This window comes from Nocardioides limicola (assembly GCF_016827675.1).
In the GTDB taxonomy this organism is placed as follows: domain Bacteria; phylum Actinomycetota; class Actinomycetes; order Propionibacteriales; family Nocardioidaceae; genus Nocardioides; species Nocardioides limicola.
This window is the reverse complement of the sequence record NZ_JAERJA010000012.1, coordinates 1-55,287: the sequence shown is the minus strand read 5'-3', so window position 1 is coordinate 55,287 and position 55,287 is coordinate 1. Positions and strand designations below refer to the sequence as shown.

The 55,287-nt window shown below is 70.5% G+C and carries 57 protein-coding genes (1 of these 57 only partly in view); 26 read left to right on the top strand and 31 right to left on the bottom strand.

The window, feature by feature from the left end; genetic code table 11:
- A protein-coding gene (locus JKG67_RS16110; RefSeq protein ID WP_203338366.1) for a S9 family peptidase crosses the window boundary here: on the bottom strand, window positions 1-993 show its 5' portion. 1,122 nt of this gene lie to the left of the window's left edge; 993 of the gene's 2,115 nt are visible here — the first part of the coding sequence; its start codon is at window positions 991-993; the stop codon falls past the left edge of the window.
- An 89-nt stretch (window positions 994-1,082) separates the two neighbouring features.
- Between JKG67_RS16110 and JKG67_RS16105 the strand changes: the two genes are divergently transcribed.
- Entirely contained in the window at window positions 1,083-1,937 is an 855-nt protein-coding gene (locus JKG67_RS16105) for an SDR family oxidoreductase (protein ID WP_203338365.1), read from the top strand.
- Between the two features lie 45 nt (window positions 1,938-1,982).
- On the top strand, window positions 1,983-3,200 hold the full coding sequence (locus JKG67_RS16100) for a GAF domain-containing protein (RefSeq protein WP_307816601.1): 1,218 nt from the start codon (window positions 1,983-1,985) through the stop codon (window positions 3,198-3,200).
- Window positions 3,201-3,314: 114 nt separating this feature from the next.
- Here JKG67_RS16100 and JKG67_RS16095 read toward each other — a convergent pair whose 3' ends face one another.
- Entirely contained in the window at window positions 3,315-4,130 is an 816-nt protein-coding gene (locus tag JKG67_RS16095; RefSeq protein WP_238998576.1) for a DsbA family oxidoreductase, read from the bottom strand.
- 59 nt (window positions 4,131-4,189) lie between these two features.
- Here JKG67_RS16095 and exaC point away from each other — a divergent pair, with 59 nt between their 5' ends.
- Together exaC and JKG67_RS16085 are read left to right on the top strand one after the other, a co-directional pair.
- On the top strand, window positions 4,190-5,713 hold the full coding sequence (gene exaC / locus JKG67_RS16090) for an acetaldehyde dehydrogenase ExaC (protein ID WP_203338364.1): 1,524 nt from the start codon (window positions 4,190-4,192) through the stop codon (window positions 5,711-5,713).
- Complete coding sequence (locus tag JKG67_RS16085) at window positions 5,713-6,141, top strand: DUF779 domain-containing protein (RefSeq protein ID WP_203338363.1); 429 nt, start codon at window positions 5,713-5,715, stop codon at window positions 6,139-6,141. Before exaC ends, JKG67_RS16085 begins: the two co-directional genes overlap by 1 nt.
- On the opposite strand, the gene JKG67_RS16080 is transcribed toward JKG67_RS16085, so the two are convergent.
- Window positions 6,092-7,033: a LysR family transcriptional regulator gene (locus JKG67_RS16080; protein WP_203338362.1), complete on the bottom strand. Its 942-nt coding sequence runs from the start codon at window positions 7,031-7,033 to the stop codon at window positions 6,092-6,094. The genes JKG67_RS16085 and JKG67_RS16080 overlap by 50 nt on opposite strands.
- A gap of 76 nt (window positions 7,034-7,109) precedes the next feature.
- On the opposite strand from JKG67_RS16080, the gene JKG67_RS16075 reads away from it, so the two are divergent.
- Window positions 7,110-8,438, top strand: coding sequence for an FAD-dependent oxidoreductase (locus JKG67_RS16075; protein ID WP_238998575.1), 1,329 nt, complete (start codon window positions 7,110-7,112; stop codon window positions 8,436-8,438).
- A 64-nt stretch (window positions 8,439-8,502) separates the two neighbouring features.
- Entirely contained in the window at window positions 8,503-8,940 is a 438-nt protein-coding gene (locus JKG67_RS16070; protein ID WP_203338360.1) for a hypothetical protein, read from the top strand.
- 3 nt (window positions 8,941-8,943) lie between these two features.
- Here JKG67_RS16070 and JKG67_RS16065 read toward each other — a convergent pair whose 3' ends face one another.
- From JKG67_RS16065 to JKG67_RS16025, 9 genes are read right to left on the bottom strand one after another with little or no spacing between them, the layout of a single operon-like run.
- A complete protein-coding gene (locus JKG67_RS16065) occupies window positions 8,944-10,491 on the bottom strand; it encodes an adenylate/guanylate cyclase domain-containing protein (RefSeq protein ID WP_203338359.1) in 1,548 nt (515 codons plus the stop codon).
- Between the two features lie 31 nt (window positions 10,492-10,522).
- On the bottom strand, window positions 10,523-11,314 hold the full coding sequence (locus JKG67_RS16060) for an enoyl-CoA hydratase/isomerase family protein (RefSeq protein ID WP_203338358.1): 792 nt from the start codon (window positions 11,312-11,314) through the stop codon (window positions 10,523-10,525).
- 15 nt (window positions 11,315-11,329) lie between these two features.
- On the bottom strand, window positions 11,330-11,956 hold the full coding sequence (locus JKG67_RS16055; RefSeq protein ID WP_203338357.1) for a hypothetical protein: 627 nt from the start codon (window positions 11,954-11,956) through the stop codon (window positions 11,330-11,332).
- A gap of 9 nt (window positions 11,957-11,965) precedes the next feature.
- Window positions 11,966-13,120: an acyl-CoA dehydrogenase family protein gene (locus tag JKG67_RS16050; protein ID WP_203338356.1), complete on the bottom strand. Its 1,155-nt coding sequence runs from the start codon at window positions 13,118-13,120 to the stop codon at window positions 11,966-11,968.
- Window positions 13,121-13,126: 6 nt separating this feature from the next.
- Complete coding sequence (locus tag JKG67_RS16045; RefSeq protein WP_203338355.1) at window positions 13,127-13,651, bottom strand: DUF4334 domain-containing protein; 525 nt, start codon at window positions 13,649-13,651, stop codon at window positions 13,127-13,129.
- 15 nt (window positions 13,652-13,666) lie between these two features.
- Window positions 13,667-15,322 carry a GMC oxidoreductase gene (locus tag JKG67_RS16040; protein WP_203338354.1) on the bottom strand — a complete coding sequence of 552 codons (1,656 nt, stop codon included), beginning with the start codon at window positions 15,320-15,322 and terminating at the stop codon, window positions 13,667-13,669.
- On the bottom strand, window positions 15,319-16,779 hold the full coding sequence (locus JKG67_RS16035) for a flavin-containing monooxygenase (RefSeq protein WP_203338353.1): 1,461 nt from the start codon (window positions 16,777-16,779) through the stop codon (window positions 15,319-15,321). Before JKG67_RS16035 ends, JKG67_RS16040 begins: the two co-directional genes overlap by 4 nt.
- Window positions 16,780-16,789: 10 nt before the next feature.
- A complete protein-coding gene (locus JKG67_RS16030; RefSeq protein ID WP_203338352.1) occupies window positions 16,790-18,256 on the bottom strand; it encodes an aldehyde dehydrogenase family protein in 1,467 nt (488 codons plus the stop codon).
- Window positions 18,247-19,074, bottom strand: a complete 828-nt coding sequence (locus JKG67_RS16025; RefSeq protein ID WP_203338351.1) for an alpha/beta fold hydrolase — start codon at window positions 19,072-19,074, stop codon at window positions 18,247-18,249. The genes JKG67_RS16030 and JKG67_RS16025 overlap by 10 nt, the downstream gene beginning before the upstream one ends.
- Window positions 19,075-19,205: 131 nt before the next feature.
- Here JKG67_RS16025 and JKG67_RS16020 point away from each other — a divergent pair, with 131 nt between their 5' ends.
- Entirely contained in the window at window positions 19,206-20,237 is a 1,032-nt protein-coding gene (locus JKG67_RS16020) for an AraC family transcriptional regulator (RefSeq protein WP_203338350.1), read from the top strand.
- Here the strand turns inward: JKG67_RS16020 and JKG67_RS16015 are convergent.
- On the bottom strand, window positions 20,213-21,106 hold the full coding sequence (locus tag JKG67_RS16015; protein WP_203338349.1) for an oxygenase MpaB family protein: 894 nt from the start codon (window positions 21,104-21,106) through the stop codon (window positions 20,213-20,215). The two genes, JKG67_RS16020 and JKG67_RS16015, sit on opposite strands and share 25 nt — an antisense overlap.
- 96 nt (window positions 21,107-21,202) lie before the next feature.
- On the opposite strand from JKG67_RS16015, the gene JKG67_RS16010 reads away from it, so the two are divergent.
- A complete protein-coding gene (locus JKG67_RS16010; RefSeq protein ID WP_203338348.1) occupies window positions 21,203-21,775 on the top strand; it encodes a TetR/AcrR family transcriptional regulator in 573 nt (190 codons plus the stop codon).
- Window positions 21,776-21,784: 9 nt separating this feature from the next.
- Here JKG67_RS16010 and JKG67_RS19270 read toward each other — a convergent pair whose 3' ends face one another.
- Window positions 21,785-23,209 carry a fatty acid desaturase gene (locus tag JKG67_RS19270; RefSeq protein WP_203338347.1) on the bottom strand — a complete coding sequence of 475 codons (1,425 nt, stop codon included), beginning with the start codon at window positions 23,207-23,209 and terminating at the stop codon, window positions 21,785-21,787.
- A 125-nt stretch (window positions 23,210-23,334) separates the two neighbouring features.
- Between JKG67_RS19270 and JKG67_RS16000 the strand changes: the two genes are divergently transcribed.
- Together JKG67_RS16000 and JKG67_RS15995 are read left to right on the top strand one after the other, a co-directional pair.
- Window positions 23,335-24,138: an SDR family oxidoreductase gene (locus JKG67_RS16000; protein ID WP_203338346.1), complete on the top strand. Its 804-nt coding sequence runs from the start codon at window positions 23,335-23,337 to the stop codon at window positions 24,136-24,138.
- Window positions 24,139-24,215: 77 nt separating this feature from the next.
- Window positions 24,216-24,566 carry a type II toxin-antitoxin system PemK/MazF family toxin gene (locus JKG67_RS15995; protein ID WP_203338345.1) on the top strand — a complete coding sequence of 117 codons (351 nt, stop codon included), beginning with the start codon at window positions 24,216-24,218 and terminating at the stop codon, window positions 24,564-24,566.
- Between the two features lie 2 nt (window positions 24,567-24,568).
- On the opposite strand, the gene JKG67_RS15990 is transcribed toward JKG67_RS15995, so the two are convergent.
- The gene (locus JKG67_RS15990; protein WP_203338344.1) at window positions 24,569-24,997 is read right to left on the bottom strand and encodes a hypothetical protein; all 429 of its coding nucleotides are present in this window, start codon (window positions 24,995-24,997) and stop codon (window positions 24,569-24,571) included.
- A complete protein-coding gene (locus JKG67_RS15985) occupies window positions 24,994-26,082 on the bottom strand; it encodes a serine/threonine-protein kinase (protein WP_203338343.1) in 1,089 nt (362 codons plus the stop codon). Before JKG67_RS15985 ends, JKG67_RS15990 begins: the two co-directional genes overlap by 4 nt.
- 150 nt (window positions 26,083-26,232) lie before the next feature.
- Between JKG67_RS15985 and JKG67_RS15980 the strand changes: the two genes are divergently transcribed.
- On the top strand, window positions 26,233-27,384 hold the full coding sequence (locus JKG67_RS15980; RefSeq protein WP_203338342.1) for a CDP-glycerol glycerophosphotransferase family protein: 1,152 nt from the start codon (window positions 26,233-26,235) through the stop codon (window positions 27,382-27,384).
- 21 nt (window positions 27,385-27,405) lie between these two features.
- Here JKG67_RS15980 and JKG67_RS15975 read toward each other — a convergent pair whose 3' ends face one another.
- Window positions 27,406-27,666 (bottom strand): metal-sensitive transcriptional regulator, encoded by a 261-nt coding sequence (locus tag JKG67_RS15975; RefSeq protein ID WP_203338341.1) that lies wholly within the window; start codon window positions 27,664-27,666, stop codon window positions 27,406-27,408.
- A 9-nt stretch (window positions 27,667-27,675) separates the two neighbouring features.
- Window positions 27,676-28,077: a DUF302 domain-containing protein gene (locus JKG67_RS15970; protein ID WP_203338340.1), complete on the bottom strand. Its 402-nt coding sequence runs from the start codon at window positions 28,075-28,077 to the stop codon at window positions 27,676-27,678.
- A 416-nt stretch (window positions 28,078-28,493) separates the two neighbouring features.
- On the opposite strand from JKG67_RS15970, the gene JKG67_RS15965 reads away from it, so the two are divergent.
- From JKG67_RS15965 to JKG67_RS15925, 9 genes are all read left to right on the top strand, one after another.
- Window positions 28,494-29,219, top strand: a complete 726-nt coding sequence (locus JKG67_RS15965; protein ID WP_203338339.1) for a serine/threonine-protein kinase — start codon at window positions 28,494-28,496, stop codon at window positions 29,217-29,219.
- Entirely contained in the window at window positions 29,216-30,538 is a 1,323-nt protein-coding gene (locus tag JKG67_RS15960) for a YcaO-like family protein (RefSeq protein WP_203338338.1), read from the top strand. The genes JKG67_RS15965 and JKG67_RS15960 overlap by 4 nt, the downstream gene beginning before the upstream one ends.
- Window positions 30,535-31,704 (top strand): YcaO-like family protein, encoded by a 1,170-nt coding sequence (locus tag JKG67_RS15955; protein ID WP_203338337.1) that lies wholly within the window; start codon window positions 30,535-30,537, stop codon window positions 31,702-31,704. Before JKG67_RS15960 ends, JKG67_RS15955 begins: the two co-directional genes overlap by 4 nt.
- A complete protein-coding gene (locus tag JKG67_RS15950) occupies window positions 31,689-33,008 on the top strand; it encodes an MATE family efflux transporter (protein ID WP_203338336.1) in 1,320 nt (439 codons plus the stop codon). Before JKG67_RS15955 ends, JKG67_RS15950 begins: the two co-directional genes overlap by 16 nt.
- Before the next feature lie 117 nt (window positions 33,009-33,125).
- A complete protein-coding gene (egtB, locus tag JKG67_RS15945; RefSeq protein ID WP_203338335.1) occupies window positions 33,126-34,418 on the top strand; it encodes an ergothioneine biosynthesis protein EgtB in 1,293 nt (430 codons plus the stop codon).
- Entirely contained in the window at window positions 34,415-35,383 is a 969-nt protein-coding gene (egtD, locus tag JKG67_RS15940; protein ID WP_203338334.1) for an L-histidine N(alpha)-methyltransferase, read from the top strand. The genes egtB and egtD overlap by 4 nt, the downstream gene beginning before the upstream one ends.
- 29 nt (window positions 35,384-35,412) lie before the next feature.
- Entirely contained in the window at window positions 35,413-36,051 is a 639-nt protein-coding gene (locus JKG67_RS15935; RefSeq protein WP_307816600.1) for a trimeric intracellular cation channel family protein, read from the top strand.
- A 206-nt stretch (window positions 36,052-36,257) separates the two neighbouring features.
- Complete coding sequence (locus JKG67_RS15930; protein WP_203338333.1) at window positions 36,258-36,989, top strand: thioredoxin domain-containing protein; 732 nt, start codon at window positions 36,258-36,260, stop codon at window positions 36,987-36,989.
- A gap of 11 nt (window positions 36,990-37,000) precedes the next feature.
- Window positions 37,001-37,579, top strand: coding sequence for a vitamin K epoxide reductase family protein (locus tag JKG67_RS15925; protein ID WP_203338332.1), 579 nt, complete (start codon window positions 37,001-37,003; stop codon window positions 37,577-37,579).
- Here the strand turns inward: JKG67_RS15925 and JKG67_RS15920 are convergent.
- Genes JKG67_RS15920 through JKG67_RS15910 form a run of 3 tightly spaced genes read right to left on the bottom strand, consistent with a single transcriptional unit; the run spans window position 37,576 to window position 41,540 of the window.
- Window positions 37,576-38,277 carry a response regulator gene (locus tag JKG67_RS15920; protein WP_203338331.1) on the bottom strand — a complete coding sequence of 234 codons (702 nt, stop codon included), beginning with the start codon at window positions 38,275-38,277 and terminating at the stop codon, window positions 37,576-37,578. The genes JKG67_RS15925 and JKG67_RS15920 overlap by 4 nt on opposite strands.
- Window positions 38,274-39,908, bottom strand: coding sequence for a sensor histidine kinase (locus JKG67_RS15915; protein WP_203338330.1), 1,635 nt, complete (start codon window positions 39,906-39,908; stop codon window positions 38,274-38,276). Before JKG67_RS15915 ends, JKG67_RS15920 begins: the two co-directional genes overlap by 4 nt.
- A gap of 51 nt (window positions 39,909-39,959) precedes the next feature.
- On the bottom strand, window positions 39,960-41,540 hold the full coding sequence (locus JKG67_RS15910) for an SLC13 family permease (RefSeq protein WP_203338329.1): 1,581 nt from the start codon (window positions 41,538-41,540) through the stop codon (window positions 39,960-39,962).
- A 141-nt stretch (window positions 41,541-41,681) separates the two neighbouring features.
- On the opposite strand from JKG67_RS15910, the gene JKG67_RS18955 reads away from it, so the two are divergent.
- Window positions 41,682-42,095 carry a MerR family transcriptional regulator gene (locus JKG67_RS18955; RefSeq protein WP_203338328.1) on the top strand — a complete coding sequence of 138 codons (414 nt, stop codon included), beginning with the start codon at window positions 41,682-41,684 and terminating at the stop codon, window positions 42,093-42,095.
- A gap of 70 nt (window positions 42,096-42,165) precedes the next feature.
- On the top strand, window positions 42,166-43,728 hold the full coding sequence (locus tag JKG67_RS15900) for a peptide chain release factor 3 (protein WP_203338327.1): 1,563 nt from the start codon (window positions 42,166-42,168) through the stop codon (window positions 43,726-43,728).
- A gap of 14 nt (window positions 43,729-43,742) precedes the next feature.
- On the opposite strand, the gene JKG67_RS15895 is transcribed toward JKG67_RS15900, so the two are convergent.
- On the bottom strand, window positions 43,743-44,432 hold the full coding sequence (locus tag JKG67_RS15895; protein WP_203338326.1) for a spermidine synthase: 690 nt from the start codon (window positions 44,430-44,432) through the stop codon (window positions 43,743-43,745).
- A 6-nt stretch (window positions 44,433-44,438) separates the two neighbouring features.
- Entirely contained in the window at window positions 44,439-44,801 is a 363-nt protein-coding gene (locus JKG67_RS15890) for a hypothetical protein (RefSeq protein ID WP_203338325.1), read from the bottom strand.
- Between the two features lie 289 nt (window positions 44,802-45,090).
- On the opposite strand from JKG67_RS15890, the gene JKG67_RS15885 reads away from it, so the two are divergent.
- On the top strand, window positions 45,091-46,587 hold the full coding sequence (locus JKG67_RS15885; RefSeq protein ID WP_307816599.1) for a SulP family inorganic anion transporter: 1,497 nt from the start codon (window positions 45,091-45,093) through the stop codon (window positions 46,585-46,587).
- A 12-nt stretch (window positions 46,588-46,599) separates the two neighbouring features.
- Here the strand turns inward: JKG67_RS15885 and JKG67_RS15880 are convergent, their stop codons facing one another.
- The 4 genes from JKG67_RS15880 to JKG67_RS15870 form a co-directional block, all read right to left on the bottom strand.
- Entirely contained in the window at window positions 46,600-47,829 is a 1,230-nt protein-coding gene (locus JKG67_RS15880) for an MFS transporter (RefSeq protein WP_238998582.1), read from the bottom strand.
- 58 nt (window positions 47,830-47,887) lie between these two features.
- Window positions 47,888-49,306, bottom strand: coding sequence for a phytoene desaturase family protein (locus tag JKG67_RS15875; protein WP_203338323.1), 1,419 nt, complete (start codon window positions 49,304-49,306; stop codon window positions 47,888-47,890).
- A 113-nt stretch (window positions 49,307-49,419) separates the two neighbouring features.
- The gene (locus JKG67_RS18950; protein ID WP_275403404.1) at window positions 49,420-49,542 is read right to left on the bottom strand and encodes a hypothetical protein; all 123 of its coding nucleotides are present in this window, start codon (window positions 49,540-49,542) and stop codon (window positions 49,420-49,422) included.
- A gap of 121 nt (window positions 49,543-49,663) precedes the next feature.
- The gene (locus JKG67_RS15870) at window positions 49,664-50,983 is read right to left on the bottom strand and encodes an NAD(P)-binding domain-containing protein (protein ID WP_203338322.1); all 1,320 of its coding nucleotides are present in this window, start codon (window positions 50,981-50,983) and stop codon (window positions 49,664-49,666) included.
- A gap of 128 nt (window positions 50,984-51,111) precedes the next feature.
- On the opposite strand from JKG67_RS15870, the gene JKG67_RS15865 reads away from it, so the two are divergent.
- Window positions 51,112-51,435 (top strand): ArsR/SmtB family transcription factor, encoded by a 324-nt coding sequence (locus tag JKG67_RS15865; RefSeq protein WP_203338321.1) that lies wholly within the window; start codon window positions 51,112-51,114, stop codon window positions 51,433-51,435.
- On the opposite strand, the gene JKG67_RS15860 is transcribed toward JKG67_RS15865, so the two are convergent.
- The 3 genes from JKG67_RS15860 to JKG67_RS15850 are packed head-to-tail and all read right to left on the bottom strand — an operon-like array spanning window position 51,430 to window position 52,881.
- Window positions 51,430-52,188 carry a DNA alkylation repair protein gene (locus JKG67_RS15860; protein ID WP_203338320.1) on the bottom strand — a complete coding sequence of 253 codons (759 nt, stop codon included), beginning with the start codon at window positions 52,186-52,188 and terminating at the stop codon, window positions 51,430-51,432. The genes JKG67_RS15865 and JKG67_RS15860 overlap by 6 nt on opposite strands.
- A gap of 4 nt (window positions 52,189-52,192) precedes the next feature.
- Window positions 52,193-52,441: a superinfection immunity protein gene (locus tag JKG67_RS15855; RefSeq protein WP_203338319.1), complete on the bottom strand. Its 249-nt coding sequence runs from the start codon at window positions 52,439-52,441 to the stop codon at window positions 52,193-52,195.
- 29 nt (window positions 52,442-52,470) lie between these two features.
- A complete protein-coding gene (locus JKG67_RS15850; protein ID WP_203338318.1) occupies window positions 52,471-52,881 on the bottom strand; it encodes a hypothetical protein in 411 nt (136 codons plus the stop codon).
- A gap of 71 nt (window positions 52,882-52,952) precedes the next feature.
- Here JKG67_RS15850 and JKG67_RS15845 point away from each other — a divergent pair, with 71 nt between their 5' ends.
- Together JKG67_RS15845 and JKG67_RS15840 are read left to right on the top strand one after the other, a co-directional pair.
- Entirely contained in the window at window positions 52,953-53,498 is a 546-nt protein-coding gene (locus tag JKG67_RS15845) for a TetR/AcrR family transcriptional regulator (protein WP_203338317.1), read from the top strand.
- Window positions 53,495-53,986 (top strand): SRPBCC family protein, encoded by a 492-nt coding sequence (locus JKG67_RS15840; RefSeq protein WP_203338316.1) that lies wholly within the window; start codon window positions 53,495-53,497, stop codon window positions 53,984-53,986. Before JKG67_RS15845 ends, JKG67_RS15840 begins: the two co-directional genes overlap by 4 nt.
- Here the strand turns inward: JKG67_RS15840 and JKG67_RS15835 are convergent.
- Complete coding sequence (locus tag JKG67_RS15835) at window positions 53,946-54,818, bottom strand: alpha/beta hydrolase (RefSeq protein WP_203338315.1); 873 nt, start codon at window positions 54,816-54,818, stop codon at window positions 53,946-53,948. The genes JKG67_RS15840 and JKG67_RS15835 overlap by 41 nt on opposite strands.
- Window positions 54,819-55,287 lie beyond the last annotated feature (469 nt).

The following is a 55,287-nucleotide window of genomic DNA, read 5'->3' as shown; positions in this document are numbered from 1 at the left end:
ATCCCAGCCGGCGGCCACGACCCGGGGCCCGGCATGCCCGTCCAGGGCGAGCAGGCCGATCTTGCAGTCCGGTGCGGTCTCCGGTGTGGAGCGGACGTAGTGCAGGTACACGAGGTAGCGCCCATCCGGGGAGATGGCCGGCATCTCGTACTCGTGGTCGGGGTCGTCGAGCAGGGTGCGTCGTTCGCCGGTGGCGGTGTCGAGGGCGACCAGGGTGGACCGGACGCTGGCCCCGGCCTCGACCACCGCCCAGGTGGTGACCAGGGTGGTGCCGTCGGCCGAGAGCGCCCCCTGGTGCTCGGGGCTGAGTTGGCGTCCGGCCCCGGTGAGCTGCCGCAGCGCGAGGTGGGCATCCGTGGCGGACTCGCCGTTCTCCGACACCGGCCGGGCCGGGGCGTCGGTGAGCGACCCCAGGCTGGCGACGTAGCGGCGCGGCTCCTCGGGCCCGAGGTCGTGGTCCCAGTGCCTGATCGGGTAGCCGCTGTGCAGGATCGCGGAGACCTTCTGCGTGCTGCGCGCCTTGCGAAGGTCGGCCTCGGCCTCCAGGTCGGTGGCGCTGGGCAGCACCTGGGCGCTGACCGAGACGACGTCGGCGTCCCTGGCAGTGAGGATGTTGCCGAGGCCGCCGCCGGCAGTGGCGATCACCCGGGCCTCTCCCCCGGCTGCCGGCAGCAGCCAGAGCGCTGCCTTGGGGTCGTCGCCATCCTCGGCCTTGGTGTCGGGGTCGGGTCGCGCGGAGGTGAAGAGCAGGTCGCCGTTGCTGGCGAACGCGGCCGCGGTCTCCCCTTTGGCACTGCGAGTCAGTCGCGTGGCGGGGCGAGCCCCCGCAGGGTCCACCTCCCACAGGGCGGACACGTAGCGGGTCCGCTCCGGATCGAGGGAACTGACCGTCGTCACCAGCCGGGTCCCGTCCCGGCTCAGGGTCAGGCCGGCGGTGCGTGGCAGCGCGAGATAGGCGTCGAGGTCACCGAGAGGTTTCGCTTCAGAAGGCACCTCGCCGGTCTATCACAGCACTGGGAACGCGGGCATCCGGATTTCGGCCGCCCCCCACCGCACAACTTCAATTCTGTAACCTGTTCTACATGGGAACCTATGTCGTCACCGGGTCCGCCTCCGGGATGGGCCGCGAAGTCGTCACCCGACTGGCGGCCGCCGGCCACCGGGTGATCGAGGTCGACGTCAAGGAGGCCGAGGTGACCGCCGATCTCGGCACCGCCGCGGGACGTCGCACCGCCGCCGACGAGGTGCTGCAACGGGCCGGCGGGGTGCTCGATGGTGCCGTGATGGCGGCCGGCATCGGTCCGACCCGTGGCCGCGAGCAGTTGATCGGCGAGGTCAACCACCTGGGCGTGGTGGCCCTGCTGGAGGCCTGGCGTCCTGCCCTGGCGGCGGCCGACCGTGCCAAGGTGGTGGTCTTCTCCTCCAACTCCACCACGGCCACGCCGCTGGTGCCGCGACGTGCGGTCAGGGCGCTGCTGGCCGGCGACCCGGCCAAGGCTGCGCGCGCAGTGCGCTTCTTCGGCAAGGGCGCGCCCTCGATGGCGTACGCGGCCAGCAAGCTCGCCGTCAGCCACTGGGTACGCCGCACGGCGGTCACCCCGGAGTGGGCTGGGGCGGGGATCCGGCTCAATGCCCTGGCGCCGGGCGCCATCATGACGCCGCTGCTGGAGCAGCAACTGGCCACACCCGGTCAGGCCAAGGCGATCAAGGGGTTCCCGGTGCCGATCGGCGGGTACGGAGATCCCGGCCACCTGGCCGAGTGGACGGTCTTCATGCTGTCCGAGGCGGCCGACTTCCTGTGCGGCAGCGTGGTCTTCGTCGACGGCGGCTCGGATGCCTGGTTCCGTGCCGACGACTGGCCACGCCCGGTGTCGGCGCGGCGACTCCCGGCGTACCTGCGCCGGATGAAGGAGTTCGCACGGTCCCGGGCGTCGTAGGTCGACGCAACGTGACTGCAACGTGACCCATGCCACACTGTCAGGGTGGTCGCTGAATCCGCGCCCCGCCCCGGGATGAGGGCGGAAGTCGCGGACTCCTGGCACCGGTCCGCTGCGGCGGGTGTGACGGTGGATGAGGAGTCCGCCCCGATCACGCTGCCCGAGGACGAGTTGCGTGACGTCCGGGACGCCCATCCGCTGTCGCGGGTCTTCCCGATCCTCGACGATGTGTTGGGGCAGGCCGCCCGGGACTGCGACGCGGTGATGGCCGTCTCCGACGAGGTCGGCCAATTGTTGTGGGTCTGCGGCGCCCCGAGTGCGGTCCGCCGTGCGGAGGGGATCGGCTTCGTCGCGGGCAGCAACTGGGACGAGCGGCTGGCCGGCACCAACGCCCCGGGGCTGGCACTGCGACTGGACCGGCCGGTCAGCATCGCTCGCCCCGAGCACTTCCGGCACGCGGTGCAGCGGTGGAGCTGTGCGGCCACCCCGATCCATGACCCGACCACCTCGCGGCTGCTCGGCGTACTCGACCTCACCACCGGGGACGACGCGGTGGCACCGCACACGATGGCCCTGCTGAAGGCGACGGCTCGGCTGGCCGAGGCCGAGTTCGCGCGACACGCGCTGCCGGAGAGGCCACCACAGCCTCGCCGGGCGTGGCCGCGAATCACCGTGGAGGCGCTGGGCCGCAACGACGTCCTGATCACCCTCGACGATCCCGCCAACCCGCGGACCGGCCGGCTGCGGCTCTCGCCGCGGCACAGCGAGATCGTGCTGCTGCTGGCCAGCGCGCCGCACGGCATGTCGGGCGACGAACTCTCGGTGATGCTCTACGAGGACGACGGCGGGTCCTCGACGCTGCGTGCCGAACTCAAACGGCTGCGCAACCTGCTCAGCGATGAGTTCCTCACCTCCCGCCCGTATCGCCTCGACGCCGAGATCGCCGGCGACTGGATGGGCGTGGAGGCCAGACTCGCCGCCGGCGACGTCGCGGGCGCCGTGCGCGCCTACCGCGGTCCGCTGCTGCCACGCTCCACCGCGCCCGGAGTGGTCCGGCTCCGGGAGATGCTCGGCGACCAACTCCGGTCGGCGGTGCTGCAGTCGGCACAGGCGGACCTGATGTCGACATGGACCCGGAGCGCCTGGGGGGCCGACGACTACGAGATGTGGTGCCGCCAGCGCGACGTGCTCGCGCCGGGCTCACCGCTGCGGGCGATGGCCGAGGGTCAGATCGCCCGCCTGGACCGCGAGTTCGCCCTCTGACCGATTCGATCGTCGAGTGCCGCCGAACTTGCGAGGCGGTGTGTCGAGGCCACGCCCGCGTCGGACAGTCTCGATACGCTCGCTGACGCTCGCTACTCGACCGCCGAACCGAGTTCAGACAGCGCACCCGCCGGGACCGCACTCGGTCCCGGACTCGACCATCTGCAGCACCGGGTGGGTGTCGGCCCACGCCTTGACAAGCACCTGGCTGATCGTCTCCGCCGGCTGGGCCCCGGGGACGCCGTACCGGCCGTCGACGACCGCGAACGGCACCCCGCTGGCGCCGTACTGGTAAGCCTGCTCCTGGTCGTGGAACACGTCGTCGCGGAACTCGGTGCCGGCCAACACCTCGACCACCCGTGCCTCATCGAGGCCGACCTCGGCCGCCGTCGTCCGCAACACATGATGGTCAGCCACGTTGGCGGCCTGGATGAAGTACGCCGCGAGGAGCGCCTCCTTCAAGGCACCCTGCAATCCCGGGCCGCCCTCGGCAGCGGCCAGGTGCAGCAACCGATGGGCGTCCAGGGTGTTGACCGGCCGGGACTCGTGGTGACGCCAGGTCATCCCCTCCTCGGCCGCGACCGCCTCCATCCGGTCGACCATCCGCCGCCCCGCCTCGCTGCCGCCGCCGTACTTGCGGCCCAGGTGCTCGGCGACGGTGGCGGTGGGTTCACGCTCCGCGGCCGGGTCGAGTTGGAAGGAGCGCCACACCACGTCAACCTGCTCAGCGTGCGCGAAGTCGGCCAATGCTGCCTCGAATCGCCGCTTGCCGATATAGCACCACGGGCAGACGATGTCGGACCAGATCTCGATGCGCATGCCGGTGAGAACGTCGATGCCTCCACGGATGTTCCGGTCACGGCACGTGATCCGTGAGCGAAGCCCGACACGCTGCTCGGGCCGCAACCAGCCGTCGCAACGCTTCCGCAACGTGCCGGCTCCTAGCGTCTGTGTGACACCCATCACACGCACCCCCTGAGGAGCAAGCCATGACCGTCTACAGCGCACCCGGCCAGCCCGACTCGCTGGTCACCGTGCAGAGCCGCTACGACCACTTCATCGGAGGCGAGTGGGTCGCCCCGGTGACGGGCCAGTACTTCGAGAACATCTCACCGGTCAACGGGAAGCCGTTCACCGAGATCGCCCGGGGCACCGAAGGTGACATCGAGGCGGCCCTGGACGCCGCCCACGCGGCCGCCCCGGCCTGGGGCAAGACCTCCCCCACCGAGCGGGCCAACCTGCTGAACAGGATCGCCGACCGGCTCGAGGAGAACCTCACCATGCTGGCCGTCGCCGAGACCTGGGAGAACGGCAAGCCCGTCCGGGAGACGCTGGCCGCCGACCTGCCGCTGGCCGTCGACCACTTCCGCTACTTCGCCGGCGCGCTGCGCGCCCAGGAGGGCACCGTGGGCGAGATCGACGAGAACACCATCGCCTACCACTTCCACGAGCCTCTGGGGGTGGTCGGCCAGATCATCCCGTGGAACTTCCCGATCCTGATGGCGGTCTGGAAGCTCGCCCCGGCGCTGGCCGCCGGCAACGCCGTCGTACTCAAGCCCGCGGAGCAGACGCCCTGGTCGATCCTCAAGGTCGTGGAGCTGATCGGCGACCTGCTGCCCGCCGGCGTCCTCAACGTGGTGAACGGCTTCGGTGTCGAGGCCGGCAAGCCGCTGGCCTCGTCCAGCCGGATCGCCAAGATCGCGTTCACCGGTGAGACCACCACCGGCCGCCTGATCATGCAGTACGCCAGCCAGAACATCATCCCGGTGACCCTGGAGCTGGGCGGCAAGAGCCCGAACATCTTCTTCGAGTCCGTCGCCGCCCAGCGCGACTCGTTCTACGACAAGGCCCTCGAAGGGTTCGCGATGTTCGCCCTCAACCAGGGTGAGGTGTGCACCTGCCCGTCCCGGGCGCTGGTGCAGGACTCCATCTACTCCGAGTTCGTCGGTGACGCGATCACCCGGGTGGAGAAGATCATCCAGGGCAATCCGCTCGACGACGCCACCATGATCGGCGCCCAGGCCAGCAACGACCAGCTGCAGAAGATCCTCTCCTACATCGACATCGGGAAGGCCGAGGGCGCCCGGGTGCTCACCGGCGGCGAGCGCAACGTGCTCGAGGGCGACCTGGCCGAGGGCTACTACGTCACCCCGACCGTCTTCGAGGGCAACAACGCGATGCGGATCTTCCAGGAGGAGATCTTCGGACCCGTGGTCTCGCTGACCTCGTTCGCGGACGAGGCGGACGCCCTGAAGATCGCCAACGACACCCTGTACGGACTCGGGGCCGGGGTCTGGTCACGCGACAACGGTCAGCTCTACCGGTCCGGCCGGGAGATCCAGGCCGGCCGGGTCTGGACCAACTGCTACCACGCCTACCCCGCGCACGCCGCGTTCGGTGGCTACAAGCAGTCCGGGATCGGACGGGAGAACCACAAGATGATGCTCGACCACTACCAGCAGACCAAGAACCTGCTGGTGTCCTACTCCCCCGAGCCGCTGGGCTTCTTCTGATGGATCCGACCGACTCGACCGGCGGCCGAGCCACCGGTTCCACGACGAGTCGGGTCGACGTCTCCGGTGAGGCGGCGGAGTTGCTCCGTCGCCTCACCGGCACGCACGGCCCGGTGATGTTCCACCAGTCCGGTGGCTGCTGCGACGGGTCGGCGCCGATGTGCTACCCCGACGGGGACTTCCTGGTCGGACCTGCCGACGTCCTGCTCGGCCACCTGCCGATCGGGCTGGACCGGCCGGTGCCGGTATGGATGTCGAAGGCGCAGTTCGAGTACTGGCAGCACACCCACCTGACCATCGACGTGGTTCCCGGACGCGGGGCAGGCTTCTCGCTGGAGGCCCCCGAGGGTGTCCGTTTCCTGACCCGGTCCCGGCTGCTCACCGAGGAGGAGTACGCCGCGGCCCGTGCCGTGCCGCCCACTCGATGAGGTCTCGGGCCGGGCCCGCCGGTGGGTTGACCGATCCCCGCCAGACCGCGTGCAGCCGTCGGGTCAGGTCCAGCCCGGTCACCGTGATCGCCACCAGACGACCGGTGGCGAGGTCGTCGCGCACCGCATGGGCGCCGAGCGCGGCCGGCCCGGCACCGGCCGCGACCGCCGACCGGACCGCGGCCGTGCTGGACAGCTCCAGCGCCGGGGGCACCGTCTCCCGATCCTGCAGTGCGCGTTCCAGCACCGTCCTGGTCCCCGAGCCCGCCTCCCGGACCACCAGCGGGGTGGCGGCCAGCGTCGCCGCGGTCACCCGCCGCCCCGATCGTCTCGCCCAGGCATGGTCGGGTCCGACCACCACGACGAGTTCGTCCGTGCCGACCAGTCGGTGCCTCAGTCCCCGAGGCGCGTCGGGTCCCTCCACGAAACCGAGGTCCACCGCTCCCTCGCCGACAAGTGCGGCGACCCGAACGCTGTTGGTGGCGGTCATCCTCACCTCGGTCGGGCTCTGCCCGGCCGACACCTGCTGGGCGCGCACCGCGACCAGCCACCGGGGCAGCAGATGCTCGGCGATGGTGAGGCTGGCGGCGATGGTGAGGTGATCCTGGCGGTCGGAGCGCAGCGCGGCGATCCCGGCGTCGAGTTGGGCAGCAGCCTCCAGCACCCGGCCCGCCCACTGCACCACCAACTCCCCGGTCTGCGTCAGCTCCGACCCGCGCCGGGTCCGGACCAGCAATGTCTCGCCGACCAGCGACTCCATCGTCCGCACCCGTGACGAGGCAGCCTGCTGGCTGATGCCCAGCTCGGAGGCCGCCGCACCGAGACTGCCGGTGCGGGCGACCGCGACCAACAGCTCGAGCGCGCGGAGTTCCGGCACGTGGGGGCCCAACATGGTCACAAGGCTACCTTGTCACTACCCAACCACAAGTTCGTTGTGTGACTCGGTCAGCGTCCGCAGACTCGTAGTCATGACTCTTCGTGTGGCCATCGTGGGTGGCGGACCGGCTGGCATCTACGCCGCGGACATCCTGACCAAGTCCGAGGTCGACGTCTCCGTCGACATCCTGGAGCGGCTGCCGGCGCCCTTCGGACTGGTCCGCTACGGCGTCGCCCCCGACCATCCGCGGATCAAGGAGATCGTCAAGGCGCTGCAGCGGGTGCTGGCCAAGCCCCAGGTGCGACTGCTGGCAGGCGTCGAGTTCGGAGTCGACGTCAAGTTGGAGGTGCTCCACGACTTCTACGACGCGGTGATCGTCGCCACCGGCGCGATGGCCGACCGCGACCTGGGCATCCCCGGCGAGGAACTCTCCCACGGCGCCGCCGACTTCGTCTCCTGGTACGACGCCCACCCCGACGTCGGCCGGAGCTGGCCACTGGACGCCCCGTCGGTCGCCGTGATCGGCGTCGGCAATGTGGCCCTCGACGTGGCCCGGGTGCTGGCCAAGACCGGCGACGAGATGCTGGTCACCGACATCCCCGCCCACGTATACGAGGGTCTCGCGACCAAGACCACCACCGACGTGCACGTCTTCGCTCGCCGCGGCCCGGCGTACGCGAAGTTCTCACCGCTGGAGTTGCGCGAACTCAACCACTCGCCCAACGTCGAGGTGATCGTCCACCCCGAGGGCTTCGACGTGGACGAGCAGGCGATGGCGCACGTCGCCAGCAACAAACAGGCCAAGATGGTGCTCAGCACGCTGTCCAACTGGGTCGGCCGGGAGCCGGTCGGTAAGCCGCATCGGATCCACCTGCACTTCGCCGAGGCCCCCACCGAGATCCTCGGCGACGAGACCGGGGTGACCACCTTGCGCACCGAACGCACGCGGCCCACCGATCACGGTGCCGTCGAGGGCACCGGCGTCCACACCGACTGGGACGTGCAGGCCGTCTATCGGGCCGTGGGCTACCGCAGCAGCGCGCTGCCGGGCCTGCCGTTCGACGAGCGGGCGGCAGTGATCCCGAACGACGGTGGCCGGGTGCTCGACCTGGACGGACAGCCGATCCCCGGCCTCTTCGTGACCGGCTGGATCAAGCGCGGACCGGTCGGGCTGATCGGGCACACCAAGAGCGATGCCGCCGAGACCGTCGAGCACCTGCTCGCCGACACCCGGCCCATCGCCACCGACCGGGAGCCGGCCGACGTGGACGCCTACTTCGCCGAGCGCGGGGTCCAGGTCAGCACCTTCGAGCACTGGGAGCGCCTCGACGCCCACGAGGTCGCTCTCGGCGAGGCCGAGGGTCGGGCCCGGGTCAAGGTCGCCGACCGGGCCGAGATGATCCGGGTCGGGAGGGGCTGAGCGGCGTCCCGGGCCGTCCGGCCGCCGGTGCCTGCTCGGGCACCGGCGACTAGGCTGGGGGGTGATGAGCGCCGACTACTGCGACCTGTGCGAACTGCCGCGATCCACCTGCATCCACGGCCTGCCACCGAAGCCTCCGGAGCCGGTGCGCCCGGCCGCCCCCCGGGCCACCGCCCGAGCGAAGTCGGCCGTGAAGTCGAAGCCGGCTGGGCCCGCGGTCGCCACCCGTCGAGCCACTCGACGCTGGTCGGCACCCGAGACGTTCCGGCCGCTGATCCTCCAGGTGCTGGGCGAGGCCGGTGGCACGCTGGCGGCCGAGGATCTCTTCGCCGGCGTCGAACTCCTCGCCGAAGAGCTCCTGCTGCCCGGTGACCGGCAGAAGACCCCCGAGGGTGAGCTCCGGTGGCGGTACGCCGCGCGTCAGGCACGGCAGGCGCTGATCCGCGAGGGCGTGATGATCAAGGGTGCCCCCGGGGTGTGGGAGCTCGCCGACCGCGGCTGAGGATCACTCCCTGGCCGGTGCGGGACGAGTCGGCCGCACGGGCGTCGTCGCCATCGGGGCGTACAGCTCGACAGGCTGGGCCTTGCCCTTGAGCTCCAGCACCCCGCGCGGGGTCAGCTCGGGCGGCCGGGTCAGCAAGCGGCGAGTGGCTTCGGTGATCAGGACATCGTCACCGGTCTGCCTGGTCGCCGCCTCCACCCGGGCTGCGGTGTTGACCGCGTCCCCGATCACGCTGAAGTTCAACCGGCCTGCGCCCCCGAGCGGACCGGCGACCACCGTCCCGGAGTTCACGCCCACCCCGACCGTCAGTCCGCTGTCGCCGAACGACCCGGCCGCGGCGATCTCGCAGGCTGCGGCCACCGCCCGGTCGGCATGGTCCACGTGGTGTTGCGGTGTTCCGAAGACGGCCAGCAGCCCGTCGCCGAGGAACTTGTCGACGTGTCCGCCGTGCTGCTCCACGATCGGCACGATGGTGGCGAACATCTGGTTCAGGGTGGCGATCACCTCGGCGGCACTGGCATGTTCGGCGTAGGCGGTGAAGCCGCGCACGTCACAGAAGAGGATCGACGCTTGAGCCTCGATGCCCTCGGGTGGGAAGGCTCCGGACAGGATCAGTTCCACCACGGCCTTGTCCATGTAGGTGCCGAACGCGGCCCGCATCTCCTCGCGTTCGGCCAGCCCCTGGGCCATCGCGTTCACGTCGTGGGCCAGTTCACCGAGTTCGTCGCCGCTGGTGACCGGCGATCGCGCCGCGAAGTTGCCCTCCCGCACCTGCGCCAACTGCGCCCGGATCCGGCGTACCGGGGAGGTGATCGCGTCGCCGAGCAGCACCGTGAGTTCGGTGGAGAGCCCGATCCCGACCGCCAGCGCGACCAGCACGGTGATCGCCAGCGTCGCTGCCCCTTCGCCATGGTCGAGGAGGCCGACGGTCAGCACCGCCGCGGTGGTGGTGTACGCCGGCAGCGCGAGGGTGAGCCGCTTGTGCAGGGAGGGCCCCTCCGCCCGGAAGTCGAAACCGTCCGGGAGCCGTCCGGCGATCTCGTCGACCAGGGGCCGGGCGAGCAGTTCGCCGATGGAGTAGCTGACCACGGTGGCGTAGTAGGCCGGCACCACACAGGCCAGCAGCAAGGCGCCCAGGCCGCCCCACCCCAACTCCCACTGCCAGGCGGCGAAGGCGGACGCCGGCAGCACAGTGATCAGGCTCAACCGGCCGGCGTGCCCCCGATAGGCCTCCCAGTTGCCGACGACCGTCTCCCGCCACACCTGGACGGTGGCTGCGTCCGAGGGGTCTGGGGCGGCCTGCCAGTCCCGGAACCGTGCCAACTTGGGGCGCATCCGCAGCGCGGCGTGCCCGGCCGCGGCCGCGGTGCCGCACGCGGCGACCAGGGCCACCAAGGCCACCGAACTCCACGACGTGGCGAAGTAGGTGGACACCAGCAGCACGGTCGCCAGCGCAACGAGCACGGCTGCCCCGCCCTCGGCGGCGGCCACCACCAGCCAGTACTGGGCACCCGAACGGCGGTGCAGCAGGCGCACCAAGCGAAGTCGCATGGGGGCAGTCTGGCGCGGATTCGCCGCCGTGTCAGGCGAGGCCGAAGGCAACAGCCAGTTCGCGGAACCGGGCCACCTGCGCGGTCCGTTCGGCCAGCCGCTGCTCGTCGAGGGTCCGCAACGGCGCCTGCTGCAGCAGCGCCTTGGTGCCCTGCACAGCACCCTGGGAATGTGCGGTGAGTGCGCCGATGCTGGCGGTCAGGGCCGCCTCCAGGTCCGCGGCGGGCACCACCGTCTGGGCGATGCCCAACTCACCCGCCTCGACGCCGGTCACGAACCTGGCGGTGGCACAGATCTCCAGGGCCCGGGCGTAGCCGACGGCCTCGACCAGCGGCTTGGTGCCGACCAGGTCCGGCACCAGCCCCAGCGCGGGCTCCTTCATGCAGAGCCGGGCGTCCTCGGCGACGATCCGCAGGTCGCAACAGAGAGCGAGCTGGAAGCCGGCACCGATCGCGTGACCCTCGACCACGGCGATCGAGATGAACCGGGGATCGCTGAGCAGTGCGAACGGACGCTGGTACTCACCGATGGTGTCGATGATCTCCTGGTCCGACTTGCTCAGCGTCGCCACCAGACTCCCCTCCTCCGCGCGTTTCGCCGGGTCCAGCAGGGCCAGGTCGAGCCCGGCGGAGAAGGTGCCCCCGGCGCCGCGGACCACCACGATCCGCACGCTGGCATCCAGCGACTCCAGCACGTCGGCCATCGCAGCCCACATCCGCGGGTGCTGGGCGTTGCGCACCTCGGGGCGGTCCAGGGTGAGGGTGGCGACCACCCCGTCGATGTCGACGGAGATCCCCGCCTCGGCCAGCCGTTCGTTGCTCATCGCATCCTCCACTCGTCACGGGTCCTCATCGGTCCACTCCGGTGGCGCCCAGACCGCGCGCCACCGCCACACATACAACCCGGCCACTCCGATCATGGAGGCGACCACCAGCACCATCAGGGCCGGCGTGTCGGCGAATCGGTCGGTGTAGTTCTCCCCCGGCTGTGCGGTCCCCTCCACGAAGGCGACCACCAGCTGGGGCCCCACCGGAAGGACCACCCCCACGCCAGCCGCCCACCAGCGGGGACTCCTCAACGGTGCCCCACGGCGCTCGAACAGCCACGCATAGAGCACGGCCAACACACCGGCGGCGATCAGACCGCCCGCGTAGCCCTGGGCGTTCCCGGCCCAGTGGCCGATGCTGCTGTACTCCACCCCGCCACCCCCGGGAAGGCAGAGGTGGACGCGTTCGACCTCCCACCCCAGCGGGAGGGCCACCACGACGTGCCCCAGCTCGTGGACGTTACAGCTGGCGACGAAGGCGATGAACCCCGTGAACGCCAGCGCAACGAAGGTGCTGGACGCGGCACCGAGATGCCACAGGTCGTGGCGCGACCACGCCGGGCGTGCCGGGGTCCGGTTCATCCGACCGGGCAGGTACGGATCGTCACGGTCGGTCTCATGACCGGGATGCTGCCACACCTGCAGCGATCAGAGGAAGCGGGCGATGAGGTCCTTCATGACCTCGTTGGCGCCGGCGTAGATGCGCGCGATCCGACCATCGGTCCACATCCTGGCGATGGGGTACTCCTCCATGTAGCCGTAGCCGCCGTGGAGTTGCAAACAACGGTCGACCACCTGGGTCTGCTGTTCGGTGGTCCAGTACTTCACCATGGCGGCGGTCTTGACATCGAGCTCCCCGCGGAGGTGCTTCGCGAGGGCATCGTTGACGAACGCTCGCACGACCTGGGCGAGCGTGGCGCACTCGGCGAGCTCCATCCGGGTGTTCTGGAGGGCGAACAAGGGCTTGCCGAAGGCGTGCCGGGTTTTGGTGTAGTCGATGGTGGTCTCGACGGCGGCCTCGATCATCGCCGCAGCCGCGACGCCACAGATGAGCCGCTCCTGGGGCAGCTGCTCCATGAGCTGGAAGAACCCCTGGCCCTCCTGCTCGCCGAGCAGGTTCGCCACCGGGATCCGGAGGCCGTCGAAGAAGAGTTCGGTGGTGTCCTGACCCTTCTGGCCCACCTTCTTGAGCACCCGGCCGCGCTGGAAGCCCGGAGTGTCGTCGGACACCTCGGCGACGACGAGGCTGACGCCCTGGGCACCGAGGGTCGGGTCCGTCTTCACGGCGATGATCAGCAGGTCGCAGTTGCGGCCGTTGGAGATGAAGGTCTTCGCACCGGAGACGATGTACTCGTCGCCTTCGCGGATCGCCTTGGCGGCGATGTTCTGCAGGTCCGAGCCGGTGCCGGGCTCGGTCATCGCGATGGCGCCGACCCACTCCCCGGACGCGAGCCGGGGCAGCCAGCGGCGCTTGTTCTCCTCCCCGGCATAGGCCAGCAGGTAGTGCGGCACGATGCCGGTGTGCACACCGAGCTGCATGCTCGAGTCCCCGGCCTTGACCTGCTGTTCGAAGAGCACGGCTTCGTGGGCGAAGGTGCCTCCCCCGCCGCCGTACTGCTCGGGGATGGACATGCAGAGCAGGCCCAGCTCGCCGGCCCGGCGGTAGAGCGCCTTGTCCGGGTAGCCCTGCGCCACGAACTCGTCGTGCCGCGGCGCCACCTCACGGGTGAAGAAGTCGCGGGCCAGGTCGGCCAGATCCTGCAGTTCGGCCGGGTCGGGCCCCGCCGACGAGGTGACGGTCATGACGCCTCAGTCCCGGGCCAGGATGAAGAAGTAGGGCTGGGGCACCCCGCGCTGGTCCATCACGCCGAGCACCGTGTCGTCGTCGACGCGGCGGAACACGTCGATGATCGGCAGGTGGTCATAGACCATGGCGGCGGTCACCACCCCGCGATGCTCCAGGTCGCGCAGCCGGGCCCGGTGCTTGCCGGTGGCGAGGGCAGGCTTGACCCACCCGAGCATGCTCCTGCCCCGCGACACGACCCCGGCAGGCACCCGATCGGCGACACTCAGCGGGAGCCGGCGCGGGTCGACCGCGAAGATGTCACCGTCGGGCGTCTGGAACAGCAGTGGGTGCACCGCATCGACTCCGTCGAACTGCTTCCCGAACCAGCCCGAGGCCTCCAGCAGCCCGTCCATCGGGTGACCGGTGCGCAACTCGCGTCCCCGCCAGCGTCCGGTCAACGCCGCAGCCGACACCGGTTCGAGGCTGTCGAAGAGCTCCCACGCCTGCTCGGTGCTGGTCTCGGGCTCGAGGTCGGCCAGTCGTGTCATCGTGTTCCCTCTCGGTCAGGCCGGCAGGCGGAGCGCGCCGGGGGCGGTCTCGGGGACGGCCGGGTGGCGCGGAGCCACCGGCACGATCCGCTGATAGGGCGTGCCGAGCGCGGGCCGAGGGTCGGCCTCGCCCTTGTTCGGCCAGAACGCCATCGCCCGTTCGGCCTGGGCGGTGATCGTCAGTGACGGGTTCACGCCGAGGTTCGCGGTGATCGCCGAGCCGTCGGCCACGTGCAGCCCGGAGTACCCGAAGACCCGCTGATAGCCGTCGACCACGCCCGACTCAGGCGAGTCGCCGATGGTGGCGCCGCCGATGTAGTGAGCGGTGGCGGGGATGTTGAAGACGTCGGTGGCGATGTTGCCGGTGACGCCGTCCACCTTGTCCGCGTAGGAGCGGGCCACCTCATGCGCCAGCGGGATCCAGTCCGGGTTGGGCTGCCCGGTGCCCTGCCGGGTCTTGAGCAGCCCACGGCGCAGGTAGGAGGTCAGCGAGTTGTCCAGCGACTGCATCACCAACAGGATCACCGACCGCTCGGACGCGCCGCGCACGTTCAGGGTGCGCAGTGACGCGATCGGGTGCAGCAGCAGGGTGAGCAGCAGCCGCAGGAACCGGAACGCGCCCCCGTCCACCATCGGCACCGTCTGCAGGAACAACGAGTTCTGGCCCTTCCCGTAGGTGCACACCTCGACATGGGTCTGCGGCTCGGGATGGATCGAGGAGGTGATCGCCACCCCCTGCGAGAAGTCATCACGACTCCTGCTGGACACCCCGATGATCGCCTCGGAGTTGCTGCGCGTCAGCTCCCCCAGCCGCGGCGACAGGTGCGGCAGGATCTGCTCGTCGCGCATCCGGTGCAGCAGCTTCTGGGTGCCCAGGGCGGCCGCGGCGAAGACCACCTGCTCGCAGCGGAAGGTACGCCGGCCCTTGCGCAGCTTCCCGTTCGAACGCTGCGTCTCGATCAGGTAGCCGTCGCCGTCGGGCCGGACCGAGGTCACCGTGGTCAACGGATGCACCTCGGCACCGCCGGCCTCGGCCAGGTGCAGGTAGTTGGTGGTGGTGGTGTTCTTGGCGTTGTGCTTGCAGCCGGTGAAGCACTCCGAGCAGTGGATGCAGCCCGCACGCCGGGGGCCGGCGCCGCCGAAGTAGGGGTCGTCGACCTCGGCACCCTCCTGGCCCTCGTTGAAGAAGACGCCCACCTGGGTGCGGTGGAAGGTGTCCGCGACGCCGCGGTCGCGGGCGATGTCGAGCAGCACCTCGTCCTTGGGACCGATCCGTGGGTTCTCCACCACGCCGAGCATCCGCTTGGCCTGGTCGTAGTAGGGCTCCAGCTCGGCGCGCCAGTCGGTGAGGTGTCCCCAGGCAGGGTCGGTGTAGAACGCCGGCAACGGCTCGTACAAGGTGTTGCCGTAGATCAACGAACCGCCCCCGACGCCGGAGCCGCTGAAGACCAGGCACTTGCCGAGCACGCTGATCCGCTGCGGCCCGGTCAGGCCGAGCCGGGGCGCCCAGATGGACTTGCGGACGTTCCAGTTGGTCTTCGGGAAGTCCTCGGCGTTCCAGCGGCGACCCGCCTCGAGGACGCCGACGCGGTAGCCCTTCTCGGTCAGTCGCAGCGCAGCCACGCTGCCGCCGAACCCGGAGCCGATCACGATCACGTCGTAGTCGTTCATGACACCACCTCATAGTCGTTCGCGTCGTACCTGACCTCGCGTTGGTACTGGACCCCGAGCAGGGGCCAGTTCGTGGTCACCCGCCCGTCCGCGTTGCGATACCAGGACGTGCACTGGCTCCACACGCTGCCGGCCAACCTCTCCTGGATCCGTGCGTCGTGGGCCCGCTCCACCTCGGCCTTCACCGCCACCGGCGCACCGACGGCCTCGTGGTGCGCCACGAAGTCACCGAGGTGCTTGGCCTGGGCCTCGAGGAAGTAGATGATCGAGCCGCCGCCGGTGTTGGTGTTGGGGCCGTACATGATCTGCATGTTCGGGAATCCGGGGACGCTCATCCCGTAGTAGGCGTGCGCACCCTGGGCCCACTCCTGATGCAGGTCCCGGCCACCGGAGCCGGTGATGCTGATCGGGGCGAGGAACTCGGTGGCCTTGAAGCCGGTGCCGTAGATGATCACGTCCACCTCGTGCTCGGCCCCGTCGGCGGTGACCAGGCCCGTCGGGGTGACCTTCGTGATCGGCTGGTTGGTGAGCTCGACATTGGGTCGGGTGAGTGCGGGCAGGTAGTTGCTCGAGAAGAGGATCCGCTTGCAGCCGACCGGATAGTCGGGCCATACCTTCTCGAAGAGGCCGGGCTTCTTCCTCGTCTGCCGCACCATGTGCGCCCGGGAGATCCCGCGGATGGCGGCGGCCAGCGGCTGTGCATAGACCCAGGCGATGCTGAGGCCCTCGACGAGGCCGTACCAGGTGCCGCGCTCGGCGAGCTGGGTGACCGGGAGCCGTTCGAACACGCGGTGGTGCAACTGGGAGAAGGTCCGGTCGGGGCGGGGGATGATGTAGGGCGCGGAGCGCTGGAAGATCGTCATCGAGGCGACCTGGGGCTGGATCGCGGGGACGAACTGGATCGCACTGGCCCCGGTGCCGATCACCGCCACCCGCTTGCCGGTCAGGTCGATGTCGTGGCGCCACTGGGCCGAGTGGAAGCTCTCGCCGGCGAACGTGTCGATCCCGTCGATGGTCGGGTACGCCGGACGGGAGAGCTGGCCCACCGCCGGCACCAGGATGTCCACCTCGATGCTCTCCGTCGGTCCGGACCCGTCGCTGAGCTCCACCGTCCACCGGCCGGTGGCGTCGTCGAAACGGGCGGCGAGCACTTCGCTGCCGAACCGGATGTGGCGGCGTACGTCGTACTTGTCGGCGACCGCGCGCATGTAGTCCAGGATCGCCGGTTGTTCGGAGAACCGTTTGGGCCAGCGCGGGTTCGGCTCGAACGAGAAGGAGTAGAACGGCGAGGGGACGTCGCAGGCGGCTCCGGGGTAGGTGTTCTCCCGCCAGACGCCGCCGACGTCATCGCCCTTCTCGATGACGACGATGTCGTGATAGCCGCGACGCTTCAGTTCGATGACGGCGGCGAGGCCGCCGAAGCCGCTGCCGATCACGGCGATGGAGGGCTTGGGCATGGGTTCTCCTTCAGCGTCCGTAGAGGATGCGGATCAGGTGCGGCGCGAAGCGGTTCAGCCACCGGGCCCGGGAGAAGCTGAGCAGGTTCACCCCGGGGATCGGCCGCCGTTGGGTGGCCACCGCCCGGGTGCGACTGAACTCCCGCAACCCCTCGGGGCCGTGGATCCGTCCGAAGCCGCTCTCGCCGCGTCCACCCAGCGGCAGGTCGGCCATCCCGGCGAAGCCGAGCACCGAGTTGACCGAGATCTGGCTGGTGTCCAGCCGCTCGACGATCCAGTCGGCCTGCTCGGTGGAGAAGACCGAGCCCGCCAGGCCGAAGGGGACGTCGTTGGCCAGCTTCACGGCCTCCGACAGCGAGTCGACGGTGGTCACCGTCAGGGTCGGCCCGAAGGTCTCCTCCTGGATCGCGGTGGAGCTGTGCGGCGGATCCAGGATCACCACCGGGTGGATGTACCGGTCGCCGATGCTGTCGAGGCCGCCGACCACCGCGGTGCCGCCCCCGGCGAGCGCGTCGGTGACGTGCCGGCGTACCACCTCGATCTGGCTGGGCATCGTCATCGGCCCGTAGGAGGCGTCCTTGCCACTGCCCGGCTCGACCCCGACCAGCGCCTGGGTGAGGTGGCGCAGGAACTGGTCGCGGACGGGACGCTCGACGTAGACCCGCTCGATGCCGACACAGGTCTGGCCACTGTTGCCCATCGCCCCGAACGCGATCGCGTCGGCGGCCGCGCGCAGGTCGGCGTCGGAGGCGACGATGGCGGCGTCCTTGCCGCCGAGCTCCATCACTACCGGGGTCAGTGACTCCGCACAGGCCGCCATCACCTTGCGACCGGTGGGCGCGGATCCGGTGAAGGCGAGCTTGTCGACGCCGGCGCGGCACAGCGCGGCGCCGGTCTCTCCGAAGCCGATCACCACCGACAGCACCCCGTGTGGCACCTGCGGGTTGGCGGCCTCGAACGCGTCGACGTACCACTTCCCCACCGCCGGCGTGAACTCGCTCGGCTTGAACACCACGGTGTTGCCGGCGGCCAGCGCGGTGGCGATGGAGCCGTTCGGCGTGAACACCGGGTAGTTCCAGGGGCCGATCACGCCGACCACACCGAAGGGGACCTGCTCGACCCGGGCCGCGAAGTTGGCCAGCAGCAGTCCGGGGCGGCGACGCTGCGGCGCGAGCACCTTGCCGGCGTGCTTGGCGGTCCAGTCGATGTGCTCCAGGCTGAGCAGCAGCTCCAGTGCTGCGTCCACCCGGGGCTTGCCGTTCTCGGCGTGCACCAACTCGATCAGTTCGTGGCGGTGCCGGGCGATGTAGCGCCGCCAGTTGCGCAGCGCCCGGCGGCGGCCGTCGAAGCCCTGTGCCTGCCACCAGTGGGAGGCCCCACGGGCCCTGGCGACGATGCCCTGGACCTGTTCGGGGGTGTGCACGTCGAAGGTGTCGACCACCTCGTCGGTGGCCGGGTTGCGGCTGATCAGCTCCATGGGCACTCCTCGTTCACGGTGTCGAGGACGACGCGGGCGCACAGGTCCGGGTCGTCGTTGAAGGGCAGATGGCCGCAACCGGCCAGGTCGATGTGCCGTGCGGTGGGCAACGCGGCACGGGCGCGTCGGCTCTGGGTCCGGTGGGTGAGTACGACGTCACGGGTCCCCCAGGCGACGGTCACCGGGATCGCGGCCAGCGCGCCGGGGGCGTCGGCGGCGCTCAGGTGGTAGTCGGCGAAGTTGTTCCGGGCCTGCGGGAAGGCCGGGGCGGCGACCAGCGCGGCCAGGTCGGCCCGTGCCTCGGCGGGGTCCACCCGGGTGGGGCGTCCGAAGAGGGGCCCCAGCAGCACGGCGCGACCGAGGCGGGTGCCGAGCGCCGCGGAGAACGGCGGGCCGGCGACGGCGCCGGCAGCACGCAGGGTGGTGAGCAGTGCCTGGGTCCACCAGAGCCCGGGGCGCTGCCAGAACCCGATCGGCGAGAAGGCGGTGACGCTCGCGGCGACCCCGGCTCGGCCGAGTTCGAGGGCGATGCCGCCGCCCATCGAGTTGCCGACCAGATGGGGCCGCTCGATGCCCTCGGCGGCCAGCCACTCCTGCAGCCAGGCCACATAGCCCGGCGGCCCCGGGGTCACCCCGTCGACGGGCGCGGTGCCTCCGAAGCCGGGGAGATCCACCGCGATCACCTGGAGTCCGGCGTCGGCGATCCGGTCCAGGATCGGCGACCACACCTGCCAGCGGCTGCCCAGACCGTGCACCAGCACGACCGGCGTGCCCGCACCACGTCGTTCAGAGGAGACGGCGACGGGTGTCGGCCTCATGTCACTCCTCCGCGTTCGCTGCTGGTCACCTGGCCCCCGGCCTCCATCATGGACCGTCACGGCAGGGATGGTTCGAACGAAATGCGGCCCAAGACTTGCGAATTTCGGCCACACGGGGTGAGCATCATCGTATGCACGCACGCTGGGACGTCGCCCACCCCGCCACGAGTGCGGTGATCCTCACCGACCTGGCGCTCGAGTACGGCGTCCGGGAGGGCGCAGTGCTCCGGGAGACCGGGATCGACGCAGGGCGGCTGCGGGCGCCCGACACCGAGATCACCGGTCGACAGGAGATCCGGCTCTGGCGCAACATCAGCCGCGAGGTCGGCCCTGATTCGGACTTCGGACTGGTCGCCGGCACCCGCTATCACCTCAGCTCCTACGGGATCTGGGGATTGATGGTGCTGAGCAGCGCCACGGTCCGTGACGCGGTGGCCGCGGTGCTGCGCCAGTTCCATCTCACGTACTCGTTCGCAGAGCTGTCGCTGGAGCAGCACGTCGGCTCGGTGGATCTCGTCTTCGACGACCGCGGACTGCCACCGGAGATCCGCCAGTTGCACCGGGACCGCGATGTGGCCGCGGTGGCGACCGTGCAGCACGACCTGCTGGGCGGCCCGGTGGAGGCGGTGCGATTCGAACTGCCGGGACGGCCGCCGAGCTACCGGGCGCGGTACCGCGAGATCACCGGCAACGAGCCCACATTCGGCGCCGACGTGTGTCGGATCGGCTTGGCAGAGCAGCTCCTCGATCTGCCCCTGCCGCAGGCGCATCCGACCACCGCAGCACTGTGTGAGCAGCAGTGCGCGGAGTTGCTGCAACGCCGTCTCGCTCGCACCGGCACCGCGGGTCGGGTCCGTGACCTGCTTGCCCGCCACCACGGCGAGATCCGTCAGGAGCAGGTGGCCGTGGCCCTGAACCTGAGCGTGCGGAGTCTGCGCCGGCGACTGGCCGAGGAGGCCACGTCGTACCGGGAACTGACCGCAGAGGTCAACGGGATGCTCGCCGAGGAGCTGCTCCGCGGCGGGCTCACCGTCGAGGAGGTGGCGCACCGGCTCGGCTACTCCACGGCCTCGGCGTTCACGCACGCGTTCCGGCAGTGGCGAGGGATGCCGCCGGCACGGTTCGCCCGCGAGCACCCTCATCTGGTTCGACTCGGCTCCTGAGGATCGACGTACCCGGTCCCGGATGCCACCCTGGCCAGCGCCGCGTCCAGCCCAAGGCGACCTTGACGCCGATAGGCGGCGCGGGGGCGGGGCCCGAGCCGGAGCGACTCGGGAACCAGCGGCCAGGTGTGCGCCACGACCCTGCGGAACCCGTCGAAGGCGAGCTGCTGGGCCGATGTCCAGGAGAAGCCGCAGAGTTCGCGCACTCGCTCGGGCATGGCGCCGACAGCCATATCGCGGGCGGGGATCCCGCCGATCCGGCTGAGCACCCGCCAGGCCGGTCGGGGCAGCCAGGGTTGCTCCATCTCCCACGGATGGTGGAGGAACTCGACGAACCGCGCTGCGGCCGGAGTGAGCTCGAGCACCTCGTCGACCTGGTGCTGCCAGTAGGCGAGGAACTCCGGATAGGTCGGCGGCACGACCCGCATCGTCATCCCGTACATCCGCCACCACTCGACGCACTCGGCATAGTAGGCGGCGCGCTGGTCGGGATCGAGCGGCTTCTTGTGGAAGAGGTCGTCGACCCGGAAGATCACGTCGATGAAGGTGGCGTGCGCCCAGAAGAACGTCTCCGGGTCAAGCGCGTGGTAGCGACTGCCATCGGCCATGGTCCCCTTGATGTCGGCGTGGAAGTCACGCACCCGGTGCGCCTGCCCGAGCGACCTGTCCCCGTCGAAGATGATCCCAACGATCTGGGGCACCGAGCGGAGGAGCCGCTCGAAGGGTTCGTCGTAGAACTCCGAATGCTGCTCGACTCCCCGTCCCAGCGGTGGGTACATCAACTGGAGCAGGCCCGTGGCCGGGGCACACAGGTAGCCCACCCGATCGCCGTAGGACTCGTACAGCAGCGAGCCTGGACCGAACGCCATGCCGACCTCCTAGTGAGACAACTCCTGATTGAATGTCTCACGCCTGACAGTACTCAGAGACCGCCCGGACGACAAGGGGCAACCTAGGATCACGTCATGGCCCCAGGATCCGACGTCGTGGTCGAGCGAATCCTCGCCGCCGCCGAGGCCGAGTTCGAACGGGTCGGACTGCGCCGGGCGTCGATGGGCCGGGTCGCTCAGGTCGCCGAGATCGGCCGCGCCACCCTGTATCGACGCTTCCCCGACAAGGCAGCCCTGGTCGACGCCGTCCTGCAACGACACTTGACGACCAGCCTGGCCCGACTCGAGACGCTGATGGCCGCGATCCCCGATCCGCGGGAGCGACTGGTCGAGGGCTTCGCCGAGACCATCGAACTGATCCGTGAGGACCGGCTCCTGCAGCGCCTGCTCGAGACCGAGCCGGAGACGGTGCTGCCGATCGCCACCACCCAGGGAGCGGTGGGGATCGCCCTGGCCCGGGACTTCTTGGCCGATCAGTTGCGGCGATCCGGGCTGGACGCGAGCGGACACCTCGACGAGGCCGCCGAGATCGCGGTACGGCTCGTGCACTCGCTGATGCTCACGCCGAGCGATCGGCTGGGCACCGACAGGCAGGCCTCTCGAGACCTCGCCCGTCGGCTGCTCCTCCCAGCCCTGCTCCCCCGCTGAAGCCGGCCCTCAGGCGACCGCGTCGGAGAGCGGCACGAAGTCGACCTTCTCGCGGACACCGCAGTCGGGGCAGCACCAGTCGTCGGGGATCTCGCGCCAGGCGGTGCCCGCTGCGAAGCCCTCGGCCTCGTCGCCGGAGCGTACGTCGTAGGTGTAGCCGCAGCCCGGGCAGCGGGCGGCGAGCACCTCGTCGTCGAACTCGTGCCGGGTGGCGTCGACCAACGGCTGCTCCACGACCTCCTCGACGGGGGCGGGGTACTTCTTCAGCAGCTTCTCCAGCTTGCCCGGCTGCACGTTGGCCAGCCGGATGTCACCGTCGAAGTGGGCGACCACCTTGGGGTCCATCACCTTGCGCCACAGGGGCGGGACCAGCGCCAGCAGGATCGACCCGGCGTACCCGGTGGGCAGCACCGGCGACTCCTCGTAGTCACGCAGGGTCTGGTAGCGCCGGGTCGGGTTGGCGTGGTGGTCGCTGTGCCTCTGCAGGTGGTAGAGGAACACGTTGGTGACGATGTTGTTGCTGTTCCAGGAGTGCCGCGGCGCCACGCGCTCGTAGCGCTGCCGCCCCTCGGCGCCGACCTTCTGGCGCAGCATCCCGTAGTGCTCGAGGTAGTTGACGATCTCCAGCAGCGTGAAGCCGACGACCGCTTGGAGGATCAGGTAGGGCAGCACGCCGACGCCGAGCCAGGCCACCAGCGCGCCCCAGAGCACCACGCTCATCAGCCAGGCGTTCAGCACGTCGTTGCCGAAGTGGAACGGATGCGTGTCCTTGCGTCGGTACCGCTTGGCCTCGACCTCCCAGGAGGACTTCAGCGAGCCGAGCACGGTGCGCGGCCAGAAGCGGTAGAAGGTCTCGCCCAACCGCGACGACGCCGGGTCCTCGGGGGTCGCGACCCGGACGTGGTGGCCCCGGTTGTGCTCGATGTAGAAGTGCCCGTAGAAGCTCTGCGCGAGCGCCACCTTGCTGAGCCAGCGCTCCACCGACTCGCGCTTGTGACCCAACTCGTGGGCGGTGTTGATGCCGATGCCGCCGATGCACCCCAGGGTGAGCGCCAGCGCGACCTTGTCGATCACCGACCAGTCGGCGGTGGCGATCAGATAGATGCCCAGCACGAACCCGACGTACTGCAGCGGCAGGTACATGAAGATCACCCACCGGTAGTACCGGTCGTTCTCGAGCTCCTCGATCAGCTCGTCGGGAGGGTTGGAGCCGTCCAGCCCGGCGATCAGGTCGAGGAGCGGAATGACCGCGAAGACCAGCAGCGGCCCGGCCCACAAGAAGATGCTGGCTCCGGTCCAGTGATGCCCACCGATCGCGATGAAGGCCAGCGACGGGACCACCAGGCCCATCAGCCACAGGTAGCGCTTCTTGTCACGCCAGTCCTCGGTGCTCTCCACGGCCACTGTGCCGGTGGGGTCCAGGGGGGTCGTCATCGTCTGCTCCTCAGGTTCTGACAGGTGCTGCGGGGGTACGGCTTTACAGAAGCGTTGCATATGTACACCCTTCTTGACAAGACCCGGTGCTATGTAAAGTTCGCACTGAGTCTGCACTTGACATCATGGTCGCATCTGTCAATCCGGATGAGGACTGGCACGATGGAGCCGTGAAGACTCCTCGCACCGCCGTGGTCACCGGCGCCAGCAGTGGGATCGGCGCCGCCACCGCCCGGGCACTGGCGCGCGACGGGTACGCGGTGATCTGCGCCGCCCGCCGTACCGAGCGGATCATCGCCCTCGCCGAGGAGATCGGCGGCGCGGCGGTGGCCTGCGACATCACCGAGGCCGCCGACGTCGCGTCCCTGGCCGAGGCCGTCGGCTCCCGGCTCGACGTCCTGGTCAACAACGCCGGCGGTGCCTTCGGCTCGACCCCCGTCGAGCAGGCCAACCTCACCGACTGGCAGGCGATGTACGACGTGAACGTCCTGGGGACGGTGCGGGTCACCCAGGCACTGCTGCCGGCACTGCGCACCTCGGGCACCGGGTTGATCGTGAATGTCGGCTCCACCGCCGGCCGGGTCGCCTACCCGGGCGGCGGCGGCTACACCGCCGCCAAGCATGCCGCCCGCGTGCTCACCGAGACCCTCAGACTCGAACTCAACGGCGAACCGATCCGGGTCACCGAGATCGCCCCAGGGATGGTGCACACCGAGGAGTTCTCACTGGTCCGCTTCGGGGGCGATCGTGCCAGAGCGGAGGCGGTCTACGCCGACGTCGACTCGCCCCTGGTGGCCGCCGACGTCGCGGAGGCGATCCGCTGGGTCGCCTCACTCCCCCGGCATGTGAACGTGGACGAGCTCGTGATCCGACCGGTGGCCCAGGCCGCCCAGCATCAGCTGCACCGCGGGCCGATCTTCAGCGACTGAAGCCCCAGCGATGACGAGGCTGCACTCGCACGAGATGTCTCCACGACCTCGCGCCGCTCCCTGCCTGAGGCTGACTGGTGACGCGCCGTGGGCAACTCCTCTGGGTTGACCTTGAGGACCATGCGTCTGCCGGAGTGCCCACCAAGCGCCGTCCGATGCTGGTGATCCAGTCCGACGGGTTCAACGCATCCGGCTGGCTCACCACCGTGCTGCTGCCACTGACATCATCGACATCGCGGGCTCACCTACCCGGCTTCGTGTTCGTGCCGGCCACAGTGTCCGGACTGCCGTTGGACTCCACGATCGTGGCCACTCGACCTGTGCTCGTGCCGAAGTCCGAACTGGCTCATGCCGAGCTCATCGGTGAACTCCCCGGCTACGTGATGACTGAGGTCGACACGGCACTCCGGGTGGCGCTGGACCTCTGACTTCAGCGGCCCTTGCCCTGACCCTGGCCCTTCCCCTTGCCGGGGTTGTCCGGGCGACCGGGTTTGCCGGGCTTGCCTGGTTTGTCCGGTTCAGGCTCGACCGCCCCGGTCGGCGACGACGGCTCGGGCTCGGGCTCTGGCTCCGATTCGGGCAATTGCTGGCGCAACCGCGCGGCCGCGGTCAGGATCGGCTCGGCTTCGGCGGCGGTGAGCTCACCGGCGGCGACCGCGGCCTCGACCAGAACGATCAGGTCGCTGATGCTGCCGCGGGCGCGGTCGTGATCGCCGGCCGCGACATCCGCGCCGATCAGGGTGAGGGCACCGGACAGGGCCGGCACCAGCTCCACCGGAGCGGGGCGGGCCTGTGCGCCGCAGCCGACCAACAGCGCGGCACACAGGCCGATCGCGAGCGAGTTCAGCAGGTGGGTCATGACGTCCTCCCGTAGACCGCGTCCTGCAGGTCCTCGAGCGGCTCCACCAACTCCTCCGGAACCCCGGGCGGGATCGGCGGTGGCTCCGGGGGCGCCTCGTTGCGGGCACCGGCCCCGAAGGCGACCACCAGGGCTGAGGTGACCAGCAGCGCAGCAAGGCCGGCAACGGCGGCCCGGCGTCGGCGCGGCCGGGTCCGCAGCACCTGGGTCTCACCTCCGGGAGTGATCGACCAGTCAACGGTCTCCACCGGGTCCAACTCCGGCACCTCGCCCCGCGCCAGGGCCGCGAGCCCCCGGGCCGACTCCGCCGCATCCGGGCGGCGTTCCGGCTCGCTCGCGGTCATCCTGGTGAGCAGCCCCGCCCAGCCGGCCGGCAGGTCGGTCGGCACCGTGGGGGCCGAGCCCAATCGAGCGAAGGCGACCTCGGCGGCGGTGCCGTCGAACGACTTGCGCCCGGTGAGCATCTCCAACAGCACCAGGCCGAGCGAGTAGACGTCGGCGCGGGCGCTGATCTCGGCCCCGGTCAACTGCTCGGGCGCCAGGTAGGTAGGGGTGCCGACACTGTGCCCCGGCAGTGTGTGCACACCGCTGCTGGCCACCAGTCGGGCGATCCCGAAGTCGGCCAGTTTGGCGGTGCCGTCCGGGGTGATCAGCACGTTGGCCGGCTTCACGTCCCGATGCACGATGCCCTGGCCGTGCGCCAGCGCCAACGCTTCGGCGACCTGTTGACCCAGCACCGCCACCCGCTGCGGCGGCCAGCCGGTGCCGTCGAGCCGGTCGGCGAGACTGCCCCCCTCCACGAGCTCCATCACCAGGAACGGGTGGTCCCGGTCCAAGCCGGCGTCCAGCAGCATCACGATGTGCGGGTGAGTCAGCGCGGCCACCGTGGTCGCCTCGGTGGTGAAGCGGGCCCTGTCGACGTGGCTGGTGGTGTCCTGCCGCAGCAGCTTCACCGCCACCTGCCGGTCCAGGACGGTGTCGGTGGCCCGGTGCACATCGGCCATCCCGCCCCGGCCGATCAACTCGCCCAACACGTAGCGCCCGGCCAGGCCCGGGCCGGGGTCGGAGAACGTCGGGATCGTCACACCGTCGCCTTTCGTCCCGTCGCCACCAGCAGATCCGTTCAGCCTACGTCGAAGCCGGTCCGACACCCAGCGGGTACGCCGGTCGGCAGCGCTGGGAGGCCCGGTCGCACCGATGTCCAGACAGGGCCGGAACGGGCTTACGATGCGGCCGTGCACCACGTCGATGTCGTCTTCTACTTCGCGGATGACCCCACCCGCGTCTACCAACTTCTCCAGTGGCTGCCGGTCGCCGAGCGGCTCGACCCGGTGCACCGGGTGGGCGTGGTGACCCGGGACCGGGAGACGGCCGCGATCGTGACCTCACAGACCACGCTGCCGGTCTACTCGGCTCCGGACTTCGCGGACCTGGTGGACCTCTACCGGCACCTGGACGCCAAGGTGGTGCTGTACTGCAACAACGGCACCTTCAACTTCCAGTCGCTGCTGCACCACCAGATGATGCACGTGCACATCAATCATGGCGAGAGCGACAAGCAGAGCATGGTCAGCAACAACGCCAAGGCCTACGACCGGGTGTTCGTGGCCGGCCAGGCCGCGGTGGACCGGCACGCGGCGGGGCTGATGGAGTTCGACCTGGCCCGGCTGGTCAGGATCGGCCGCCCGCAACTGGACCTGCGCCCGGACCCGCTGCTGACGCCGAGCGCCCGGCGTACGGTCCTGTATGCCCCCACCTGGGAGGGCGACGCCGACTACAACTGCTACACCTCCGTCGACGTCTTCGGCCCCGAGATCGTCGCCGCCATCCTCGCGGTGCCCGATGTGCGCGTGGTCTACAAACCGCACCCGAAGGTCACCACCAGTGAGGTGCCGGCCGTCCGGGCGGGCCACCGGGCGATCCTCAGCCTGATCGAGCAGGCGGCCACCGCCGACCCCGAAGCCGGACATGTGGGGGTCTGTCAGGGCGACATCCTGGCCGTCTTCGCCGGCTGCGACGCGATGGTCACCGATGTCTCCTCGGTGGGCCTGGACTGGCTGTATCTGCAGACGGACAAGCCGATGCTGGTCACCGACCGGCACGACGACGCCGAGCGGCTGCGCACCGACGTACCGGTCAGCCGGTGCGCCGACATCGTCGACTCCGGGTCACTTCCCGACCTGACCGCCTTGCTGGCCTCGCGACTGGAGCACGACGAGCACCTGCTGGCCAGGACCGCGATGAGGCACCACTACTTCGACGACCTGGGCGTGGGCGACAGCACCGTCCGGTTCATCGAGGCGGTCGGCGATCTGGCCCGGCTTCGGGATCGGTTGCTGGGCATCGAGCCGCCCACCGACGGTGGGGTCGGCGCCGTCATCGCCTAGCGGCGCCGACGATCTCGGGCCTCAGGCCAGCGACAGGAAGAGCTTCTCCATCTTCTTCACGTCCACGCTGTCCGGCCCGTCCTGGGTCAGGCAGTGCTGCAGGCCGGTGGCGACCAACGCGTAGCCGCTGCGACTCAGGGCCTTGTTCACCGCGGCGAGCTGGGTGAGCACGGACTCGCAGTCCTGGCCCTCCTCCATCATCCGGATCACCGTGGCCAGGTGGCCGTGCGCCCGCTTCATCCGGGTGATCACGGCCTTCATCTCTGCTGGGTCGAGTTGCACAGGTCCTCCTCAGTTGGCCTCGGCGAGGGACGCCAAGGCGCCGGCCAGTCGGTTCCGGGCGTCGGCGGCCACAGCGGCCACCTCCGGGTCATCGCTGAAGGAGACCATGACGGCCGGATCGAAGATCTCCACGCGGGTGCGTCCGTCGGCCTCGGCGGAGACCACCACGTTGCAGGGCAGCACGGTGGCCAACCGCGGATCGCTGAGCAACGCCTGATGGGCCAACTGCGGCCGGCAGGCGCCCAGGATCACCCGGGGCGCAGTCTGCACACCCAGTTTGGCGTGCAGCGTCGCCTGCAGGTCGATCTCGGTCAGCACCCCGAAGCCGGCCTCCGCGAGCAACTCGCGCACCCGCGCCACGGTGTCGTCGTACGACGTGGTGACGGTGGCGCCCATCGTGAACTCGGTCATCTGAGTACCTCCCCGACATGGTGTGGTCATCCGGACCACCACCCTATCCCCCTAGGGGGATATGGGCAAACGACCGCCCGCGCATGCCACCTCCCGCATCGCGAGACACGCTGCTATGAGTTATGAGAATGATTCTCATTCTACTAGGGTTTGGGAGTCGCCATCGGGCGGCCCTGTCCATCGATTCGCAGGGAAGGAGGGATGACCCATGACCACCTCGAAGAACTTCGCCGTGCTCGGCGCCAAGCCGGCCGGCCTCGCGGTCCACTCGTCGAACCACGCCGGCGTGACCGCAGTCGCGTACGCCTGGAAGTGAACGACCTGAGGTCGTGCAACTCCACAGACCGTGCTGCGGCGCCCGCTCACATCGGGCGCCGCAGCACGGCACCTCGATTCTCTCTCACGAACCGGATCCCATGCCCTTCCTGCATCTCCACGACGGGTCCACCGTCATCCCGGACCACGACTCACTGCTGCTGGTCGCCCCCGACGAACGTTTCGCCGCGGTCACCGGCGACCTCGACGCACTGACCCCGGTACTGCTCGGCTCGGCGCCGGTGCCCGCGACCGGGATCGCCGCCGAGGTCACCGCCGCCGTACTGGACTGGCAGGTCGGGGAACTCGCCGACCAGCCGCGGACGCCGTGCCCGACCTGGCACCTGACCGACCTCCTCCGACCTCAGACGGTGGCTGCGGCACTCCGGCCGCTGGGCATGCCGGTCTCCGTGCATGTCGCCGACCTGCTCGACGACACCGTCCTGACCGACCGGGACGCTGCCGGGCAGGCGCAGGGCGCCTGGCTGCCGGTGCACCGCGAGCTCGGAGCCCTGGTGCTGGGCCCGGTGCTCGGAGACGGGTTGAGTTGGGCCGACGTGCGCTTCCGCCGGTTGGCGGCCAGCCCGACGCGTCCTCAGTTGCAGGCACTCTGGGAGAACTGGTCCCGCCACGGCGACACGCACGACCTGAGACCTTCGCGAGCCGACGCCCAGGACGCGGTACGACGACTGCTGGAGTGGCTGCCGGGCAACGCCGCCCACCTGCGGCGACACCAGGTGGTGGTGCCGATGCGTCCGGGCGGTGACCTGACCACCCATCCGGTGCTCCCGGTGCCACGCGGGCTGATGGAGCGGGTGCCGGCGTGACCGACTGGAACCTGTTGGTCGACCCGCGCACCGGGATCGTCACCGAGACCCAGCGCTACGACAACCCGCCGGAGTGGCCGACCGACTTCCACCTGGTCACCACCGCCGTCGCCGACTCCGGGCACGACCGGGCCTGGCGAGCCGACCGGATCTCCACCGGCACCGCCTACGGGGATGTACGCCGGGCCACCATGTCCGCGCTCGGCGAGGCGGTGGAGCGCTACTGCGGCAACTTCGTCCCCGCCGACCTGCGGCGGGCCAGTTGGCGCGAGCTCGCCACCGAGGGCACACCCGCCCTGGACCCGGCCACGCTGCGCCTGCACTCGGAGGAGCAGTACCGGACCCCCGGTTTCCCGTGCCAACCGTTCACCCGCGACGTGAGCGTGTGCTGGGTGCCCGGCAGCGACCTGGTCACCGGGGCCGAGACGCTGGTGCCCGCCTCCCTGGTCTACGTCAACTATCTCTACGGCCCCCGAGCCGGGGAGCCGGTGACCAACTTCGTCGCCTACGCCGGACTCGCTGCCGGACCCGACCGTGCCTGGGCGGAGACCTCCGCCCTGGAGGAGATCATCGAGCGTGATGCCGTGGAGTTGTGGTGGGACTCCGGCGCCCCGGCCCGTCGGGTGCAGTTGCCCCCCGAGGTGACGGCGCGGATGTCGGCGGCCGCCGACCCGCTGTTCGACTACGTCGTGCTCGAGGTGCCCGGCCCGTGGCGGGTCCCGGTGCTGGCGGTGGTGGTCCGCGACCCCGTCCTGGACATCGTGGCCCTCGGCTCGGCGGCCCGGCCGGACGCGGCCGAGGCGGTCCTGAAGGCGGCCGGGGAGGCGGTCTCGGTCCGCTCCTTGGGCAAGGGGCTGCTCGACCCCGCCGGTGGCCCCTATCAGGCGGCGACCGAGGGGATGATCGACGGATCGTCCCTCAAGCCGTGGCGGGCCGACCGGCGCTACCTGGACTCCTATGCCGAGGATTTCCGGGACGTGACCGACCTGCTCTGCCAGGCGCAGATCCACCTCGATCCGCGCAGCCGCCCCTGGACGGACCGGCTCTTCACCGAGGGCGACGAGGTGCCGTTGGCCGAGGTCCAGGCGCGGCTCGGGTTCACCGCACCGGCACGCGATCACTACCGCGACGAGTGCATCCGGGTCACCGGCGAGCACCCGATCAGCGTCGACGTCACCACCCCCGACGTGGCCGAGGTGGGCCTGGCCGTGGTCCGGGTCACCGCACCGGGAACCTACGGCAACGCCCCGGCCGCGTTCCAGCCCCGCGACCCGACCCGGCGCAGCAACCGCAACCGGGTCCCGCTGCCACACACATGAGTTCCCTGACCGACTGGGCCGACCCGCGCACCGGCCTCTACTCGAGCCCCGAGCCCGGGCCGGGGCCGTGGCCGCTGCCCGGACTCGTGCACCGGCACCGGGCCCGGGTGCACCTGCCCGACGGGCCGCTGACGGTCGCCGGCGCAGCCCTGGGGGACGAGGTCGCACGAGCCTCCTGTCTGGGTGAGGCATGGGAGCGGTACGGCGCCAGCCACCCCCGACCCGCGGACCTGGTCGCGAGCCCCCGCAGCCTCCTCGAGGCAGGCCGGCCGCACCTGACCCCGCACTCGCTCGGCGGCCCGGCCGAGACGGACACGGCGATCGAGTGGTTGACCGCCACCGACACCCGGCTGGTGCCCCGGCCGGCCGCGGCCCTCCTCCCCCACCAGCCACCACCACCGGGCGGTCCGCGACGGACCGGCTACCCCCAGGGCAGCACCGGGCTGGCCGCGGGACAGCACCTGCGCCAGGCGATCGAGAACGCCGCCGCCGAGGTCGTCGAACGCGACACGGTCGCCCGGGCCTGGCGGACCAGGAGGCTGGCGCCGACGCTGCCGGACGGCGTACTCGAGGAGCGGCTGCTGCGGGCCACCCGGGCGGCAGGGCTGGAGATGGTGGTGCACCTGCTGCCGACGGCCCCCGGTCCGGAGGTGGCAGTGGTCGGCCTCCGCGATCCCGGCCGGGGCCTGCTCGGGGTGGGAGCGTCGTACCGGCCACACCGCCGGATGGCCGCCACCAAGGCCTGGCTGGAGGCCGTCGTCTCGCTGGCCCAGGCCGCCGAACTGCTGGACCCCACGATCGGCCCGGCCCTGTGCGCCACGGCCGGCCTCGATCCGTGGCGGTCGGATCGCCGCTACGCCGAGCCAGGCTGGGCGCACGTCGCCGATCTGAGCAGGCACGTCCAACTCCTCCTCGACCCCGAGTTGGCCGCAGCGGTCTGGGAGCGTCTGACCGGTCCGGCGCTCCCGGCGGCACGGGCCCGCCCGGACGTGGGCGCCCGGTCGCTGCTGGCCGACCTCTTCACCGACGTGGTGGAGGTCGAGCTGACGCCCGCCGACCTGAGGGCGGCGGACGGACCGGTGGTGGTGCGGGTCCTGGCGGTCGGGGCGAGCACGGTCCGCCCGGCCGGCTGCACGCCGGAGGACCTGCCGTGTCCACTCATCTGAGCACCCATGACGTATCCCGGCGACGGATCCTGTCACTGGCCTGGCCGCTGGCGCTGCACGGCCTGATCACGGTCGGCGTGGCCGCCAACGATGTCGTCCTGCTCGGGGGTGAGCGGGTCGAGGTGCTGGCCTCGGCGGTGGTGGCCGGGTCGGTGCTGACGGTGGCGGTGATGACGTTGACCGCGTTGGGCATCGCCACCCAGATCCAGGCCGCGCGGGCGTTCGGCGCCGCGGACGATTCGGCGGCCCGGGCCGCTGCCGAAGCCACCCTCCGTGCCGCCCTGCTGGTCGGGATCGGCCCCCTGCTCGTGGTGTGGGGCGCAGCGCCGTGGCTGTGCCGGGCCCTGGCCGGCGGCGCTGCCGACCCCGCACTCGCCGGCGACTTCCTGCGCATCACCGTGCTGGGTCTGCCCTTCGCCGTGCTCGCCGGCGTACTGCGCGGCTACGCGACCGCGGCCGGCCGGACCCGGGTGGTGCTGATCGCCGGCCTGGCCACCGCCGGTGTCGATGTGGTCGCCTCGCTGGGGCTACGACTCGCCTGGGGGTGGGTGGGCGTGGCCGTGGGCACCGCGTTGGGCTATGCGGCCGGGGCTGCGGTGCTGGTGTGCTGGAACCGGCGCCAGTCCTCGACCCGCCGGCTGCGGTGGCGCTTCGCCCTCCGGGCCCCCCGTACCGCGGTGGGGGCCGTCCTCGGGTTGGGTTGGCCGGAGATGCTGCTGGCCGCGTTCAGCTCCGCCTCCGGGCTGGTGGTGGTGCTGGTGCTGGCCGACTCCTCCCCGCAGGTACTGTCCGCGAGCCGCCTCCTGGAGGTGCAGGTGATGGTTGGCTGGGTGCTGCTCTACGCCGCCGGTCAGGGCCTGCTGACCGTCCTCGCCGAGACCGAGGGGGCGCAGCGCCGGGACCTGTTCGGCACCGCGGTCCGCAACGCCGTCCTGCTGTTCGCCGGCGTGGCGCTGGCCCTGTTCGTGCTGGGCGGGCTGGTCGCTCCGATGGTGGTCCGCTCCGTCGGCGGACCTGAGGTCGCGGCCGTGGTCGGCATGTTGGGCTGGTTGGCGTGGGCCCAGGTCGGCTGGCAGGGCGCCTGCGTGCTCGGGTTGACGGTCTGCCGGGCCTCACGGGACACGCGGGCGTCGCTGATCGCCAGCCTGACCGGTGAGTACGCCGTCTTCCTGCCGGCCGGGCTGCTGCTGTGCCGGTGGCTGGACTGGGGCCTGCTCGGCGTGCTGGTGGCCCACCACCTGTTCTGGGCGACGTTCGTGACGATCGTGTTCCTCCGGGCCGTGCGGGCCCGACGCCCCCTCTGAGCCGGTGGGCGGCGGGACCCGATCGAGGAGCCACCAATCCGGGTCCCGGGGCGGCTCCGAAACGCCTATGTGAGCAGGCACCCGGAGCCCTTCGGCGACCAATGGCAGACTCGACGCGTGAGCACCCAGGAGCCACTGAGCCCGGTGGCGGACCAGGTCCTGGTCCGCTACGACGCCGTCCGCAGCTACACCGAGCAACTCGCGGCGCCACTGTCACCCGAGGACCAGACCGTCCAGTCGATGCCGGACACGTCCCCTACCAAGTGGCACCGTGCGCACGTCACCTGGTTCTTCGAGACGTTCGTGCTCGCCGAGCAGGAAGCCGACTTCGTTCCCTTCCAGGGGAAGTACTGGTTCCTCTTCAACAGCTACTACGAGGCGGTCGGCCCGCGCTACTCCCGGCCGATGCGTGGCGTGATCAGCCGTCCGGGCAGCCACGACGTCGGGGTCTACCGACGCCACGTCGACGACCGGATCCGGGAGCTGATCGGCAGCCTCGACGAAGGCAGCCTGCAGAAGGTGCTGCCCATCCTCGAGCTCGGCTTCCACCACGAGCAGCAGCACCAGGAACTGCTGCTGATGGACATCAAACACGTCCTCTCCCTGAACCCGCTGCAGCCGGTGTACGCGGGCGCTCCCGCCGAGCCGGGGACCCTGCAGGAGTTGGGCTGGGTGGAGTACGCCGGCGGCCTGGTCGAGATCGGTCACGACGGGGGCGGCTTCAGCTTCGACAACGAACTCCCCCGGCACCAGCACTGGTTGTCGCCGTACCGGCTCGCAGACCGACTGGTCAGCAACGGCGAATGGTTGGAGTTCATCGCCGACGGCGGCTACCGGCGACCGGAGTTCTGGCTCTCCGACGGCTGGGCCCAGGTGCAGGCCGAACAGTGGCAGGCACCGTTGTACTGGCGCGAGTCCGACGGTGTCTGGCACGAGCACACGCTGCACGGCACGGTGCCGCTGGACCCGTCGTTGCCGGTCTGCCACGTGAGCCACTACGAGGCCGATGCGTTCGCGACCTGGGCCGGCAAGCGGCTGCCCACTGAGGCCGAATGGGAGCACGCCGCACTGCTCGCCGAGGCCACCGGCGGCACCGACGCCAACCTGGCCGACACCCGGAGCTGGCACCCCCGCGCTGCAGGCACCTCGGGCCCCGGCCCGCGGCAACTGTTCGGGGACTGCTGGGAGTGGACCGCGTCGGCGTACCTGCCCTACCCCGGCTTCCGGCCCGCCGAGGGCGCGATCGGCGAGTACAACGGCAAGTTCATGTCCTCACAGATGGTGCTGCGTGGCGGCTGTGCACTCACCCCACCGGGGCACACCCGTGCGTCGTACCGCAACTTCTTCCCGCCCGGCGCCCGATGGCCGCTGACCGGGGTCCGACTGGCCGACGGAGGAGACCCTCGATGACCGACACCTGGCAGGTGCTGCTGGACTCCTCGACGCTGCGCGGCCACCTGGTCGAGGACGCGCGGATCGGGCTGACCGCGGCGGAGAAGTGGCTGCCTCCCAAGTACTTCTACGACGACCTCGGGAGCGACCTGTTCGACCAGATCACCCGACTGCCCGAGTACTACCCGACCCGGGCCGAACAGGGGCTGCTGGACAAGTACGCCGACGAGATCGCGGCCGTCGCCGGTGCCGAGATGCTGCTCGAGCTGGGGTCGGGCTCCTCGGAGAAGACCCGGGTGCTGTTGGACGCGCTGGATCGGACCGGACACCTGGTCGGCTACTCCCCGGTCGACGTGAGCGCCGGCGCCCTCCGGGCCGCGGTGGCCGGACTGCGTGCCGACTACCCGACACTGCCCGTGCATGCGACGATCGCCGACTTCGACGTGCATCTCGACGAGTTGCCGGCGCCGGGGTCCCGGATGATCGCCTTCCTGGGCAGCACTCTGGGCAACTATCCCCCCGAGCAGCGCGCGGTGTTCCTCAGCGGCCTGGCCCAGAGCATGCATGCTGGTGAGACCCTGCTGCTGGGCCTCGATCTGGTCAAGGAGCCGGCTCGGCTGGTGGCAGCGTACGACGATGCCGCCGGTGTCACCGCCGAGTTCAACCGCAACGTGCTGCGGGTGCTGAACAGGGAGTTGAACGCGGACTTCGACCCGGACCGGTTCGCCCATGTCGCCCGGTGGGACCCCGAGCAGGAGTGGATCCAGATGCGGCTGCGCGCCACCGAGCAGATGCAGGTGCAGTTGGCCGATCTCGGCCTGACGGTGACCTTCGCCAGGGGCGAGGAGATCCGCACCGAGATCTCGGCCAAGTTCCGCCGGGACCGGATCGCTGCCGAGCTGCGGGAGGCCGGGTTGACCTGCGAGCACTGGTGGACCGACGACGACTACGCACTCACCCTGGCGCGCCGGCTCGACGGCTGAGGGATCCCCGCCGCGTGCAACAATCGCGCGTGCTCGACTTGTCCGACCCCGTGGTGCGTGTCCTGGAGATCATCGGGGTGACCGCCTTCGCGATCTCCGGAGCCCTGCTGGCGGTCCGGAAGCGATTCGACCTGGTCGGGATGGCGGTGCTGGCGATGGCCACCGCACTGGGTGGCGGCGTGCTGCGCGACCTGATCCTGGGCGCCACTCCCCCGGCGGCGTTCACCAACGTCGTCTACCTGGTGCCACCGCTGGTGGTCAGCCTGATCGTGCTGTGGTGGCACCCGGTGCTGGAGCGGACCACCCGGGTGCTGATGGTCTTCGATGCTGCCGGGCTCGGCCTGTTCTGTGTCACCGGGACCGTGAAGGCGCTGGAGTTCGGGCTCGGTCCGGTGCAGGCGGTGCTGCTCGGCGTCACCACTGCGGTCGGCGGCGGAGTGGTCCGGGACCTGCTGGCGGGCGAGATCCCGACCGTGCTGCGGCACGGGTCGGAGTTGTACGTCATCCCCGCGCTGCTCGGCGCGACCGTGGTCGTGCTGGCCGACCTGGCCGATGGTCCGGCCACCCCTACCGCCGTCAGTGCCGCCGTGCTCGCGTTCGTGCTGCGGATGCTGGCGATGCGCTACCACTGGCGGGCACCGGTCCCCCGAGGCACCACCTCGGACTGACCGGCCTCGTTCGGTGGATCTCGATACACCACCTCGCAAGCTCGGCGGAACTCGACCACCGGATCGTTCTTTGGTCGAGTGTCCGGTGCTGCGTTCGGTGGTCGAGTGTCCGCGAGGAACGAGCGGACGTATCGAGACCACCACCACCGCACACGGTTGGCGGGGCTGGCTAGCCTGATCGCAGTCCCGAGCAGGAGGAAAGCACTGTGCCCACGAGTCAAGGTCGTCACCCCCAGGGCCGCCCGGCCGGTCGCAGCGCCCTGATCCAGGTGGCGGTGATCCTCGGCCTGATCATCGTGGTCGCGGGTGTCGCCGTGGCCGTGCTGAAGCTGCGCGATGGCTCCACCGCCGCTGACCCGACGACCCCGCCGTCGACCGCCGCGCCGGCCGGCTTCACCGCCGCCGGTGGCGTCGAGGTCGGCAACCCCGAAGCACCGGTCACCCTGACCGTGATCGAGGACTTTGCCTGCCCGCACTGCCAGGTCTTCGCGATCAGCAACGCCGGACTGCTCGGCGACTACGCGGACGGCGACGACGTCCTGGTGGAGTACCGGCCGGTGGCGTTCCTGGACCGTGCCTCCACCGATGAATACTCCAGCCGGGCCCTCAACGCCGCTGCCTGTGTGGTCAACGAGGACGAGTCGCTGTGGTCCCAGATGCACCTCCAGTTGATGGCCAACCAGCCGGCCAGCGGTGGTCCCGGGCTCACCGATGCGCAGTTGCTCGAGGTGGCCCGGATGGCGGGCGCCGACGAGGATGCCGTCGCCACCTGCATCGCCGAGCGTGACTACGCCGACTGGGTGCGCGCCACCACCGAGAAGATGTTGGACCAGGACTTCTTCACCGGCACCCCGACGGTGCTGGTCGACGGGGAGCCCGTCGACGACATCAGCAGCGCCGGTGTCGAGGCGGCCGTGGCCGCCGCGCTGGCCCGATGACGACCGGCCCGATGACGACTGGCCGCGTCACCCGGGGCACCGGAGTCGGGGTCACCCTGCTGGCTGCGGTCGGTCTGGCCGCCTCGCTGGCCTTGGCCGCCGACAAGGTCCGGCTGCTCACCGACGCCGACTTCGAGCCGAGCTGCAACTTCAACCCGGTGCTCTCCTGTGGGACGGTGATGCTGACCGACCAAGCGGGCGTGTTCGGCTTCCCGAACCCGTTCCTGGGGTTGATCGGCTTCAGTGTCATCCTCACCCTCGGAGTGCTGATGGCGGCCCGGGTCACCGTGCCGACCTGGGTGCTGGGCGGCGCGGCCCTCGGCTCGGTGGCCGGAGCGGTCTTCGTGCACTGGCTGATCTTCCAGAGCCTCTACCGGATCGGGGCGCTGTGCCCCTGGTGCATGGTGGTCTGGGCGGTCACCCTCCCGCTGGCGCTCTGGTTCACCCTGCTCGCGCTGCGCCACGACGACTCCCGCGGCTTCGTCGAGACGCTGTGGCAGTGGCGGTTCACCGTGCTCACGGTCTGGTTCCTGGTGATCGTGGTGCTGATCGGGATCCGGTTCTGGGACTTCTGGAGCCGGTCCTTCTAACTCGTCCACCGGTAGATCCGCTCCGGGCGGCCGGTCTGGCCATAGCGCAACTCGCAACTGACGGTCCCCTGGTCGGCCAGATGCTCCAGGTACCGCCGGGCGGTGACCCGGGCCGCGCCGAGCAGCCGGCCCACCTCGGTGGCGGAGAGCCCACCCTCGGCGCCGCGCAGGGCAGCGATCACCGACTCCAGGGTCTCGGCGCTCATCCCCTTGGGGAGCGGCCCACCGGAGGCTCCGCGGAGCGCGGCCAGGGCCCGGTCGACATCGTGCTGGGCGGCGCCCGGCCCCTCCGAGTCGAGGCGGCGGTGGAAGTCGGCGTACCGCTCCAGCTTGTCCCGGAACGAGGCGAACGTGAACGGCTTGAGCAGGTACTGCACCACCCCGTAGGCGACCGCGGAGCGGACCACGTGAGTCTCCTGGGCCGAGGTCACCACGATCACGTCGACGGTGGAGCCGTGGGCGCGCAGCTCGCGGACCACGTCCAGGCCGGTCATGTCCGGCAGTCGTACGTCGAGCAGCAGCAGGTCGACGTCGTGGCCGGCGGTGAACCGCAGCGCCTCGGCACCGCTGTGCACGATGCCGACGACCTCGAAGCCGGGGACCCGGGTGACGAAGGTGGCGTGCGCGTGGGCGATCGGCACCTCGTCCTCGACGACCAGGGTGCGGATGGGTCGGGGGTTTGTCGGGGGTCGGGTCATGATCGCGCCCGCTCGCTGCCCGGAGCCGGCAGCCACACCTCGACGACGGCCGGGTCGCGGTCGGTGTGCACCGAGCCGCCGTACTGGGCGACGATCTGCTGGACCAGGGCCAACCCCAGTCCGCGCCCGTGCGGCCGCTCGTCGCCGGACTTGGTGGACCAGCCCCACCTGAACGCCTCGTCGGCCTGCGCCGGATCGAGCCCCGGACCCGAGTCGCTGACCCGGACCCGCAGCCCCTCGGCGTCCCCGGCCAGGGCGACCCCGACCCATCGCGGTGGCTCGGCCTGGGCGCTGACGTCGATGGCGTTGTCGACCAGGTTGCCGATCAGGGTGACCAGCTCCCGGTCGGAGAGGAAACCGATCTCGCCGTGTGCGTCGACGGTCAGCTCCACCCCTCGCTGCCGGGCCTGGGCGGTCTTGCCGAGCAGCAGCGCGGCGACCGCCGGGTCGCTGACCGAGGCCATCAGTGAGTCGGCCAGTTGCTGGGAGGACTCGATCTCGGCGGTCGCGAACTCGACGGCTCGCTCGGGCTCGCCGGTCTCCACCATCATCACCACCGCATGCAGCCGGTTGGCTGCCTCGTGCACCTGGGCCCGCAGCGCCTCGGCGAAGCCGCGGGTGGTCTCCAGTTCGCCGGTGAGCGCCTCGAGTTCGGTGTGGTCCCGCAGCGTGGTGACGGTGCCCAGCACCACCCCGTCGCGGATGGTCGGCCGCTGGCTGACCACCAGCAACCGGTCGCCGCAGACGAAGAGCTCGTCCGCGGCCCGGGCACCGGAGCCGAGCAGGTCGGCCAGCGCCGGCGGCAGCGGCAGGTCGCCGACGTCGCGGCCGACGTGCTCGGCCGGCAGGTCGAGCAGGTTGACGGCCTCGTCGTTGGCCAGCACCACCGTCCGGTCGGCGCCCACCACGATCAGCCCCTCCCGGACCGCGTGCAGCACCGCCTGGTGGTGCTCGTACATCCGGGTGATCTCCACCGGCCCCAACCCGTGGGTGAGCCGATCGAGCCTTCGGCTGATGGCCCACGCTCCAGCCAGGGCGAGGGCGAGGGCGAGCAGGCCGACCAGCACGATCAGCGCGATGTCGCGGCGTACCGAGGTCCAGATCTGTTCCTGGAGGATGCCGACCGAGACCAGGCCGATCGGGTCGTCGCCGTCGAGGATCGGCACCACCGCTCGCACCGACGTACCGAGGGTGCCCTCGTAGGTCTCGGTGACCACTCCGCCGGCGGCGGCCGGGCCGATGGTGCCCAGGAAGGTGCCGCCGATCAGATCCGGGTTCGGGTGTGAGAGTCGGGTGCCCTCGAGGGTCATGAACACGATGAAGTCGGTGCCGGTGCGGGCCCGCACCGCCTCTGCCAGCGGCTGCAGCGCCGCCGAACCGCCGCCGGTGTGCTGGTCGGTGATCTGCTCGTCGAGGTACACCGGCACGGCCAGTACGGCGAGTGCCTGCGCGAGTGCCACCGCTCGGCGCTCGGCCTCCTTGGCGCTGCCGCGCTGCGCGTCGAGGACGGCGGCCGCGGTGCCGGCGCCGATCAGCAGCACCACCAGGGCCAGCAGCAGCACCAGCACCTGCTGGGCGAGGCTGAGGGATCGTGCCCGGGCCCGGGCACGATCCCTCGGTCGCAGTCGCATCTGGTCAGGATGCCATCTCATCGCGACCCTCGCCGTCTGCGGCGCGATCGATCAGAAGCTGATGCCCAGTGCCCAGGCGCCCAGACCGACCGTGGCCACGGTGATCAGCACCACGCCGATCAGGTTGAGCCAGATCCCGGCCCTCACCATGTCGCCCATGGTGACCCTGCCGGACCCGAACACGATCGCGTTGGGTGGGGTGCCGACCGGCAGCATGAAGCTGCAGGTGGCGGCCATGGCGGCCGGGACCAGCAGCAGCATCGGGTCGATGCCCAGCCCGATCGCCACCCCGCCGAGCACCGGCAGGAAGGTCGCTGCGGTGGCCGTGTTGCTGGTCAGCTCCGTCAACAGCAGCACGATCAGGCAGACCGCGGCGATCAGCAGCACTGTCGGCAGCAGGCCGAGTCCGCCGACCTTGGAGCCGAGGTACTCGCTGAGTTCGGTCTTCTGCACGGCCGCGGCGACGCTCAGGCCGCCGCCGAAGAGGAGCAGCACCCCCCAGGGCAGGCCGGCCTGCACGGTGCGCCAGTCCAAGGTGGCCTGCCGCCGGCCCCCGGCGTCGCGCTGCGCGGGCAGCAGGAACAGCAGCACTGCGGCGCCGATGGCGATCGACGCGTCGGTCAGGTCGGTCAGGAACGGCAGCGCGGACGTGATGGTCGCGGACTCGGTCAGCTGGTCGCGGAAGACCCACAGCAGTGCGGCGGAGGCGAAGACGCACAGGACGTTCCACTCGGCACGCGACATCGGCCCGAGGGCGGCGAGCTCGTCGTGGATGACCTGCTTGCCGCCGGCGATCCGACCGAGCTTGGTCGGGTAGATGACCCGGGTCAGCAGCACCCAGGCGAGGATCAGGAACACCACCGAGAGCGGGACGCCGATCTTCATCCAGTCGGCGAAGGTGATGGTGATCCCGTACGTCTGCTCGGCGAAGCCGGCCATGATCAGGTTCGGCGGCGAGCCGATCAGGGTGGACAGGCCACCGATGGTGGCCGCGTAGGCGATCGCCAGCATCAGGCAGACGGAGAAGTTGCGGACGTCCTTGGCGTCGCTGTCGTTGCCGGTGGTCACGAGCGCCAGCACCGAGATGCCGATCGGCAGCATCATCAGCGTGGTCGCGGTGTTGGAGACCCACATGCTCAAGAAGGCGGTCACCACCATCACGCCCAGCACCACCTGCCGTGGTTTGGTGCCGAAGAGGCTGAGTGCCCGCAGCGCGATCCGCTTGTGCAGATTGCATTTCTCCATGGCGATGGCGATCATGAAGCCGCCCATGAACAAGAAGACCGTCGGGGAGGCGTACGGGGCGGTCGCCTCCGCCGTGGGCAGCACCCCGAGCAGCGGGAAGGCGACGATCGGGATCAGCGCGGTGGCTGCCAGCGGCAGCGCCTCGGTCATCCACCAGACCGCCATCAGCACGACCACCGCGGCGGCGGCTCGGGCGTCCGGTGCGAGTGAGGTGTCCATTCCGAGAAGCAGGTAGGTACCGAGCGCGAGCACCGGCCCGAGGATCCGGCCGATCCGCACCCGGCGTGGCGAGAGTTGGGATTCGTCCGCGCCCGGGCGGGGCCCGGCGGAGCGGCGGGCGTCGTACTCGGCGTCCGGCTGAGCGGCAGCCTCGGTGGTGGTGGTCATTGGTGTCTCCTCACGACGAAACCTGGTGATCCCCGATGTTGCCTACGTCACACTCGCCTGTCGCGCTTGCGTACATAACGTTCATGGGCTGGCCGTGGCCGACGGCTAGACTCCGGCGATCACCGAACGAGTGGGGACGACGTGGGAGCGCAGCACATCCAGATCGGCGAGGTCGCCGAGCGGACCGGGTTGAGCCTGCGCACCATTCGGTACTACGAGGAGATGGGTCTGGTGGTGCCGGACGCCCGCAGCACCGGCGGCTTCCGGCTCTACACCGAAGCCGATGTGGCCCGGTTGCAGTTGGTGAAGCGGATGAAGCCGCTGGACTTCACCCTGGAGGAGACCCGGGACCTGCTCGAGGTGCGTGACGCCCTGGAGGCCGCCGAGGACGAGGATGTCCGGGACGCGCTGGTGGCCCGGTTGCAGGGATTCCAGGAGGCGGCCCAGGCCCGGGTGGCGGCGGTGCGCAGCCAGTTGGCGATCGCCGAGGGTTTCGCCGAGGATCTGGCCCGGGAGTTGACCCGCCAGCGTGGCGGGGCCGGCAGTCAGGGCTGACCGCCGGGTCCGGCCCAGCGCCGACCGCCGTGTCCACGCGGACTCTTACGCGGCGGTAGAGTCGGTGGCGATGTCAGCCCTACCGCGCCGCACCTTCGCCGTGATCAGCCACCCCGACGCCGGGAAATCCACCCTCACCGAAGCGTTGGCGCTGCATGCCCAGGTGATCGCCGAGGCCGGGGCGGTGCACGGCAAGGCCGGCCGCCGCGGCACCGTGTCGGACTGGATGGAGATCGAGCGCGCCCGCGGCATCTCGATCAGTTCCGCGGCGCTGCAGTTCGGCTACCGCGAGCACGTGGTGAACCTGGTCGACACACCCGGCCACTCCGACTTCTCCGAGGACACCTACCGGGTGCTCTCGGCCGTCGACTCCGCGGTGATGCTGGTCGATGCCGCCAAGGGGTTGGAGCCGCAGACGCTGAAGCTCTTCCAGGTCTGCGCGCACCGCGGCATCCCGGTGGTGACCGTGATCAACAAGTGGGACCGACCCGGGCTCGACGCCTTGGAACTGATGGACCAGATCGAGAAGGAGATCGGCCTGAAGCCGACCCCCCTGACCTGGCCGGTCGGGATCTCCGGGGACTTCAAGGGGGTGCTGGACCGGCGCAGCGGCGATTTCATCCGGTACACCCGCACTGCCGGTGGCGCCACCCGGGCTCCCGAGGAGCACCTCTCCCCCGCAGCCGCTGCCGAGGCCGCCGGGCCCGACTGGGCGGAGGCGAACGAGTCGAGCGAACTGCTGAGCGCCGACGGCGCCGATCACGACCAGGAGACGTTCCTGGCCGGTGCCACCACTCCGGTGCTGTTCACCTCGGCGCTGTTGAACTTCGGCGTCGCGCAACTGCTCGACGTACTGCTCGAACTCGCGCCGGCGCCGAGCACCACGGCGGCGGTGGACGGCACCGCCCGGGCGGTCGATGAGGACTTCAGCGCCTTCGTCTTCAAGGTGCAGGCCGGCATGGACGCCGCACACCGGGACCGGCTCGCCTACGCCCGGGTCTGCTCCGGGGTCTTCGAGCGCGGCATGGTGGTCACCCATGCGGCCACGGGACGGCCGTTCGCCACCAAGTACGCCCAGGCGGTCTTCGGCCGGGACCGCACCTCGGTCGAGGTCGCCCACCCCGGAGACATCATCGGCCTGGTGAATGCGAACGCGTTGCGGGTCGGGGACACCATCTTCGCCGGGACACCGGTGGAGTATCCGGGGATCGCCAGCTTCGTCCCCGAGCACTTTGCCGCCGCTCGGGCGGTGGACTCGGGGCGCTACAAGCAGTTCCGGCGCGGCATCGAGCAGCTGGACCAGGAGGGCGTGGTGCAGGTGCTCAGGTCGGAGTTCCGGAGCGACCAGTCGCCGGTGCTGGCTGCCGTGGGTCCGATGCAGTTCGAGGTGGTGACCTCACGGATGGAGTCGGAGTTCCGTTCACCCATCCGGCTGGAGCGCCTCAACTACTCGGTGGCCCGGCGGACCACCGCTGAGGACGCACCGGCGCTGGCCGGGCTGCGTGAGGTGGAGGTCCTGCAGCGGTCCGACGGCGCCCACCTGGCACTCTTCTCCGACCGTTGGCGCGCCGATGCGGTCGCCCGGCAGCACCCGGACCTGCTCCTGGAGGCCCTGCCGGCCAGTGGCCGTTGATCAGTGGCCGTTGATCAGCGGCGTCGGCCCAGATAGACCGTGTTGCTGGAGGTGCCGCCGGTGAGCGGGTTGTCGAAGCCGACCAAGTGCGACTCGGTGTCGTCGAACACCGCGGCCAGCGTCGCCTCGAACGCCGGCTCCGGTGGGTCATCGGACCAGAGCGCGAAGATGCCGCCGTCCGTCAGGTGCCGGGCCAGTGAGGTGAGGCCGGGCACCGTGTAGAGATCGGCGTGGCTGGGGTGCAGCAGGTGCCCGGGCGTGTGGTCGACATCGAGCAGGATCGCGTCGTACTGCCGCTCGGGAGCGTTCCGGGCCAGCCGGAAGAAGTCGTCCAGCACCAGTTCGCAGCGCGGATCGGTGACCAGCGCGGCGGTGTGCGGCAGCAGCCCGCGCCGATGCCAGTCCAGCACCGGCTCGACGGCCTCGATCACCACCAGTTCGGCGACCCGGGGATCGCCCAGCGCCGCCAGCGCCGTATAGCCGAGGCCGAGACCGCCGACCAGCACGCTCACCTGACCCGGCGGCAACGCGGCCAGTCCCAGGTGGGCCAGTTGTCGCTCCGCCTCCGTGAACAGACTCGACATCAAGAACTCGTCGCCGAGCTTGACCTCATAGACGATCTCGTCAACCGCCGGGTCGTGGCGACGCCGCAGGCTGATCTCGCCCCGCGGAGTGGCCTGCCAGTCCAGTTCCTCGAAGCGCATGCGTCCTCAGCCGCCGGCGCGCGGGGCGGGCACCAGGGTCAGCACCGGGGAGTCATCCGGGAGCCGGGGAGCGGTGATCGCGGCAGTGCCCGTGACATCGACCCAGACGCAGAAGTGTCGGGCCGCCAGCGCCTCACCCTCGAGGTCCAGCGTGGCCGCCGGTGTCTCCACCAGAGTGATGGCGTCGTACGCCGACAGGTCGGCGCGCAGTTGCCTTGCCCGGCCACGACTGCCCTGATCGAAGCTGCGGAGCACCAGCACCTGGCCGCCCTGCTCGACGCAGGCGCAGTCGTTCACGGTCTGGGCGACCTGCGCGACGAGCTCGTCGGCGCGCTGGGGCAGCTGCGTGGTCGTGGTGGGATCGGACATCAATCATCTCCTCGCATCGTCTGGCTCCTGGTGAGCGCCAGAGTCCTGGCGCACCCTACCGTCACGGCAGATTCCCTGGGCCCGGTCTCGACGCACGCCTGAGTTCAGCGTGCGACAGATCACGACGACGACGATGCGACCGCAACCCTCACGTGGGGGTAGAGTTCGCCGCGGCCCCGACAGCGTCGGCAATGACGCCGGGCTATCCCCCAGCTTCGACCAGCCGTACCGCAGCGACGCGGATGTGGCGGTTCCTGCCCGTGCCCCGCTCCCCCGGACGGAGATCCCCGTGCCTGATGCTGCCCAGAACAGCCGTTCTGAGAACAGTGTGATCGCCTGCCTGCGCTCACCGCGCCTGCTGCGCCGAGAGGTGATGGCCGGCCTGGTGGTGGCGTTGGCGCTGATCCCGGAGGCGATCGCGTTCTCGATCATCGCCGGCGTGGACCCGCGCCTGGGGCTCTTCGCCTCGTTCACGATGGCCGTCTCGATCGCCTTCCTGGGCGGCCGCCCGGCGATGATCTCCGCGGCCACCGGCGCCATCGCGCTGGTGATCGCCCCGGTGGCGCGGGAGTACGGCGTCGAGTACTTCATCGCCACCGTGATCCTGGCCGGCGTCTTCCAGGTGATCCTGGGTCTGGTCGGAGTGGCCCGGTTGATGCGGTTCATCCCTCGCTCGGTGATGGTCGGCTTCGTCAATGCACTGGCGATCCTGATCTTCCTGGCCCAGATCCCCCACCTGATCGAGGTTCCCTGGCTGGTCTATCCGATGGTGGCCCTGGGGCTGCTGATCATGGTCGCGCTGCCCAAGCTCACCGGCGCGGTGCCGGCCCCGCTGGTGGCGATCGTGATCCTCACCGTGATCACGCTGGTGGCCGGCTGGGCACTGCCGAACGTCGGCGACGAGGGCGAACTGCCCGACAGCCTGCCGCAGCTGCTGATCCCGAACGTGCCGTTCACCCTGGAGACCTTCCAGATCATCGCCCCGTACGCGATCGCGATGGCGCTGGTCGGACTGCTCGAATCGCTGCTGACCGCGAAGCTCGTCGATGACATCACCGACACCCACTCGGACAAGAGCCGCGAGTCCTGGGGTCAGGGCGTGGCCAACATCATCACCGGCTTCTTCGGAGGCATGGGCGGCTGCGCGATGATCGGTCAGACGATGATCAACGTGAAGGCCTCCGGTGCCCGCACCCGGATCTCCACCTTCTGCGCCGGGATCTTCCTGCTCATCCTGGTCGTCGGCGTCGGCGACATCGTGGCGATGATCCCGATGGCCGCCCTGGTCGCGGTGATGTTCATCGTCGCCTTCGGCACCTTCGACTGGCACTCGCTGCGGACACTGCCGAAGATGCCCAAGAGCGAGACCACGGTGATGGTGACCACCGTGGTGATCACGGTGTGGAGCCACAACCTGGCCTACGGAGTGATCGGTGGCGTCGTGGTGGCGATGGTGCTCTTCGCGCGCCGAGTCGCGCACCTGGCCGAGGTGCACCGCAAGATCGTCACCGTCGAGGGGGTCGAGGAGGCGTGGTACACGGTCTCCGGAGAACTGTTCTTCGCCTCCTCCAACGACCTGTACTTCCAGTTCCAGTACGCCGACGACCCCGACCGGGTGGTCATCGACATGACCCACTCCCACGTCTGGGACGCCTCAACGGTGGCGTCGATGGACGCGATCTGCACCAAGTACGACCGCAAGGGCAAGACCGTGGAGATCATCGGCCTCAACGAGGCCAGCACGATCATGCACGAGCGACTCACCGGGCAGCTCGGCCAGCACTGACGGCGGCGTCGGTCAGACGGCCCGCCAGCGCAGCGCGACCGCGAGGGCGAGGCAGGAGACGACGGCGAGCACCAGGATCGCCGCGGTATAGCCGCCGGTGAGCCCGTGCGAGATCGCCGGAACCAGCGGAGCAGCCGCCGCCGCGGTGATCATCGCCGACTGCGCGGTCCCCTGGATGCTGCCCAACTGCGCCACGCCATAGGTCCGCGCCCACACCACCCCGTTGACCACCCCGAGGCTCCCCAGCGCGAGCCCGAGGAAACCGAACGCGGCATAGGCCGCCGCCGCAGCGGGGATCAGCAGGGCGAGTGGTGCGGCCACCAGGGCAGCACTGACCGCCACCAGCAGGGTCCTGTTGGACAGCCTGTCGGTCACCATCCCGGCGCCGACGAGGCCCAGTGCGCTGGCGACCCCGAGGACGCTGATCGCCACGCCGGCCTGGACCAGATCGAGCCCTCGGAACGACAGGATCGACACGGCGTGGAAGGTCAGCGCCGTGGCCACGAACGGGGGTGCGGCGACCACGAACAGCATGGTGGCGACACCACGGGTCGGCACAGTGGCCCGACCCAGGCGACGGGAGACCGGCGGGAACTCGGCGACGACACCCCCTCCGGTCCCGTCGGCGACCACCCTGCGAGGTGGCGGGGTCCGAGTGATCAGCAGGGACAGCGGCAGCACCAGCACCACCAGCAGCAGCCCGATCACCTGATAGCTCTGTCGCCAGCCGATCCCCAGGATCAGCAGCGCCACCGCCGGCGGGAACAGCACCGACGCGGCAGTGATCCCCGTCTGCGCGACCGCCATCGCCTGGCCGCGGCGCCGGTCGAAGGCCTGGGCCACCAACAGGGTGCCCAACAGCGGGAACGAGCCCTGACCGGAGGTGCGCAGCAGCGCCAGCGCCACGAAGACCAGCAGCGCCCCGGTGGCCACGCTGGCCAGACCGCAGGCGACCGCCAGGCCCATCGTCACCGCGACCCAGGCGACCCGGAGCCCGCGTCGGTCGATGACCCGGCCCAGGGCCAGCATGCAGATCGCGGAGACCACGGTGCCGGCGGCGTAGAGCCCGGAGAACGCGGTCCGGCTCAGCCCCGTGTCGGCGAGCATGTCGTCGACGAAGATCGCGATCAGGAACGACTGTCCCGGCGACGAGGCCGCGAACGCCACCGCGGCGAGCGGCAGCACCCGCCGCTGGTGTTTGCGGTACCGAGCCCGGTGGCCCGCCTCGTCCTCGTCCGCCATCCCCGTCACGTCCACCAGTGTCGCGGACGGACCCCAGCCGCACCCATCTGGCGGGCGGTCAGAGACGAGCCAGCGCCGCCTCGGCGGCGTTGAAGCCGCACATGCCGTGCACTCCCCCACCCGGCGGCGTCGCCGAGGAGCACAGGTAGACCCCGTCCACACCGAGCCGGTAGGGGTTGACCGCGACCCGGGGTCGCAGCGCGATCTGCCTGGCGGTGTTGGCGCCGGCGCTGATGTCGCCGCCGACATAGTTGGGGTTGTACGCCGTCAGCTCGGCCGGTCCACGCACGTGGGTGGCCACGATCTGGTCGGCGAAGCCGGGCGCGAAGCGTTCGATCTGGCCGATCAGCGCGGCGGAGGCGTCCCCGGTCCAGCCGTGGGGCACGTGCGCGTAGGCCCACAGCGGGTTGATCGACCCGGCCGACCGGGACGGGTCAGCGAGGTACTGCTGGCCGACCAGCATGAACGGACGCTCCGGCATCTGGCCGCGAGCCACCGCTGCCTCCACCGAGGCGATCTCGGCGGCTTCCCCGCCCAGGTGCAGGGTGCCGGCCCGGCGAGCCTCGGGGTTGGTCCACGGCACGTGCCCGTCGATCGCGAAGTCCACCTTGAAGGCCGCCGGGCCGTACGTGTAGCGGCCGAGTTGCCGGCGTACCCGTCCGGGCAGTGCGTCGCCGACGATGCTCAGCACCCCGGCCGGCGCGGTGTCCAGCATCACCAGGTCCGCGTCGAAGCCGGACCGCAGCTCGGCCAGGCTGGTCACCGGCACGCCGGTCTTGACGGTGCCGCCGAGGCTGGCCAGCAGCCCGACCATCGCGTCGGTGATGGCGCCGGTGCCGCCCTTGGCGACCGGCCACCCGGCCCGATGCCCGGCGGCGGTGAGCATCAGCCCTACCGAGCCGCTCAGCGGCCTGTCCAGCCGACCGAAGAGGTGCGCGGCCGCCCCCATGAAGAGCGCCCGGGCCTGCTCGGTGCGCCAACGCCGGGCGACCCAGGTCGCCGGTTGAAGCGCCTGGATCCCGAAACGGGTCAGCGTCACCGGGTGCCGGGGCCAGTGCAGCACCGGCTGGAAGATCTCGGCCAGCAGGTCGTCGAAGGAGTCCACCAGCGGACCGAAGGTCCGTTGCCAGCGTCGGGCGTCAACCCCCAGCGAGGCCAGCGTCACGTCCATGTCCCGGGAGAGCACCCCCGCGCTGCCGTCGTCCAGCGGATGCACCAGATCGAGGTCGGGCCACACCCACTCCAGACCGAACCGGTCAAGCCCCAGCCCGGCCAGGAACGGCGACACCACTCCGGTGGGATGGAAGGCCGCGCAGTCGTCGTGGAGTACGCCGGGCACCGTGAGCTCGGAGGTCCGGGCGCCGCCGCCGGGGCGATCGCTGCCCTCCAGCACGGTGACGGCCACGCCGGACTGGGCCAGCCGGATGGCGGCTGCCAGCCCGTTGGGCCCACTGCCCACCACCACCGCGCTGGTCATCGCTGCCCCTGTCGTCGCCCGCCCGGCATGGCGCCGGTCGCCTGGGTGACCACGATATCGCCGGAAGCCAGCTCGGCCCCGCCTCGGCGCTGGCGGGAAGGATCAGCGCGGGGTCAGGCCCGGGACGGCCTGACCACGTCGTAGACGGCACCGCAGGCCATCACGCCGAGCGGGATCCATACCGGGATCAGCATGAAGGCGACGATCGGGGCGATGGTGGCAAGAACCGAGGACATGGACCCTCCTGAGGTCGGGACATCTGATGTGCCTCAGCCTCGCCGCCGCACCGGGCCCCTCGACAGTGTCCACGGACCAACATCGACGCCGCCGTTGTGTGCCAGCCACAAACGCGTCGACTCAGCCGCGCGGCCCGGCGCCGATGCTGAGCACCTCCTGGCCCACCGGGGCGCAGCACCCGCCACCCACGCCGTCGGGTTCGTCGTACACACCGGCGCCGCCGCAGACTCCCGTGTCAGGCAGCACCAGCTCGACCCGGGCCGCGGCCTCGTGGTCGCCGGCGATCGCAGCCACCACACTGCGCACCTGTTCGTAGCCGGTGAGGGCCAGGAAGGTGGGCGCTCGGCCGTAGGACTTCATCCCGACCAGGTAGAGGTCCGGTTCGGGCTGGGCCAGGTCGGCGGCGCCGGTGGCCTGCACCGAGCCGCAGGAGTGGATGTTGGGGTCGATCTCGGCGGCGATGTTGCGGGGTGCCTCCAAGGTGGGGTCGAGGTCCAGGCGGACCTCGCCCAGGAAGGAGAGGTCGGGACGGAATCCGGTGAGCACCACCACCGAGTCGGCTGCGGGGAGCACCCGCCCGCCTTCCCCGGTGACCAGGGCCCGACCGTCGGCGTCGGTGTCGATCCGGGCGGTCCGGAAGCCGGTGACCAGGTCGACGTGGGCGGACTCGACGGCCTGCCGGGCGCGGATTCCGAGCGCGCCGCGCTCGGGGAGCTGGTCGTCCGCGCCGCCGCCGAAGGTGGTCTCCGACACCACCCGGCGGATCGCCCAGGTGATCGTGGTTCCGGGGTGAGCGGAGGCGATCCTGGTCAGTTCGCTGATGGCGTTGAACGCCGAGTCGCCGGCGCCGATCAGCACCGTGTGCTTGCCCGCGTAGGGGTCGGGGTGGGTGCGGTCGGGGACCTGGTGGCTGATCAGGGCGGCGTGCGCGCGCTCGCCGAGCGCGGGCAGGCCGTCGGCACCGGCGGGGTTGGGGGTGCGCCAGGTGCCGGAGGCATCGATGACGGCACGGGCGAGCAGCCGCTCCTCCCGACCCGCTGCGTCGACCACGTGCACGGTGAACGGGGTGTTCGCCCGGTCGGCGTCGACGAGCCGGTCCCGGCCCTGCCGGGAGACGCCGGTGACCAACGCGTCGTACCGGATCCGATCCCCGAGCGCGGCGGCGAGCGGAGCCAGATAGCGCTCGATCCACTGTGCGCCGGTCGGGTAGCCGGTGGTCGGGGCCGTCCAGCCGGTGGCTTCCAGGAGTCGCACGGACGCGGCGTCGATCAGTTCGGGCCATGCCGAGAAGAGTCGGACGTGGCCCCATTCGGCGACGGCCGCAGCGGGCGCGTGGCCCTGCTCGAGGACCAGCGGGGTGAGGCCGCGCTCGCGCAGGTGGGCGGCTGCGGCGAGCCCCTGGGGTCCGGCGCCGATGACCACGATGGGCAGGTCGTTCATGGGGTGCTCCCTCGGTTCGTTCAGTTCGGTTCGTTCAGTTCGGTTCATGGGGTCATATCGAAGTATGTCGATGGGTCTTATCGTAGCCTCCCATCGACAACTGTCAATGCATTTGGCACACTGGATCCATGACCACGATGCTTCCCCTGACCGCCTGCTGCTCACCGGTCACCGGCGGACGGCTCGACGACGAAGCGGCCGAGGCGCTGGCGCGGATGTTCAAGGCACTCGGCGACCCCACCCGGGTGAAGCTGCTGTCGTTGATCGCCGCGGCAGACGAGGCGTGCATCTGCGACCTGACCGACCCGGTCGGCCTGTCCCAGCCGACCGTCTCGCATCACATGAAGCAGCTCGTCGCCGCCGGCCTGGTCACCCGTGAACAGCGCGGCAAATGGGCCTACTACAGCCTCGTGCCCGGTGCACTCGAGGCACTCGCGTCCGCGATCTCATAGCGGCCTCGCGGCGCGGTAGGCCGCCCGCTCCTCGGGGCTCAGGTGCTCGGTGGCATAGCTCAACGCGGTGCGCCCCATCGCGGCCGCGTGGGCGTCGAGGAAGTCGGTGAGCAGGGTCCGGTCGATGCGTTTGCCGACCTCGCGCAGCATCCAGCCGACCGCCTTCTGCATCAGGTCGTGTCGGTCGTTGAGGAGTCGCTCGGCCAGCGCCAGGGTGGTGGTGGCGTCACCGGCCTTGATGAACGCGAACGTGGCGATCATCGCGACCCGGCGCTGCCACAGGTCCGCGGAGCCAGCCAGGTCGAACAGTTGGTCCCGCGGACGGTCCAACAGCCAGGCGCCCAGGATGTGCTCGGCAGAGACGTCGACGAGGTCCCAGTTGTTGATCCGTCCACGGGCCAGCGCGGCCAGGTAGCGGCGGACGATCTCCTGGTGGGCAGCCGTGTCCTGGGCCTTGGTGGCCCTGGCGACCCGGTGGTTCAGCAACACCAGGGCGGCGAAGCGTGCCTCGTGGATCGGTGACTCCAGGAGCACCTCGATCTCCTCCAGGGGGAGGTTCCGGTACCCCCGAACGATCCGGCGGGTCACCGGCACCTTCACGCCGGCGAACCGGTCACCCTCGCCGTACTCGCCGGGGCCGGTCTTGAAGAACCACTGCAGGGTGGCGGCGTACTCCGGGTCGGCTGCGGCGCCGATCGCAGCCTGGAGGTCAGCGGCCGTGGAGGGGGCTCCGGGGCCGGTGCGGCCACTCACCCGCTCAGTAGCGGTGCGGGTCGGCGTAGGCGAGCGGCCGGTGCGACGTGAGCGAGAGCACCAATGCCACGATCCAGCCGATGACCGACCAGCCGAGCAGCAGGTTGAGCCAGAAGATGAACCATTGGTTGCTCTTGCCGCGGGTCGTCGCAATCGCCCAGGGCAGCATGTAGAAGGCCGTGAACAGGGTGACGATCCAGGCGATCACGGCGAGGCCGGGGGTGGATCGCTGGTCGGTGATGAGGGGGGCCATACCTTGATCCTGCCCCATCGGGGCAAGGTTCAGGTAGCGATCACCGCGGCGGCGAGGGTGGCGAAGTAGGTGACTCCAGCGCCGAGTGCGTGCAGGGTGGGAGCGGCCGGCCGCTTGCCGGTGACGACGGCGACGACCGCGCGCCCATAGTCGGTCAGCGACGAGGTGGTGACCCCGGAGATGGCGCGGAACCGGCCGGTGAGGATGGTGTCGCCGACGATGTTGGCGAGGGTGAGTACGCCGAGAGTCAGCCAGGCCCAGAGCACCCGGTCGCCCAGCATGAAGGTGATCCAGCAGCCGAGGGCCAGCACTGCGGTGCCCACGTGGGTGACGATGAGGCGGGTCGGGAAGGTGGCGCCGCGGTGCGACAGCCACCGCACCAGCGTGAGGACGCCGACGCCGACCGTCAGCAGCAGCGACGCCAGCACGAAGTAGGTCATGCCGACGAGGCTACTACGTTCATAGTGCCTATGTCACTACGTTTGTAGTGCTCGTGTCTATAGTGGGACGCATGCCCTCGAACCGAGATCGCGCCGTCGCCGCGGCGATCGAGCTGCTCGGCACCGAGGGGATCCGCGCACTCACGCATCTGCGCATCGACGAGCGGGCCGGACTGCCGAAGGGGTCGACCTCGAACCACTTCCGCACCCGGGCCGCGTTGTTCGACGGGGTGGCGGCAGCGATGGTGAGCGAGGAGTTGCCCGAGGTCGCGGCAGCGTTCGCTCCGGACACCGTCGAGGAGCTCATCGACGGACTGGTCGGGTTGTTCGAGTTCCTCACCGGGCCGAACCTGACCACGACGGCGGCTCGGTTGGCGCTGCTCGTGGAGGCTGGCCACGACCCCGAGCTGCGGGCCAGCCTGGCCGGCGGTCGGCGGGTGATGGAGCAGGCCATCGTGCCCACCTTCGCCCGCCTCGGGGCGCCCGATCCCTCGTTGGCCACCCAGGCGCTGGCCACCTGCTTCGAGGGGCTCTACCTGCACCGGATCGCCCGGCACGCCGAGGTGGACGCGCGGCCGGTGATCGCGCTGGTGGTGCGGGCGGGGTTCGCCCGATGACCCGCACCGACGTCGCCTCAAGGGTGATCGCTGCCGAACCGGGACGGGTGTTCGCGGCGCTGATCGACCCCGGTGCCCTCGTCGCGTGGCTGCCGCCGACGGGGATGACGGCCCGGTTCGAGTGGTTCGACGCCAGACCGGGGGGCGGCTATCGCCTGGAGTTGCGGTACGACGAGCCGGGTGCCGGGAAGACGACGGCCGACACCGACATGGTGGCGGCCAGGTTCGTCGAGATCGATCCCGGCCGGCGGGTGGTGCAGGACGTCGACTTCGACGCCGAGGATCCGTCGTACGCAGGGACGATGCGGATGACCTGGACGGTCTCGACCGCCGCGGGTGGAGCGATGGTCCAGGTGCGGGCAGAGAACGTGCCGCCGGGGATCTCCGCCGAGGATCACGCGGCCGGCCTCGCGTCCTCGCTGGCGAACCTCGCCGAGTACGTCGAGCTCAGCCCAGATGGTGGTGGAGGAACTCGACAGCGCCGGTGACCGCGTCGGTGACCCAGGGTTCGCGGTCGTAGAGGTCGATGTGTTCGGAGGCGTCCAGCCAGGTGAGGGTGGCCGGTCCGGGGCTCCGTTCCACCACCGCGCTGGCCAGTTCCGGGGAGCAGTAGTCGTCGCGGCGGCCGTGGATGACCAACAGTGGGGTGTCGCCGAGCAGGTCGGCGGCGCCGAGCGCGTCGAAGGTCATCAGCGAGTGCAGTGAGCCGCGGGTGACCTCGTTGCGCCAGGTGGGGGTGTGGCCACGTTCGGTGCCGTAGTAGGTCCACGGCTCCTCGCCGCCCATGGCGGCCTCTCCCCCGTCAGGTGCGACGGCGGGGAGGGTGTCGTCGTAGTGGGCGAGCATGCTGGCCAGCGCGCCGCGGTAGTTGGCGATACCCATCCCGGCGGCGAACCTCGCGGGGCTGTTGTAGGCACCGGCGATGCCGACGGCGGCGTGCAGGCGCGGGTCGGTGGCGGCGGCCCGGACGGCGTACCCGCCGCCGAGGCAGACGCCGACGACACCGATCCGGTCCGGGTCGACCTGGTCGCTGGCGGCGAGGGCGGTGACGGCAGCGCGGAGGTCGGCGAGTTTGCCCTGGGTGTCCTCGTGGCCGCGGCGGCCACCGCTCTCGCCGAAGCCGCGGTGGTCGAAGGCGAGCGTGGTGATCCCGGCGGCGGTGAGCCGGTCCGCGTAGGTGCCGACGACCTGTTCCTTGACGCCGGTGAACGGCCCGGTGAGCACCACCGCTGGGGCCGCGCGGCCGTCAGTGTCGGGGGCCGTGCGCAGGTCGCCGACCAGGTCGATGCCTTCGCTGTCGAAGGTGACGCGAGTGGTCATGGTGCGATCGTAGTCCTGGATGGCGCCGGTGGGCCGAGCCTTCGGTCGAGCTTCGCTGGTCGAGCTTCGCTGGTCGACCTTCGCTGGTCGACCTTCGCTGGTCGACCTTCGCTGGTCGAGCTTGTCGAGACCCTCGTGACTACGCACGCTCCACTCGGTCCCTCGACGAACCAGTTCGACAAACTCGGTGCTTGTTCCCCCATCCACAGTGAGCGCATCGCCGGCACACGCAGACGGCAACCAGACAGCAGGACTGACCAGCGCCACTTCGGGGAAGATCCAGGCCACCAGGTGACCTCAACCTTCCCCAAAGATCAGCCCTGTGGGTCGACCAGCACCGCAGCAGCCTCCCGAGTCACCAACTCGATCGGCACCCCCGGCACCATCAACGACTCCGGAATCTCCTGCCACCCACCACCATCAACCCGGAACCGCCCCACATACGTCGTATCCACCCGCGGCCGAAACA

Bases quoted from the DNA above. Each gene is read 5' to 3' on its own strand.
- JKG67_RS16105 (WP_203338365.1), top strand. From the start codon at position 1,083: ATGGGAACCTATGTCGTCACCGGGTCCGCCTCCGGGATGGGCCGCGAA.
- exaC (WP_203338364.1), top strand. From the start codon at position 4,190: ATGACCGTCTACAGCGCACCCGGCCAGCCCGACTCGCTGGTCACCGTG.
- JKG67_RS16085 (WP_203338363.1), top strand. From the start codon at position 5,713: ATGGATCCGACCGACTCGACCGGCGGCCGAGCCACCGGTTCCACGACG.
- JKG67_RS16080 (WP_203338362.1), bottom strand. From the start codon at position 7,033: ATGTTGGGCCCCCACGTGCCGGAACTCCGCGCGCTCGAGCTGTTGGTC.
- JKG67_RS16075 (WP_238998575.1), top strand. From the start codon at position 7,110: ATGACTCTTCGTGTGGCCATCGTGGGTGGCGGACCGGCTGGCATCTAC.
- JKG67_RS16070 (WP_203338360.1), top strand. From the start codon at position 8,503: ATGAGCGCCGACTACTGCGACCTGTGCGAACTGCCGCGATCCACCTGC.
- JKG67_RS16065 (WP_203338359.1), bottom strand. From the start codon at position 10,491: ATGCGACTTCGCTTGGTGCGCCTGCTGCACCGCCGTTCGGGTGCCCAG.
- JKG67_RS16060 (WP_203338358.1), bottom strand. From the start codon at position 11,314: ATGAGCAACGAACGGCTGGCCGAGGCGGGGATCTCCGTCGACATCGAC.
- JKG67_RS16050 (WP_203338356.1), bottom strand. From the start codon at position 13,120: ATGACCGTCACCTCGTCGGCGGGGCCCGACCCGGCCGAACTGCAGGAT.
- JKG67_RS16045 (WP_203338355.1), bottom strand. From the start codon at position 13,651: ATGACACGACTGGCCGACCTCGAGCCCGAGACCAGCACCGAGCAGGCG.
- JKG67_RS16040 (WP_203338354.1), bottom strand. From the start codon at position 15,322: ATGAACGACTACGACGTGATCGTGATCGGCTCCGGGTTCGGCGGCAGC.
- JKG67_RS16035 (WP_203338353.1), bottom strand. From the start codon at position 16,779: ATGCCCAAGCCCTCCATCGCCGTGATCGGCAGCGGCTTCGGCGGCCTC.
- JKG67_RS16030 (WP_203338352.1), bottom strand. From the start codon at position 18,256: ATGGAGCTGATCAGCCGCAACCCGGCCACCGACGAGGTGGTCGACACC.
- JKG67_RS16025 (WP_203338351.1), bottom strand. From the start codon at position 19,074: ATGAGGCCGACACCCGTCGCCGTCTCCTCTGAACGACGTGGTGCGGGC.
- JKG67_RS16020 (WP_203338350.1), top strand. From the start codon at position 19,206: ATGCACGCACGCTGGGACGTCGCCCACCCCGCCACGAGTGCGGTGATC.
- JKG67_RS16015 (WP_203338349.1), bottom strand. From the start codon at position 21,106: ATGGCGTTCGGTCCAGGCTCGCTGCTGTACGAGTCCTACGGCGATCGG.
- JKG67_RS16010 (WP_203338348.1), top strand. From the start codon at position 21,203: ATGGCCCCAGGATCCGACGTCGTGGTCGAGCGAATCCTCGCCGCCGCC.
- JKG67_RS19270 (WP_203338347.1), bottom strand. From the start codon at position 23,209: ATGACGACCCCCCTGGACCCCACCGGCACAGTGGCCGTGGAGAGCACC.
- JKG67_RS16000 (WP_203338346.1), top strand. From the start codon at position 23,335: ATGGTCGCATCTGTCAATCCGGATGAGGACTGGCACGATGGAGCCGTG.
- JKG67_RS15990 (WP_203338344.1), bottom strand. From the start codon at position 24,997: ATGACCCACCTGCTGAACTCGCTCGCGATCGGCCTGTGTGCCGCGCTG.
- JKG67_RS15970 (WP_203338340.1), bottom strand. From the start codon at position 28,077: ATGACCGAGTTCACGATGGGCGCCACCGTCACCACGTCGTACGACGAC.
- JKG67_RS15965 (WP_203338339.1), top strand. From the start codon at position 28,494: ATGCCCTTCCTGCATCTCCACGACGGGTCCACCGTCATCCCGGACCAC.
- JKG67_RS15955 (WP_203338337.1), top strand. From the start codon at position 30,535: ATGAGTTCCCTGACCGACTGGGCCGACCCGCGCACCGGCCTCTACTCG.
- egtD (WP_203338334.1), top strand. From the start codon at position 34,415: ATGACCGACACCTGGCAGGTGCTGCTGGACTCCTCGACGCTGCGCGGC.
- JKG67_RS15925 (WP_203338332.1), top strand. From the start codon at position 37,001: ATGACGACTGGCCGCGTCACCCGGGGCACCGGAGTCGGGGTCACCCTG.
- JKG67_RS15920 (WP_203338331.1), bottom strand. From the start codon at position 38,277: ATGACCCGACCCCCGACAAACCCCCGACCCATCCGCACCCTGGTCGTC.
- JKG67_RS15915 (WP_203338330.1), bottom strand. From the start codon at position 39,908: ATGCGACTGCGACCGAGGGATCGTGCCCGGGCCCGGGCACGATCCCTC.
- JKG67_RS15910 (WP_203338329.1), bottom strand. From the start codon at position 41,540: ATGACCACCACCACCGAGGCTGCCGCTCAGCCGGACGCCGAGTACGAC.
- JKG67_RS15900 (WP_203338327.1), top strand. From the start codon at position 42,166: ATGTCAGCCCTACCGCGCCGCACCTTCGCCGTGATCAGCCACCCCGAC.
- JKG67_RS15895 (WP_203338326.1), bottom strand. From the start codon at position 44,432: ATGCGCTTCGAGGAACTGGACTGGCAGGCCACTCCGCGGGGCGAGATC.
- JKG67_RS15890 (WP_203338325.1), bottom strand. From the start codon at position 44,801: ATGTCCGATCCCACCACGACCACGCAGCTGCCCCAGCGCGCCGACGAG.
- JKG67_RS15880 (WP_238998582.1), bottom strand. From the start codon at position 47,829: ATGGCGGACGAGGACGAGGCGGGCCACCGGGCTCGGTACCGCAAACAC.
- JKG67_RS15875 (WP_203338323.1), bottom strand. From the start codon at position 49,306: ATGACCAGCGCGGTGGTGGTGGGCAGTGGGCCCAACGGGCTGGCAGCC.
- JKG67_RS18950 (WP_275403404.1), bottom strand. From the start codon at position 49,542: ATGTCCTCGGTTCTTGCCACCATCGCCCCGATCGTCGCCTTCATGCTG.
- JKG67_RS15870 (WP_203338322.1), bottom strand. From the start codon at position 50,983: ATGAACGACCTGCCCATCGTGGTCATCGGCGCCGGACCCCAGGGGCTC.
- JKG67_RS15865 (WP_203338321.1), top strand. From the start codon at position 51,112: ATGACCACGATGCTTCCCCTGACCGCCTGCTGCTCACCGGTCACCGGC.
- JKG67_RS15855 (WP_203338319.1), bottom strand. From the start codon at position 52,441: ATGGCCCCCCTCATCACCGACCAGCGATCCACCCCCGGCCTCGCCGTG.
- JKG67_RS15850 (WP_203338318.1), bottom strand. From the start codon at position 52,881: ATGACCTACTTCGTGCTGGCGTCGCTGCTGCTGACGGTCGGCGTCGGC.
- JKG67_RS15845 (WP_203338317.1), top strand. From the start codon at position 52,953: ATGCCCTCGAACCGAGATCGCGCCGTCGCCGCGGCGATCGAGCTGCTC.
- JKG67_RS15840 (WP_203338316.1), top strand. From the start codon at position 53,495: ATGACCCGCACCGACGTCGCCTCAAGGGTGATCGCTGCCGAACCGGGA.
- JKG67_RS15835 (WP_203338315.1), bottom strand. From the start codon at position 54,818: ATGACCACTCGCGTCACCTTCGACAGCGAAGGCATCGACCTGGTCGGC.